This is a genomic window from Vibrio metschnikovii CIP 69.14, from assembly GCF_000176155.1.
GTDB classification, from domain to species: Bacteria; Pseudomonadota; Gammaproteobacteria; order Enterobacterales; family Vibrionaceae; genus Vibrio; species Vibrio metschnikovii.
The window spans coordinates 1,038,090-1,095,760 of the sequence record NZ_ACZO01000006.1; the positions used below are offsets into that span (position 1 = coordinate 1,038,090).

Sequence of the window (57,671 nt, forward strand, 5' to 3'; positions counted from 1 at the left end):
TGACCTGACCTTGGATACAGAGCATCCTTTTGGACCACAATGGGATAAACTCGATTTTCTCTTCACTCTTTCAGCTAATCAACCAGAAAACCTCTTGCTCAGCGCTCAAATGTTCGTGCCAGAATTAGCGCAATTGACGCTTGAAGCCAATGGTGAGCCGATTGATCTCTCGACACTGGTGAGTGCTGAAACGGGTATACAAACACCGTTATTTGCTCGTCTTAATGATAAACACCTTGCTCTTTATTCTGGTGCCCAATCAGCAACCTCCGCAGAAGCTATCTTAAAACAACCATTAACGGCTAAAGGTCTGTTTCAGTTTGATGTTAATATGCCACGTTTTATGGAAGCCATGCGATTAGCCGCAGAATTCAGTGGCGAAGAGTTACCTGAAGAGTTAATGCATGAATCAACGAGTAATGTGATTACTCAGTTTGTCATCGATATTAACGATAGCGGTATCACGGTTGACTATCATCAACATTCAACTACCCCGGTACAATAATCTTATTGTTTAACAAATAAAAATCCCGAGCATTGCTCGGGATTTTTCAATCATTAACCAAAGGTGAAGTGCTACTTTTGTTATTGATAAACCTATTCAATAACAAGAAATGCGCTTAGCCTTGGCGACGTGGGGCTTTAGCTTTACCGCTCGGAGCGCGGGTACCCTGACGGGAGCTCTGCTCTTGTGCACTATTACGAGTACTTGAACCAGGTTTGCGACGAGCACGTGTAGGTGCATTGCCTGTCGAACCACCGGTCGTTGTCCCATTAGTCACTCGGCTTTTCGGCTTAGCGGTTGTGGTCGTGATTCGCTCTTCATGACGCTTCACAGCACGACGGATCTTCTGACTACGTGAACGTTCACGTTTGCGCGATGTATTATCTTTCGATTCATCCAGCATGGTTTCTTTTTCTGGGCGTAGTTCAACGAGATCACGCAAGTAGTTAACTTGTTTAAGATCGAGCTCTACCCATCCACCACGCGGTAATTTCTTATCTAAGAAAATATCGCCATAACGCACGCGCTTCAAACGACTTACTGTGGTGCCTTGTGACTCCCACAAACGGCGAACTTCGCGATTACGCCCTTCGTTAATCACCACATAGAAGGTATGATTCATACCTTCACCACCCGCATACATAACATCTTCAAAACGAGCCATGCCGTCTTCAAGCTGCACACCGCGCACTAAGTTGCGAATTTTTTCTTCGTTAATTTCGCCAAAAACTCGAACTAAATATTCACGTTCTACTTGACGGCTTGGGTGCATCAAACGATTAGCCAGCTCACCATCGGTAGTGAATAATAGTAAACCGGAAGTATTGGCATCAAGACGCCCAACTGAAATCCAACGTGACCCGCGAATTTTCGGCAAACGGTCAAAGACGGTGCGACGACCTTCAGGATCGTGACGAGTACACAGCTCACCTTCCGGCTTATAATAAGCCAGCACACGACAGATCACTTCTTCTGGCGCTTTAGCAGAAACGGCATGCCCATCAATACGTACTACGGCGGTTTCATCTTCTAGACGCTCACCGAGTATAGCTACCTTGCCATTAACACTTACACGTCCAGCTCGGATCAGAGCTTCAAGCTCTCGACGAGAACCATGACCAGCACGTGCTAAAACTTTTTGTAACTTTTCGCTCATTTATCTACCTATGATGTCGTCTTCTCAGACGTCGAATGACAATATGCGATCTTAAAATCGCGGTCGAATATTATTGCAAATAATCCAACAAAAAGCATCCGTTTTGTGACTGATGCGATCATTGAAATGGGGTTGGGTCTCCTGCACCTAAACGTGCAACAACCATTTCATCTTCACTGAAATCAATCACAGTGGTGGGTTGTTCCCCTAAATACCCACCATTGAGAATCACATCAACGAGATGCTCTAAGCGATCGCGAATCTCTTCCGGATCCGATTCCGTAGTTTCTTTGCCAGGAAGAATCAACGAAGTGGACATTAATGGCTCACCTAACGCCTCTAATAAATCGAGAGCAATTTTATTATCTGGTACGCGGATACCGATGGTTTTGCGTTTAACATTCATTAAACGACGGGGGACTTCTTTGGTACCCTTGAAAATAAAGGTATAGGGGCCCGGTGTGTTATTTTTGAGCAACCGAAACGCGGTATTATCGACTCGTGCATACAAAGATAACTCCGATAAATCGCGACATAATAACGTGAAATTATGTTTATCATCCAAACGACGAATTTGACAAATCCGCTCTAAAGCCTGTTTATTTTCTAATTGACAACCCAACGCATAGCCAGAATCCGTTGGGTAGACGACAACACCGCCATTACGAATAATCGCAACCGCTTGGTTAATTAAACGTGCTTGTGGGTTTTCAGGATGAACGTAAAAAAATTGGCTCATGATTATTCCTCTTCATTGAGTCTCACGACTCTCTGGCTTGGCAGGTGTTGCCACTCTTTCCAAACCGCTTCAACGCCTGCTGGCAACCAAAGATTTCGCCCAAGCTCCATCCAAGGAGAGGGATAATGAAAGTCGCTGCCTTGCGAAGCGAGTAAATTAAAATGTATTGCGTAATCACCCAGGGTGCGCTTTTCTTGCGGTGCTTGCTGAGGCTGTGCCACTTCCATAGCATCACCTCCCGCTTCAACAAATGCGCTAATTAAGCGCTTAAGCCATTTCGCCGTCAAGTCATATCGCCCTGGATGGGCTAAAACAGCCTGTCCCCCAGCGGCATGAATCGCACTGATAGCCTCACTCATACTGCACCAGTTGGGCGGCACGTAGCCGGGATTATTACGGGTTAAGTATTTTTTAAACACTTGTTGCATGGATTTGACGTAGCCTTGGTCAACGAGCCATTTGGCAAAATGAGCACGAGTGATAGGCGCATCACCAGCGATCCGCTTAACCTCTTCCAATACCCCTTCTCTCGTCACTTTCGCTAACCGCTCAGCGATCAGCTCAGCACGCCCCACGCGGTGCTGTTTTTGCTCGGTAATTAATTGAGTGAGGGCGATATTATCGGGATCAATATTTAACCCAACAATATGAATATCTTTATTCTGCCATACCGTAGAAAGCTCAATACCGTTGATTAACGTAATCGGATGCTGACCAGCTTCAATATAGGCTCGGGCTGGAGCTAAACCATCAATGGTATCGTGATCGGTAATCGCCAATACATCGACATTAAATTCTAACGCGCGATCGATCAATTGCTCAGGGCTAAATCGACCGTCTGAAGCAGTCGTATGACTGTGGAGATCTATTTTCATATCTATTGCCTGTTATTTAGGCTTGACTTTCTGCTCTCGAACTAGTTAACTAGTACGAAAATACAAAAGCACCGTATTAAGGCTTCCTATGTTACAAGAATTTAACCAAAACCATAATCACAATTTTAGTGCAGCTTCTGCTGAACTAACTTGGTGGCGCACTTGGACAAGTTCTTGGTGGGCAACGGTGTATTTCTAAATCGAATACGCAACTAAAAGCCCGCTGATACTGAGCGGGCTTTTTTATTGACTCAGATCGCTGACTTTTATTATCCCTAAACGACTTGGAGTGACCACTTTCAGTAAAAAGGGATAACACCTTAGAAATACATCACAGGACGATTGGGTCAAACACAGGATTATGCGAGTATGCAAAGTAGGAAGAAAACCATTCATCAAGGAAGCTTTATGAACAAAGCTATTGACATTAAACAACAAGGGCAGCTTGAGGTTCTTCACACAACGCTACCTTATACACCGGATCCGACGCGTGTCTTCCATGCCTTGTGTGCCGATAAAACCGACTGTTTATTACTGGAATCCGCGGATATTGAATCAAAACAAGACGTCAAAAGCTTGTTGCTGATTGATGCCGCGGTGCGCATTACTTGCGTCGGTCATAGCGTCACTTTTCATGCCCTCACCGATAATGGCCAGCAGTTGGTTGAGTTACTTAAACATAATATTGCTACCGATATTAGCCACCAGCTAGATAATGATACGTTAACCCTGAACTTCGCCCCACTCAGTGATCAACTAGATGAAGATTCACGCTTGCAAGAAGCCAGTTCATTTGATGCGCTGCGTTTAGTGCAACACAGCTTTGATCTAAGCAACCAAGATAAGTATGCGATTTTTCTCGGTGGTTTATTTGCTTATGACTTAGTGGCTAATTTTGAACCTTTAGGCGGCGCAGAGGCCATCGACCAGTGTCCAGATTATGTGTTTTATGTCGCTGAAACTTTAATGGTCATTGACCATAAAAACGCACACTGCCGCCTACAAGCAACGCTGTTTAGCGCCAATCAAGAGCAACGCCAAGTGTTAGCCGCTCGCTTACAAACCATTACGACCCTCAGTGCAGAGTCAAAGCCACTGCCTACAGCACAAAAAGTCGCTGATCTCAGCGTGACCACCAATCTTTCTGATGCAGTATTCTGTGAAACGGTCAAGCATTTAAAAACCTTGGTCGTGAAAGGCGATATTTTCCAAGTTGTCCCCTCTCGCCGTTTTATGCTGCCTTGCCCGTCTCCATTGGCCGCGTATAAAAAACTCAAAGACAGCAACCCAAGCCCATACATGTTTTATATGCAGGACACCCGTTTCACTCTGTTTGGGGCTTCGCCAGAAAGTGCCTTGAAATACGCAACAAACAGCAATCAAGTCGAGATTTATCCGATCGCCGGTACCCGCCGCCGCGGTAAACGCGCTGATGGATCCCTTGATCATGATTTAGACAGTCGTATTGAGCTTGAATTGCGCGGTGATAAAAAAGAAAACGCCGAACACATGATGCTGGTTGATCTGGCAAGAAATGATGTGGCACGCATTGCGCAAGCCGGTAGCCGTCACGTAGCTGATTTATTAAAAGTTGACCGTTATAGCCATGTAATGCATTTGGTCTCTCGCGTTGTCGGTCAGTTGCGTGATGATCTCGATGCCCTACACGCTTACCAAGCTTGTATGAACATGGGCACGTTAACGGGGGCACCGAAGATCCGCGCCATGCAAATTATCCGTGAAGTAGAAAAAACACGGCGGGGCAGCTATGGCGGTGCGGTGGGCTATTTAACCGGAGATGGTGATTTAGACACCTGCATCGTCATCCGTTCAGCGTATGTGGAAAATGGCATCGCACAAGTACAAGCGGGCGCTGGCGTTGTTTATGACTCTGATCCGCAATCCGAAGCCGATGAAACACGCGGTAAAGCCCAAGCCGTGATCGCGGCGATTCAATCCGCGCATCAGGAGTAACCTCATGGCGAATATTTTGTTTGTCGATAACTTTGACTCCTTTACCTACAATTTGGTCGATCAATTTCGTACATTAGGTCATCAAGTGACCATTTATCGTAACCACATTACGGCGCAAACCATTGAACACGCCATCACGCAACTAGATAATCCTTTGCTGGTGTTATCACCGGGCCCCGGCGCTCCCTCCGCAGCAGGTTGTATGCCAGAACTATTACAACGCTTAAAAGGTAAAGTGCCGATCATCGGTATATGCCTTGGTCATCAGGCCATCGTTGAAGCCTATGGCGGCACCGTTGCTGGAGCCGGAGACATCGTACATGGCAAAGTGTCAATGATGGAACATCAGCATCACGCGATTTATGCCCAGTTGCCCTCACCGATGGCGATTGCGCGTTATCACTCACTGGTCGCAACTCAAGTTCCTGAGTGTTTAACCATCACAGCACAAGTAGACGGTTTGGTGATGTCTGTTGTCCATGAACAAGACAAGATTTGTGGTTTTCAGTTTCATCCTGAGTCCATCATGACCACCTATGGCGCAACATTGCTTGCCAATGCCATTGATTGGGCACTGAGCGAATAAGCTCAACCACGATGCTCCGCCTAATTTTATACACAGATTGATAGGGATATTTTATGCAACACATCATCGATAAACTGTATGCCCAGCAGTCACTTTCGCAACTGGAAAGTCAGCAGCTATTTGATGTCATCATTCGTGGTGAACTTGATCCCATTTTAATGGCAGCAGTATTAACCGCCTTAAAAATGAAAGGCGAAACACCGGATGAAATCGCTGGCGCGGCGCAAGCTTTGCTTGCTAACGCTGAACCGTTCCCACGTCCAGACTATGACTTTGCGGATATCGTCGGCACCGGTGGCGATGGTGCAAACACCTTTAATATTTCCACCACTGCCGCTTTTGTCGCCGCTGCATGCGGCGTGAAAGTCGCCAAGCACGGTAATCGAGGCGTTTCCAGTAAATCGGGCTCTTCCGATCTGTTGGACTCTTTTGGTATCAACCTTGCGATGAGCGCCGAACAAACTCGTCAAGCCATGGATGAGTTAGGCGTGGCTTTTTTATTTGCACCTCAATATCACAAAGGGGTTCGCCATGCGATGCCCGTTCGTCAAACTCTGAAAACACGCACCATTTTCAATATCTTAGGGCCTTTGATTAATCCGGCTCGGCCATCGATTCAACTGATGGGCGTTTACAGCCCTGAGCTAGTATTGCCAATCGCCCAAACCATGTTACAAATGGGGCTGCAACGTGCTGCCGTAGTACATGGCAGCGGTCTGGATGAGGTTGCCATTCATGGCGAAACTTTAGTTGCAGAAATTCGCCATGGTGAGATTATTCAATATACCTTGACCCCTGAAGATTTTGGCCTCGATTCATACCCTCTTTCAGCTATTCAAGGGGGTGAGCCGGCAGAAAATCGCGCCATTATTACTCATCTTTTAACGGGGAAAGGTAGCGATGCTCAACTGGCTGCGGTTGCGGTGAATGTCGCACTGCTGCTACGCCTGTTTGATCGTGACGATCTCAAAGCGAACGCCCAGTTAGCCATCGACGTGATGAACTCGGGTAAAGCGTTTCAACTGGTTCAACAATTAGCACAAAGAGGTTAAATCGTATGTCTGAGCAACTCTCTGAACATATTTCAATCCAAGATACTCAGATGGCCGAAGTATTAGCTAAAATCGTGCAAGATAAGTACCTCTGGGTTGAACAGCGCAAAATCAAACAACCGCTGGTGAGTTTTCAAGCCTTGCTGACACCAGCCGATCGCTCATTTTATGACGCCCTCAGCCCAGAGAAGACGCGCTTTATTTTAGAATGTAAAAAAGCCTCGCCTTCGAAAGGGTTGATTCGCGAAGATTTTGATTTGGATTATATTGCCTCGGTTTATCATCAATACGCAGATGTGATTTCCGTCTTAACCGATGAAAAATATTTCCAAGGTAATGTCGAGTTTATCCCTCGTATCCGGGGGCAAGTGAGTCAGCCAATCCTGTGTAAAGATTTTATGGTTGACCCTTATCAAGTGTATTTGGCTCGTCATTATGGCGCTGATGCGATTTTATTAATGCTATCGGTACTCGATGATCAGCAGTATCAGCACTTAGCCGCAATTGCTCACCAACTGGGTATGGGCGTATTAACCGAAGTCAGTGATCACGCTGAATTAACGCGCGCCATCAACCTAGAAGCCAAAGTGGTCGGCATTAATAATCGTAACTTGCGCGATCTCTCCACCGATCTCAATCGCACTAAGCAATTAGCGCCCCTATTGCCCAAAGGGACAATCATCATTTCAGAATCGGGGATCTATCACCATCAACAAGTGCGTGATCTCGCCCATTATGCCAGTGGCTTTTTAATCGGCAGCTCACTGATGGCCGAACAAAATCTTGAACTGGCGGCGCGCAAAATCATCCTCGGTGAAAATAAAGTCTGCGGCTTAACCCATGCCGATGATGCCGCCAAAGCTTATCAAGCCGGAGCCGTCTTTGGCGGGTTAATTTTTGTGTCTAAGTCACCACGTTATGTGGATATTGAACAGGCACGGCTCATCATGAGCGGCGCACCTCTGCACTACGTAGGGGTATTTCAAAATCATCCACTGCCAGAGGTGGTCGATATCGCGCAGCAGCTATCGCTCAAAGCGGTTCAGTTGCATGGTAATGAAGACCAAGCTTACGTTGATCAATTAAGAATGCAATTAGCCAATGAGATTGAGATCTGGAAAGCCTATGGCGTCAGTGATAGCAAGCCAAAAACTCTGCAGCGCCATATTGATCGTCATCTGTTTGATAGCCAAGTCGGTGCTCAATCCGGTGGCACAGGACAAGCTTTTAACTGGCAACTGCTCGATGAGGTCAATAACGTGATGCTCGCTGGAGGAATAAGCCCAGACAACGCTCAGCAGGCGGCAAGCCTTGGCTGTTTGGGATTAGATCTTAATTCAGGAGTAGAAAGTCAACCTGGTAAAAAAGATCAACAGAAACTGAATTTAGCATTTCGTGCCATTAGGCATTATTAATCACCGATTTGCGCATACACAATAGTCCAAACCACCAACTAGGGTGGCAAACGACGCCAATAGCAAGAGAATCATGCGCAACCAATGACAAGACAAAGGATACGAATCATGGCAAAGCTTAATGCCTATTTTGGCGAATACGGTGGTCAATATGTACCACAAATTTTAGTCCCTGCGCTGGATCAGTTAGAACAAGCCTTTATTGATGCGCAGGAAGACCCTGACTTTCGCGCTGAATTTATGACCTTGTTGCAAGAGTATGCCGGTCGCCCAACCGCTCTAACCCTAACCCGCAATCTCACTAAGGGCACCAAAACCAAGCTATATCTAAAACGAGAAGATTTATTGCACGGCGGCGCGCACAAAACCAACCAAGTTCTTGGCCAAGCCTTGCTAGCAAAACGGATGGGCAAACATGAAATCATCGCCGAAACCGGCGCCGGGCAACACGGGGTAGCCACCGCGCTCGCTTGCGCGCTACTTGGACTGAAATGTCGCGTTTACATGGGCGCTAAGGACGTTGAGCGCCAAAGCCCGAACGTCTTTCGTATGAAACTGATGGGCGCAGAAGTTATCCCTGTTCATTCTGGTTCGGCAACCTTAAAAGATGCCTGTAATGAGGCGCTGCGTGATTGGTCTGCTACTTATGAAACGACTCACTATTTACTCGGTACGGCGGCAGGCCCACACCCTTTCCCGACCATAGTCCGTGAATTTCAACGCATCATTGGTGAAGAAACTAAGCTGCAAATTTTGGCTCGTGAAGGACGCTTACCTGATGCCGTATTAGCCTGTATCGGCGGCGGCTCTAACGCGATTGGTATGTTCGCCGATTTTATTGATGAACCTAACGTACGTTTGATTGGTATTGAGCCAGCAGGAAAAGGCATTGATACCCATCAACACGGCGCGCCACTCAAACACGGTAAAACGGGGATCTTTTTTGGTATGAAAGCGCCACTGATGCAAGATTCGTATGGCCAAGTCGAAGAGTCCTATTCGGTTTCTGCTGGGTTGGATTTTCCATCCGTTGGCCCGCAGCACGCGCACCTTAATGCCATTGGCCGCGCAGAATATGAAAGCATTACCGATGATGAGGCGCTAGAGGCGTTTCAATCTATCGCGCGTAATGAAGGCATCATCGCGGCTTTGGAATCCTCACACGCTCTCGCTTATGCGGTAAAAATGGCGTATGCCGAGCCCGATAAAGAGCAGTTACTGGTCGTCAATTTATCTGGTCGTGGTGATAAAGATATCTTCACCGTCCATCAATTATTAGAAGAACGAGGCGCACTATAATGGATCGTTATCAACATTTATTCCAACGTTTGGCAGCACAGAACCAAGGCGCTTTTGTTCCGTTTGTCACCATTGGCGACCCTAACCCCCAGCAGTCGCTACGTATTATGCAAACCCTGGTTGAAGCCGGAGCCGATGCACTAGAGCTGGGTATGCCATTTTCAGATCCCTTGGCGGATGGCCCGACTATTCAAGGGGCGAATATTCGCGCGTTAGCATCCGGTACCACACCCGATCAATGCTTTGAGCTGATCAGCACCATTCGAGCACAATATCCTGATTTACCCATTGGTTTATTAATGTATGCCAACTTGGTCTACGCTCGCGGCATCGATAATTTTTATCAACGCTGCCAACAAGCGGGTGTTGATTCAGTGTTAATCGCTGACGTCCCCACCAATGAAAGTGCTGAGTTTGTGACCGCAGCGAAAAAATACGCCATTCATCCAATTTTTATTGCACCACCTACCGCCAGTGATGAGACCTTACAATCGGTTGCAGAGCTAGGTAGCGGCTATACCTACCTTTTATCTCGCTCAGGGGTAACGGGCGCAGAAACCAAAGCCAATATGCCCGTTCACGCCTTACTCGATCGCCTTAACCAATTTTCAGCGCCTCCAGCGTTACTCGGTTTTGGCATTTCAGAGCCAGAACAAGTCAAACAGGCCATTGAGGCTGGCGCTGCTGGGGCGATTTCTGGCTCGGCGGTAGTAAAAATTATCGAGCAACATCTTGCCGAACCCGAAGTGATGCTGGATGAACTGAAAACTTTTATTTCGGCAATGAAAAACGCTACTCAACGCGATAACTAATTATCCGCTAAGTACTTAGCGTTTCACTGAGGCGGCCTTATGGTCGCCTATTTTTTCGCTTCCTTTTATCTACAAACCCAGTCTATTTTTCTCTCACTTCCTCTTCTGGTGACAAATGTGAACTGACTCCAAGTATTCACTTTTCACCCTTCAATTTACGCTCCAATTCGGAAATCCCGATTGTTAAACAAGATTTAATCGATATAAACGAGACGAATATTTTTACAGTCAACTATCATAGGCTCAGATGTTGAGTTTTTACTCTGACAATGCCCAAGACCAATGTTGATAGAAGACTTAACGTTTCATTACACGACTAGATTGAAACTATCGGCTATAGCAATACTAAAAAAATAACAATGGAAGAATGACAATGTATAAAAGGATTAAATATTTTCTCACCAGTGATCCTGCGAGCGGTGTATTACTGCTGCTTGCCGCCATCACCGCACTTGCCATCGCTAACTCACCACTACAACACTCTTATCAACAATTTTTAAACTTTTATGTTTTTGGGATCAGCGTCAGTCATTGGATCAATGATGGCTTAATGGCTTTATTCTTTTTAATGATTGGCTTAGAAGTAAAACGTGAGTTGATTGAGGGATCGTTAAATAGTCGTTCAAAAGCCATGTTACCGGCGATGGCTGCCTTAGGTGGCATGCTATTCCCTATCGCTATCTTCTTGTTTTTTAATTATCAAGATCCGATTGCCATCAATGGCTGGGCAGCTCCAGCGGCGACAGATATTGCTTTTGCTTTAGCGATTTTAAGCTTACTCGGTAAACGAGTGCCCGTTGAATTGAAAGTCTTCTTGTTGGCTTTGGCCATTATTGATGACTTAGGCGTGATTTTTATTATTGCTCTATTCTATAACAGTGAGCCTTCAGGCATGATGCTGCTGTTTGTCTTGACCATCAGTTTGTTTTTATTCTTTTGTGGCAAGAAGCAATTTTCCTCTCTCGCGCTGTATTTTGTATTATTCCTTGTACTTTGGTTTACCGTCTACCACTCAGGAATTCACGCTACGCTCGCAGGCGTTATCGCTGGTTTCTTAATTCCACTGACTTGCCGAGCAGGAAAGAGCCCGGCGAAACGGGTTGAGCATTTATTGAACTCTTATGTCGCGTTTTTAATCTTACCGCTGTTTGCCTTTGCTAACTCTGGCGTCACGTTTTCGTCGATTAATATCGTCAGTAGTAATGCTCACTTACCGCTCGGTATTGCGCTAGGATTATTTGTCGGTAAACCTATCGGTGTCTTCTTATTCAGTTGGTTAGCGATTAAGCTTGGCGTCGCTCAACTGCCCCCTACTGTCAACCTACGCATGATTCTATCGGTAGCGGTACTGTGTGGGATTGGTTTTACTATGTCTATTTTCATTTCCACTCTCGCGTTTACCGCTGAGCAAAGTGTGATGGTCGATTACGCCAAAATCGGGATTTTGATGGGCTCGACCGCTTCAGCCATCTTGGGGTTTTCTATGTTAATCAAGGCGCTTCCAGTATCAACGCCACACATTGTCTCTAGCCAAGCCAGAGTAAGTGAGTTGCAACAAAGCCGAATTAAATAATCATGGTTGCTTCTATACTCAAACAACGTTGAATTATAATTAGGCAGTAACGAAGTGAATCCCCAATCATATAAATAAACGATATGATTGGGGTAAGCCAACACCACGGTGAGCGATTATCTGTTTTGATTTAGTGATTATTTCGCTAGACTGTCACCATCGTCTCCTTTTGGGCCTCATCTGATAATGAAACAACTGCTCGACTTTATTCCGCTGATTATTTTCTTCGTACTATTTAAGCTTTACGATATCTATATTGCGACTGGCGCGCTGATCGCCACAACCGCACTGCAAGTGGTGATCACTTACTTTTTAGTCAAAAAAGTCGAAAAGATTCAGCTGATCACTTTTGCTCTTGTGGCTATTTTTGGCGGCATGACCATCTTCTTACATAATGATAACTTTATAAAATGGAAGGTGACCATTGTCTATCTGGTGTTTGCTATCGGACTTGCTGTCAGTCATAAACTGGGTAAATCGGCGATTAAAGGTATGCTTGGCAAAGAAATTTCACTACCGAATGATATTTGGGCCAAAATCACTTGGGCATGGGTGATGTTTTTTGCTGTCTGTGCGCTTCTCAATACTTACATTGCCTTTCAGCTCTCGTTAGAAGTATGGGTTAATTTCAAGGTATTTGGCTTACTTGCCGCAACGTTTATCTATACTTTACTGACCGGATTTTATATCTATAAACACCTGCCAAAAGAGCAAAAAAACACGGAACAGTAACGGGAGTCAGCCCGATACTCATAACACTTTTGAGCTTAATCCTATTTTAAGGGTATAATCTCAGTTCTTTTTTCAGCGACCCTTGTGGGTCGCTGTTTTGTTTATTGTGGATGTCGAAAATGAATCAGGATGCACACTCTCCTAAAGGCCAACTATTATTGAGAACGTTAGCGATGCCAGCCGATACCAATGCCAATGGTGATATCTTTGGTGGCTGGATTATGTCGCAACTCGATCTCGCTGGTGGTATTCTCGCTAAAGAAATTTCCAGCGGACGTATTGTTACTGTCTCTGTTTCTAGTATTACCTTTAAAAAACCAGTCAAAGTCGGTGATGTGGTGTGCTGTTATGGTGAATGCACCAAAATCGGCCGAACCTCGATGTCGATTAATCTTGAAGTGTGGGTCAAGCCAATCAAGGAAGATGGGGTACTTGATCGCTTTCAAGTGTGTGAAGCTACGTTTAATTATGTCGCGATTGATGCAGATGGGCGGCCTCGAGTGATAAAGCAGAGAGGCGCTTGATCACATAACGAAGGATTAATAATATTAATCGTCAATAGGCATTTTAAAATCGCTTTACTTTCAGTACATTAACATCAACCATACTGACTAAACCGAAAGTTATAGGTAGACAGATAATCTACTTTTAAACACCAATAAGGATATCAATATGTGGTATGTGATCTTTGCTCAGGATGTACCGAATTCTCTAACACAACGCCTTAGTGTTCGTCCTGCTCATTTAGCACGCTTACAAGCATTACGTGATGAAGGTCGCTTGCTTACTGCGGGACCAATGCCTGCTATTGATGCAGAGAATCCAGGTGACGCTGGATTTACTGGCTCAACAGTGATTGCTGAATTTGAATCTCTACAAGCCGCCCAGCAATGGGCTGACAACGACCCTTATGTCACGGCTGGCGTTTATGCCCAGGTGATCGTCAAACCATTCAAAAAAGTGTTTTAATTATGAATAAGTTACTATTGTCCTGCGTAGGACTGACGATGCTATTATTGGCTGGCTGTAGTTCAACCGCCGATCAACAAAAACACCTAGAACTGCTTGCCGCTAATCGCGCCAGCGTATTAAACGCTGAACTCCCGATTGAACAAGGCCCTTTAACTATCATGCGTGCCAGCGCCAAGGGGACAATGATTGAAATGATGATGATTTATAACAACGACCAACAAGGTGCAACCCCAATTAATCAAGTGATGCAATCCAGTTTACAACGTTTTTGCTCGACACCTGATATTCGTGCCAATCTTGATGTCGGCATTAGTTATCGTTTCTTGGTACGCAACCCACGAGGACAAACCATGGTTGACCAATCGATGACGAAAAGCAGCTGCAAATAAGCGCTAAATTCGGCTTTCCTATCGATGAGAATTCAGTCGCGGGCAAACTCAAATGAACAAGGTCTAACCATTCCGGTAGACCTTGTTTCTCTAACAAGTCAGCGCTTCTTGCTGCTCAATCAATAATGGGGATAAATCAATATACTTACCCAAATCTCGGCACTTAATACTTGGCATGTAGGGAATCTCACCTAACTTTGGCGCATCAATCCGATGTTCTAGTAATTGAATAATATCTGCATAGTGCTCGGTTCCAGGATTGACTCGATTCGCCACCCAGCCAACAATCTTTAATCCATCAGCATGAATGCTTTCTGCCGTTAGTAAAGCATGGCTTAAACAACCCAGTTTAATACCAACAACTAAAATCACTGCTAATTGTTCTTGCTGCACCCAGCGAGATAAACCCTCACTATCCGATATTGGTACTCGCCAACCACCTGCGCCTTCAACCAATACAACATCAGCATGAGATTGTAACTTCGCGAGTTTTTCACTCAGCACACTAGTATCTATATTTACCTGCTCATGTTTGGCGGCAATATGAGGCGAAGCCGGCAAGGCTAACGGATACGGATTAATATCTTCATACGGCATTTTGACGGTTGCTACTTGCAACAAATGTAAAGCGTCGCCGTTACGCATTCCTTCTGCCGTTTGCTCACATCCAGCCGCTACTGGTTTATAACCTATAGTAGAAAAGCCACGAGCGGCCAATGCCTGCAAAATCGCTTTTGAAGCCACGGTCTTACCCACATCGGTATCCGTACCGGCAATAAATATTGCGTTAATCATCGATGTAACACCCCTAAACAAACTTGATACGTTGCAGGTAGGAGGCCTTGCTGACCAGCAAACTGCTGATAGGCCTGCTCTACCTGAGCAAGAGTGTGGCGGCCCGTTAGCCCTTGAGATCGGCCATGGATATGGGTGGCCCCAATACCTTTCAGATCACGCATTAATTGATAAGCGCTCTCATACCACACGGTTATTGCGGGTAAGTCTAAGTGATATTGCGCAAAGTCAGATTGCGCTAACGCAAGGTTTATCTTATTCACATCCGCAAAGCGTTTAACGTGTTGATGTACATCAACCTTCTGCCACGCTTGTGCTAACTCGGTTAATGATCCAAACAATAAAGTGGAAAATCTTGCTTGTCCTTGAGGTTTGAGAATGCGATGAATTTCTTGCAGCGGAACGACTAAATCCTCACACCACTGCAAGGCTAAACTCGAAAACACCAGATCAAAGTGCGCAGCTTTGAAAGGGAGAGCTTCAGCGTCAAGTTGGACATAATGCATTCGATAATGACCACAACGCTGTTTAGCCTGATACAACATTGCTGATGAAAGATCCGCACAGACGACGGTCGCACCCCGTGATCGCAGTTGCTGAGCGAAATAACCCGTACCACATCCCAAATCCAGTACCTGCCAATCCACCAGTTGTTTGGGCAAAGTGTCCAATAACCGTTGCCCGACATCACGTTGAAAAGCCGCATGTTGATCGTAACGAGATGCCGCTTTGCTGAAGGCTTGAGCAATGGCTTTTTTCGTTGCCCCTTGCTCAGCGTGCTCTACCCCAACCGCGAGGTTCATAATTGCCCCTCCATCGCCATCATTAAAGCGTCAGCCAGCTTTGTGACTTGTTGATTGGTGTGATTGGCCGTTAACGTAATTCGCAGTCTTGCTTGATTGGTCGGGACCGTGGGGGGGCGAATTGCACCTACCCAAATGCCACCATCACGCAGTCGGTCAGCAATAGTGATGACACGCTGGTTGGTTCCAAGGATAAATGGTTTGATGGGAGTTGAAGTGGAAACAAAGCCAGGCACACCAGTAAGCATTTGGTCATAGACCATAGAAAGTTCTTGCAACTTCTCTCTGCGCCACGATTGTTGTTGCACCATTTGGATAGAATGGCAGAGAGCATAAGCTTGTGCTGGCGGCATCGCCGTTGAATAGACATGATGACGAGCAAATTGAGTTAAATAATCTCCCAAAGCCTCACTACATAAGATTGCTGCTCCCGATAAACCAAGCGCTTTACCAAAGGTGACGACCAAAATATCGGGGTGAATTCCTGCTTGCGCGCAGCTTCCTCGCCCTTGCTCCCCCAAAACACCAATACCATGGGCATCATCAACCATCAGCCATGCTCGTTGATCAACCTGCTGCTGGATTGATGATAAAGGCGCTCTATCACCATCCATACTGAATACCCCCTCAGTGACTACCAACGCGTGCTGGGATGAATGGGCGGTTAACAATTGCTTAAGGTGTTCAAGATTATTGTGCTGAAAGCGCCGTAATTGAGCTGAAGATAATAGACCAGCTTCAATCAACGAGGCATGATTAAGCTTATCTTGTAAGAGCAGGTCCCCCTCCTCTAACAAGGTGAACAACAGGGCTTGATTGGCGCTAAAGCCAGAGCTAAATAAAATAGCTCGAGGATACCCTAACCACTCGCAAAGCAAGGCTTCAAGCCGCTGATGCGCGGGTGAAAAACCACTCACTAATAGTGAAGCGCCGCTGCCAGCACCAAAGTGAGCTAAGCCTTGCTGCCACGCTTCAACTAATGAGCGGTCTCTCGCTAATCCTAAATAATCATTACTCGCAAAATGATCATACTTTCGCCCTGCGTGAACTAATTGCGCTGAATCTGTTGTTTGAACTGCTGACAATTGGCGGGTTAAGCCTCGTTGGTTTCGCTCATTCAGCGCATACTCAATCCGTTGCTCAAAGGCTAGCATCGTAAAACAGATCCGTATTACTTGGTCTTGATGCAACACGTTCAATCACTTGATCGAGCAGATCGTTTTCTGTCACTTGATCTGGTTTTTGAATCGCTTGTTGACGATTAATACCTAACTTATTAAACAGCTGCAGATCACTGTCTTCAGCAGGATTTGGCGTAGTTAATAATTTGCAACCATAGAAGATTGAGTTGGCACCAGCCATAAAACACAGTGCCTGCATCTGTTCGTTCATCTTCTCTCTCCCTGCGGATAAACGCACCGCAGATTTTGGCATCATGATCCGTGCAACCGCAATTAACCTTATAAAATCAAAAGGCTCAACCTCTTCTGCACTCGCGAGTGGTGTTCCTTGAACTTTAACCAGCATATTAATCGGCACACTTTCAGGTTGAGTCGGTAGGTTGGCCAACTCAACGAGCAGGCCAGCACGATCATCAACACTTTCTCCCATGCCGATGATCCCGCCAGAACAAATTTTCATTCCTGAATCACGGACATGAGACAGGGTATCTAAACGGTCTTGATAGGTTCGCGTGGTAATAATATTGCCATAAAATTCAGGAGAGGTATCAAGGTTATGGTTGTAATAATCTAATCCCGCTTGCGCTAGCTCATACGCTTGCTCTGCACTAAGCATGCCTAACGTCATACAGGTTTCTAGCCCTTTTTCTTTGACACCAGCAATCATCGCTTTCAACAACGGCATATCGCGCGCTTTGGGGTTTTTCCATGCTGCTCCCATGCAAAATCGCGTCGATCCCGATTGCTTGGCTTTTTCCGCCGCGTCTAAAACACGCTCTACTTCCATAAGTCGCTCTTTATCAACATCAGTCCGATAATGAGCACTTTGTGGACAATATTTGCAATCTTCCGGACAAGCCCCAGTTTTGATCGATAATAAGGTACTGACTTGAACATGATTGTGGGGGTGAAACTGACGATGAACTTGCTGCGCAGTAAATAACAAATCCATAAATGGTTGATCAAGCAGCGCAGTAACCTCCGCCCTTGTCCAGTTGTGACGTACTTCCACGAGTAATCCTTAGCAATGTGCCTTGCTTGGTGACATTTATGCGCCGTAGTCTACTGAAGCGACACCAGCTGTCAACATAAATAGAATTAAAATGGTTTACACAAGCTCAAATAATAACCATGCAAATAAATGCTGATGTCATGAGTATGAGAACGCTTAATTAAGCAGATAAACTTCAAGTCAAATATAATTTTATGTTTAAATGTAGAAATTTTTATTTATAAATTTATAAGTAAACTATCAATCATCAAAATTTATTCAACTCTTCCATATTGATTAAAAATCATCTAGGGCGAAGTTTCTATTTTTAAAAATAAAATCTAATGAAACCAATTGTTTCTATTTGTTTCTGTGATATATTCACGCGCGTCCAAGTTGGTTGGATATGCAGTATTAAATAAAGTATTAGTAATAAATAATAAGAAAGGAATTATCGTGAATAAATTAGGCTTACCTAAATTAGCTTTGATATTATTACTAGGTTCATCTTGCGCCAATGCAAATATCATCAGTGGCGTTGCAGGTGTCGGTTATGGGTTTGGTGGTGAGAAGATTTTCGAAGGTCTTTACACCAATGGCAAAACTGATGACGTTAAAAGTAATGAAGGGATCTCTATTTTTGGTGGTATTGATATCAATCTCGCCCAAAATATTACCGTTCGCGGCACGGTAGGTTATAAATTCGACTCTATTTCCGCAACCAATGGTGACGTTAGTTTCAGTCGAGTACCACTAGAGTTAATCGTATTCAAAGGCTTTAATAATCATAAAATTGGAGCAGGCATTACTCATCAGAAGAATGTCAAATTTGAATGTAAGGTGAAAGGCATATGCAGTGGGGATGTTGAGTTTGATGATGCTACTGGTTTTGTCGCTCAATATGAATACGCATTTGCTCCAGCCAAAATGTCAAAAAACCATTTTGCCATTGGTGTAAAGTACACCAATATTGAATATTCAACACCGCTCCTCCATAAAGACATTGATGGTAGCGGCTTTGATGTTCACCTTGCTTATTTATTCTAATTTTTATTAAAGTGTAAATAGCATTATATCAATAGACTAGAGGGAGCTGGATTGGCTCACCTCTTATCACTACAGTTCGCTAAGACTGCATATTCCCACTCCCGCCACATCACCTAGTCATTACGCTGATCTATCCTTTTTTGTTTACCCATCTGACAAGCTTGTGCTTGGATTTGTAATTGCCCCAAGCTAGACTGTCAACATTTTAAAACTCATTGAGTTTACAACAGATGACTTTAAGCTCTCACTTAAGTATGGACTTTTCATGGATTTAGCTTTTGATCGCCAACATATCTGGCACCCTTATACGTCAACCATTAACCCGTTAACTTGTTATCCCGTCACTCATGCACAAGGCGTCACTCTCTACTTAGAAGATGGCAAAACATTGGTTGATGGCATGTCGTCTTGGTGGGCGGCAATCCATGGTTATAATCATCCAGCTTTAAATCAAGCGGCGCATCAGCAAGTGGATAAAATGTCCCATATCATGTTTGGGGGCTTAACCCATCAACCCGCGATTGATCTCTGTAAACAGCTATTAGCATTAACACCTGATAATTTGCAGCAAGTGTTTCTCGCCGATTCCGGCTCAGTCGCGGTGGAGGTTAGCCTGAAAATGGCGCTACAGTATTGGCACGCCAAAGGTGAACAACGCGCTAAATTTCTTACCTTACGTCATGGCTATCATGGTGATACTTTCGCTGCAATGTCAGTGACTGATCCGGATAACTCAATGCATAGCCTATATAAAGGCTTTTTACCTGAGCACATTTTCGCTGATTCACCAAAAACTGGTTTTTATGATCGTTGGCAAGAGTCTGATATTGACGATTTTCGCAGCAAGATCGCGCGCCATCATCAACAGATTGCCGCGGTGATCCTTGAGCCGATAGTCCAGGGGGCTGGGGGTATGCGCATCTATCATCCACAATTTCTGCGTGAAGTACGCCGACTTTGTGATCACTATAACGTGCTGTTAATTGTTGATGAAATTGCTACCGGTTTTGGTCGAACGGGGAAATTGTTTGCTTGTCAGCATGCCGATATACAGCCAGATATTCTGTGCCTTGGTAAAGCCTTAACCGGCGGTTATATGACCCTTGCGGCAACATTAACCAGCAAGCTAGTCGCTGATACGGTTTGTAGTGGTGAAGCTGGGTGCTTTATGCACGGACCAACCTTTATGGGTAATCCTTTAGCTTGTGCTGTCGCTTCCGCGAGTCTGGCACTGATTGCCAAAGGAGATTGGCAAACACAAGTGGCTAATATTGAAAGCCAATTTACCAAACGTTTACCCGATTTTACCACCTACCGACACGTAAAAGACGTGCGCTGGCTTGGCGCCATTGGCGTCATAGAAACCCACCATCCAGTCAATATGAGCGTGATTCAAGCACTGTTTGTCGAGCTTGGCGTATGGATCCGGCCTTTTGGCCGCTTGATTTATCTCATGCCACCTTATATCAGTGACAGTAAACATATTGATAGCCTATTAGATGCGGTAGAGACGGCTGTGCAAAATGACGCCTGTTTCCAAATAAGCTAGCAATAAACGAAAACTCGTTTTAAATCGATAGCGCGCAGCTTAGCATCCAACAAAAAACCGACGCACTGAGCGTCGGTTTTGAGTAACAATAAGGCAGAAATTAACCGATGTGGGTTAAACCACCCATGTATTTTTGTAATACCGCTGGGATTTCAATACGGCCATCCGCTTGCTGGTAGTTTTCCAAAATCGCTACCATGGTACGGCCAACCGCTAGACCAGAACCATTCAGCGTGTGTACGAGTTCAGGGCGCTTTTCTGCTTTACGACGGAAGCGAGCTTGCATACGGCGAGCTTGGAAATCCCACATGTTTGAGCATGATGAAATCTCACGATAGGTTTTTTGCGCGGGTACCCACACTTCTAAGTCGTAAGTTTTACAAGCACCGAAGCCCATATCACCGGTACATAGCACCACTTTACGGTAAGGAAGATTTAACAGTTGCAGCACTTTTTCTGCATGAGCGGTCAACTCTTCTAACGCCGCCATCGAATCTTCTGGCTTAGTGATCTGCACCAGCTCAACTTTGTCAAATTGGTGCATGCGGATCAAACCACGCGTATCGCGTCCATAAGATCCGGCTTCAGAGCGGAAACATGGTGTGTGAGCGGTCATTTTCAGTGGCAACTCTGCCTCATCCAAAATCACATCACGTACCAAGTTGGTCACTGGAACTTCGGCCGTTGGGATCAAAGAAAAACGACGTGGATCTTCATCGCTGGCTTTTTCCGTCAATGGCTCGGTGTGGAACAGATCTTTACCGAATTTAGGTAGCTGACCAGTACCAAATAACGTCTCTTGGTTGACTAAGTAAGGAACGTATAGCTCAGTATAACCATGTTGTTCGGTGTGCAAATCAAGCATAAATTGGGCAATGGCACGATGCAAACGAGCAAACTGGCCTTTCATGATCACAAAACGAGCGCCAGTAATTTTGGTTGCACTCGCAAAGTCTAAACCGCCGCTCATTTCACCTAAGTCGACATGATCTTTCACTTCAAAATCATACTCTTTCGGTGTACCCCAGCGTGACACTTCCACGTTGTCGTCTTCATCTTTACCATCGGGCACTGAACTATCAGGAATATTAGGCACGGTTTGCGTGATCGCTTCTAGTTCCGCTTGGATTTTGTCTAACTCAACTTTCTTGCTGTCGAGATCCTCACCGAGAGTACCAATTTGCTGCTTAATCGCTTCCGCGCCCGCTTTATCGCCTTGCGACATCAGTTGGCCAATTTGCTTGGAAATGGAGTTACGCGTGGATTGTAAATTTTCAACTTCGACTTGAATCGACTTACGTTGCTCTTCAAGGGTGCGAATGGTGTCGACGTCGAGCGTAAAGCCACGACGTGCTAATTTTGCAGCTGTTTCATCCAGCTCTGTGCGAAGTAATTTAGAATCCAGCATTGCTAATCCTATGCTTTAATGTTGTGAAGAAACATGGACGTTGTTTTTTTGAACAACATCACACGTATTGAATTTACTCAGCCAAAGATAACCAAAAGCCACTACTTTTCATAGCGCTTTTGTGGGCTTTTTGCGTCTAAATCGGCTAGATACTGGAGTTTTTCCGCAATCTTAGTTTCTAATCCTCGATTGGTTGGAAAGTAGTAGCGTTTTCCAACCATTTCTGGAGGCAAGTAACGCTCACCAGCGGCAAAAGCCCCAGGCTCATCATGGGCATAACGGTATTCCGCACCATACCCGAGATCTTTCATTAAATGAGTCGGTGCATTACGCAAATGTGCTGGCACCTCATACTCTGGCAAGTTACGAGCATCATTCAGGGCCTGTTTCCAAGCGGTATAAACTGCATTACTTTTCGGAGCACAGGCCAAATAAACCACCGCTTGAGCAATCGCGCGCTCACCTTCAGCTGGACCGACACGGGTAAAACAGTCCCAAGCAGAGAGAGCGACTTGCATTGCTCTTGGGTCTGCATTACCCACATCTTCAGAAGCAATCGCGAGTAAACGACGCGCAATATATAATGGGTCGCACCCTGCGCTGATCATTCTCGCCATCCAATACAAAGCGGCATCGGCATTGGAACCACGAATCGACTTGTGTAATGCCGAGATTAAGTCGTACCAAATATCGCCTTTATTATCAAAACGAGCGACTTTTTCTCCCGCCACTTCAGCCAATAAACTGAGCGTGATCTGTTTACGGCCTTGCGCATCTTGACTTGCCATGTCATACAACAGTTCTAAATAATTGAGCGACATTCGTGCATCGCCATTAACCAACTCGGCGAGCCGCTGCAAAACGTTATCATGAAAATCAGCTGGATGTTGGCCAAGCCCTTTTTGCTTGTCATCAATCGCTTGTTGCAGCGTTTGTAAAATCTCATCAACACTCAATGAGGTAAGTTTGTAAACCCGTGCACGAGATAACAAAGCATTATTTAACTCAAATGACGGGTTCTCTGTTGTCGCGCCTATAAAGGTCACCGTTCCATCTTCAATATACGGTAAAAAAGCATCTTGCTGTGATTTATTAAAGCGATGAACCTCGTCGACAAAAAGAATCGTCCTCCGCCCGACGCGCTGATTTTCTCTCGCTCTATCGATAGCCGCACGAATCTCTTTAACGCCGGACGTGACGGCTGAGACACGCTCTACTTCAGCATTCGCGTAATTGGCAGCGACTTCAGCTAGCGTCGTTTTTCCAGTTCCCGGCGGGCCCCAAAGAATCATTGAGTGAAGATGCCCCGCCTGTAACGCACGACGCAGTGGTTTATCTTGGCCAAGAATGTGCTGCTGGCCAATATATTGCTCAATGGTTTGTGGCCTCATACGTGCCGCAAGGGGACGAAAATCTTCATCCCCTGAAAAATCTAAACGGTAATTACTCACGATCGCTCATTGATTCCGTGATTAGCGTTGATCATCAACATCAACCCCATCGGGGATGACAAATTGAAAACGGCTGATAGGCGGCTTTTGCAAAGTGACATCATGGAAGGTAAAACGACTTTGCTGACCATCTTGCTCGATGACGGTAAATCCAGTCACTTTCCCTTGTGCATCAATCACGATCTGAAAACGTCCTTGGTTCGATTCAAAGGTAATCGGTGTTAAGGTAAACACATCGCCTTCAGCTTCGACTTGGTACGCATTCCAATCACTGGCTTGATTACGAGTCAGTAATATAAAAGGTGTCTGCTCAGTGGCTTGTTGCTGATTATAAATTGAGACTTGTTCGATAAATGGGCTGTAATACCACAGTGTTTGTCCATCGGAGACCAAGATATTTTCATCCGGTTCAAAGGTTTCCCAGCGAAACAATCCCGGACGAGCCACTTCAACGGTGCCCTTACCTTCCATGACTGTTTCCCCTTCTGGACTCAGCACTTGCTGATCAAACTGGGCACTAAAACCTTCGGTTAATGCTAAACGCTGACTCAGCGTCTCTTTAGGACTCGCCAATACCGAAAAGCTACAAAACAGCAGCACTATCCATTTTTTCATTTTATTTTTACTCCTGACAACCTGACTTAAGGATAAATCCGTGATGATTAACCGCATCAATATCTTCAATGGTAAGGTATAACGGCTTTCCTTGTTTTATATGTCAACATTCGGTAGAAAAAGTTCGTGGTTAAACCGCGTCATGTCGAAAACAAGGTTGACATGACGCCGTCTAAGTGTGGTTATTGGCCACAGCAATGCTTGAATTTTTTACCACTCGAACATGGACAAGCGTCGTTACGCCCAACTTGTTTATAAGGATTAATGGTTTGGGCTTTAGCACCAAGCATCGCTTCATCGGCGGCCAGCGCCACCTCATGAACCATTAAATCCAGTTGTTCAATCATATGCGCTAACGAGGGCAATGATTGATAACCCGCGGCTTGCATCTGCTGATGAGTCCCCGCTTCATCAATCGCCAACATTAAGGTGGTTAATAACGCTTGTAGCATGCGTAATGAACCATCGGAATGACTGCTCGTCTGCCATTGCGGTTCGATCATCGGCCATAGACTCATAAACCCCTGAGCAAACTCTGTTAACCCCTTTTCACGTGATTCTGCGTGTTGCGATAAAAGACTTAACAACGCAAATTGATTGGCTTTAAGCTGCTGATACTGTGCATTGATCTGGGCGGTAACCAAAGGTTCCAGTTCATCGACATTGTCTGGAAACAACTCACTTAACCACTGCTTAGGATCCAGTGGCTGAGTAGCAAAATTCGCCGCTAATATACTGCCTTCGATAAACAAGGGGGATACAGAGCAGAAGTGCTTAGGGAGCATTATCAATGGGTAGTTCATAAATTATCGGTATCGGTCAATTAAGATTGACACAGTATAAACGTAAACCGTTGTCAGTTGCAGCCATGATCCGAGTATCACTTGCTACAATCGATCCGTAAGACGACAAAAGAGGATGACTCATCGCCCATCTGCCACTACAATCTCGCGTCTTTGCTATTGGCGGTACCACTCTTTATTATGCGCGTTATTTTAGGCCCAATGGAGGGCGTTCTTGACCACTTGATGCGTCAAATGCTCACCGAAATCAATGATTACGATTTTTGCGTCACCGAATTTGTTCGCGTGGTCAATTTGCTCCTACCGGATCATGTTTTCTATCGTCTTTGTCCCGAGCTTAAACACGCTTCACGCACTCAATCCGGCACCCCAATCAAAGTCCAGCTTTTAGGCCAAGAGCCACAATGGATGGCAGAAAACGCCGTGCGCGCCGCAGAATTAGGCGCCTATGGCGTTGATCTCAATTTTGGTTGTCCCGCGAAAATGGTCAATAAAAGCAAAGGCGGCGCGGCACTGCTGCAACACCCTGAATTGATTTATCAGGTGGTTAAAGCCTGCCGTGACGCGGTACCGAAACATATCCCTGTCAGCGCTAAAATTCGCTTAGGCTGGGAAGATCCTAATGACTGTTTTGACATTGTCGATGCGGTGACTCAGGCAGGGGCCGATGAGCTGACCGTACATGCGCGAACCAAAGCGGGTGGCTACAAAGCCAGTGAAATTCAGTGGGACTATATTGATCAGATCCGCCAAAAAAGCACCATCCCTTTGATAGCCAACGGTGAAATTTGGAATTATGCCGATGCTCAAGCTTGTATTAGTACGACTGGTGTTGATTCTTTAATGGTTTGCCGCGGCGCGCTGAATATTCCTAACTTAGGCAATATAGTCAAATACAACCATGCGCCAATGCCTTGGAATCAAGTTGTCGAATTATTACTCGAGTACTCTGCCTATGAAGTGCGCGGAGATAAAGGTCGCTACTATCCTAACCGCGTCAAGCAGTGGTTTTCTTATTTACGTCAAGCGTATCCAGAAGCGGCAGAGCTATTTAGAGAGATACGCACGCTGACTGACGTCAACGCCATCGTGAGCCACTTTCAACGCTATCGCGATCAACTGCGCTAATCGGCTCCCAAAACAAAACACCGCGCGGCTCAATCAGCGGCGCGGTGTTATTCGTTTATATGGTCATATGACCATCGATATCTTATTTAAAACCAGCGCTCTAACGCCCCTTTATCTAACTGACGAAAAGCGCGGTTAAGCACTAAAGCCAGTTCTTTATAACGGGGTTTCGCTTTGAGTGGCTCAAGCGCAAAACCCGTCTCAATGATTTTTTGGTGCAATTCACGATACCAGCCTGCCAATGAAGGAGGCAACTGGGTATTCGCACGGCTGCCTAACCACCAAATGCCTTGTAATGGCAAACTGATCGCAAACAGAGCCACCACAATGGTTTGTGGCATGGCTTGTAAATTATGAAAGCTCATTTGAGTCAGTACGCTAATCGCCGCAATGGCTGGCATGACTTTAATGCCAAAACGGGTCGCTTTTATGATACGTGCTTCCGGAAACAGTAAGTTGAGCTCTTTACGCATTGGCCAGGTATCCATGTACTTTTGGCCATCTCTTAAACTATGGATGATTCCTGCTCTGTTGGCCATACCCTCTCTCCTTCACTGTTGATGAACCTTAAGACTAAAAAATAGTTTAATGATTCAACAAATGGCGTAAAAATTTGACGAAAGCTAATATTGTTTCAAATTTTTTTTGTTATACTGAGCCATTATCGCTATCCTCTGCGGACTCTCAATCTTATTGTTGCTGTTATTTACAATTTAGGCAACCGTAAGACGAAATCAGCATGGAATGCGTCGACGATTATACTGATTCAGTCACGTCCCTATTATACGGATATTCACCGTGTTATTGATCAAGATTAGTTCTCACTTTTTACGGGTTCAGCTATTCTTGTGGTTAAATTTTATCCTAACTGATTATACAGGTAGTTATACATGTCCAAGCTAGTTTTAGTTTTAAACTGCGGTAGTTCTTCGCTCAAGTTTGCGGTTGTTGATGCAGAAAACGGCAATGAGCATCTCTCCGGTCTTGCAGAATGTCTGCACCTTCCTGAAGCGCGTATCAAGTGGAAACTTGATGGTAAACATGAAGCTCAATTAGGTCATGGCGCAGCTCACGAAGAAGCGCTCGCATTTATGGTTGATACCATCCTTGCTTCAAAACCTGAACTAGCTGAAAACCTTGCAGCTATTGGTCACCGAGTGGTACACGGTGGTGAGCAATTCACTCAATCAGCGCTAATCGATGATTCGGTATTAAAAGGGATTGAAGACGCTGCAACTTTCGCACCTCTGCATAACCCTGCGCACATCATTGGTATCAATGCGGCTAAAAAAGCTTTTCCAGCGCTGAAAAATGTTGCTGTATTTGACACCGCATTCCACCAAACCATGCCTGAAGAAGCTTACCTTTACGCACTACCTTACCATCTTTATAAAGAGCACGGTATCCGTCGCTACGGTATGCATGGAACTTCTCACCTATTTATTGCTCGTGAAGCCGCTGAGCGTTTAGGTAAACCAGCCAATGAATTGAACATAATTAACTGCCATTTAGGTAACGGTGCTTCAGTTTGTGCAATTAAAAACGGTCAATCGGTTGATACGTCAATGGGCTTAACACCACTTGAAGGCCTAGTAATGGGTACTCGTTGTGGTGATATCGATCCTGCGATCATTTTCCACCTACATGATGCATTAGGTTACTCGGTTGAGCAAATCAACACGATGCTAACCAAAGAGTCTGGCCTACAAGGCTTAACTCAAGTGACTTCAGACTGCCGTTTCGTTGAAGATAACTACGGTGAAAAAGAAGAAGCCACTCGCGCAATGGACGTATTCTGCCATCGCCTAGCGAAATACGTTGCTGGTTACACTGCAAGCCTGGATGGCCGTTTAGACGCTATCGTCTTTACTGGTGGTATCGGTGAAAACTCGGGTCCAATTCGCGAAATGGTTCTAAATCGTTTAGCAATTTTTGGTATTGAAGTCGATAGCGCCGCTAACCTCAAAGCTCGTTTTGGCGGCGAAGGTGTGATCACCACAGCAAACAGCCGCATCCCTGCAATGGTTATCTCAACCAACGAAGAGCTGGTGATTGCTGAAGATACTGCGCGCTTAGCAGGCATCTAATTGTCCATGTAGGCGACTCTTCCTTCCTTGCCGATAGTGTTACTTATCGGCAAGGTTTATCTAGCGTCTCAAGATGTAGCCTATTTTTTTAGGGGCTCAAGACCTATTCTTACGGAATACGGCGTTGGGCTTTGTTCCTTTCAATCTAACTCGTTTAGATTGTATCGATAGTGTTGAGGTACTTAACGTATGTCCCGTACTATTATGCTTGTCCCAATCAGTGCCGGTGTTGGTTTAACCAGTGTGAGCATGGGTCTTTTGCGCGCCATGGAGCGTAAAGGTGTAAGCGTTTCTTTTTACAAACCAATTTCACAGCCACGTAGCGGTGGCGATCAGCCAGATTTAACATCAACCATTATTCGTCATAGTAGCGATATCAAAATTGCTGAACCAATGGCTATGTCAGCCGCCGAAGCGCTGATTGGCGGCGAAAAAATGGATGTACTACTGGAAACGGTTGTTGAACGCTATAACCAAATTATTGTTGATGCCGAAGTCACGTTAATCGAAGGTTTAGTCCCAACGCGTAAGCATCCTTTTGCGAACCAAGTTAACGCAGAGATTGCTAAAACGTTAGGCGCTGAAATTGTCTTCGTTGCCACGCCTGGTACTGATAATCCAACTCAGCTCAAAGAGCGTATTGAAGTCGCTTGCTCTAACTTTGGCGGCACTAAGAATAAAAACATCTCTGGTGTGGTTATTAACAAACTCAATGCGCCAGTCGATGATGCGGGTCGTACTCGTCCAGATTTGTCAGAGATTTTTGACGATGCCGATGGTGCAAAACAGGCCAACCTTGAAGTAATGCAAATCTTCAACAGTAGCCCAATTCGCGTACTTGGTTGCGTGCCATGGAGCATTGACCTTATCGCGACTCGTGCGATTGATATGGCGAAACATCTCAAAGCCGAAATCGTTAATGAAGGTGATATCAACAGTCGACGCATTAAGAGCATCACTTTCTGTGCACGCTCTATCCCGCATATGATTGAGCACTTTAAACCAGGCTCATTATTAGTGACTTCAGCAGACCGTCCTGACGTTATTGTTGCTGCTGCTTTAGCGGCGATGAATGGCGTAGAAATTGGTGCCGTATTGCTGACCGGTGGTTACGATATTCCTAAAGAGATCGCTAACCTATGTAAGCCTGCTTTTGACACTGGCCTACCGATTTTCAAAGCGCAAGGCAATACTTGGCAAACCTCATTGAACCTACAAAGCTTTAGCCTTGAAGTTCCAGCGGATGATAAAGAACGCGTTGAGTTTGTCAGTGAACATGTTGCTAGCCACATTGATGGCCCATGGATTGATTCGCTGACCGAAGGCACTCAAGCAACACGTCGTTTAAGCCCGCCAGCGTTCCGTTATCAACTGACTGAATTTGCTCGTCGTGCTAACAAACGTATCGTGCTACCAGAGGGTGATGAGCCACGTACCGTTAAAGCCGCGGCGATCTGTGCAGAGCGCGGTATTGCAAAATGCGTACTGCTTGGTAACCCAGAAGAGATCAAGCGCGTTGCTGCATTGCAAGGTGTTGAGCTTGGTGCAGGCGTTGAAATTATTGACGCTGCAGCCGTTCGTGAAAATTACGTTGCTCGTTTGGTTGAGCTGCGTGGCGCGAAAGGCATGACAGAAGTCGTCGCTCGTGAAAAACTGGAAGACTCGGTATTCCTCGGCACTATGATGCTTGAAGCGAATGAAGTCGATGGTCTTGTTTCTGGTGCGGTTCACACCACAGCCAATACCATTGTTCCACCATTCCAGATCATCAAAACTGCACCGAACGCTTCTATCGTCTCTTCGGTGTTTTTCATGCTGCTGCCTGATCAAGTTTTGGTTTACGGTGACTGTGCGATTAACCCAGATCCAACTGCTGAACAATTGGCGGAGATCGCGATTCAATCGGCAGACTCTGCGGCAGCCTTCGGTATTGAGCCTCGCGTCGCGATGATCTCTTACTCAACCGGCACCTCTGGTAAAGGCGCGGATGTGGATAAAGTGCGCGAAGCCACTCGTCTTGCTCAAGAGAAGCGTCCTGATTTAATCATTGACGGACCTCTACAGTACGACGCTGCCATCATGGAAAATGTCGCGGCTTCTAAAGCACCGAATTCTCCAGTTGCGGGTAAAGCAACGGTGTTTATCTTCCCAGATCTGAACACGGGTAACACCACTTATAAAGCAGTACAGCGTTCAGCGGATCTGGTTTCTATCGGTCCAATGCTGCAAGGCATGCGTAAGCCGGTTAACGACTTATCACGTGGTGCTTTAGTGGACGATATCGTCTACACCATCGCCTTAACCGCGATTCAAGCAGACCAAGAGCAAAAATAATTGAGATAATGATTGCTCACAGTTAATGGCATACAAAAAGCCCTCGATATAATTCGAGGGCTTTTTTAATCATGACGACCAAATGTCGATTAACTTAACTGTTCACGACCATGAGCACTATCAAGATCAAGTTCTGGACCTCTTGGCACCACTTGCGTTGGATTAATCATGCTATGGCTAAAATAATAATGCCGCTTGATATGATAAAAATCCGTCGTTTCACGCACTCCCGGATGCTGATACAACTCTTTAAGATAGCCATTAAGATGAGGATAATCAGCAATCTGTCGCTTATTACATTTAAAATGACCCACATACACCACATCAAAACGAATCAAGGTCGTGAACAACCGCCAATCCGCTTCAGTTAACACTTTTCCAGCCAAATAACGATGCGTTACCAAATGTTGCTCTACCTTATCTAGAGCCGCAAAGAGTGCTTCATACGCTTCTTCATATGCTTGCTGGGTAGTAGCAAAACCACAGCGATAAACGCCATTATTAATATTGGGATAAATAAAAGCATTCCAATCATCAATGACTTCACGTAATGCCAATGGGTAATAGTCGATATCATTGCCGGTTAATGAGTTAAACGCCGAGTTAAACATTCGGATAATATCTGCAGATTCATTACTGACGATGGTTTGGGTTTGTTTATCCCATAGTACTGGCACAGTAACGCGTCCGGTATAGTCCGCTTTGGCTTGAGTATAAAGTTGATGCAAAAAACGATGGCCAAATAAAGGCTCGGGGATCCCAAACTGCCAGCCATGGCTTAGCATATCAGGGCAAACCACTGTTACGTCAATATGGTCCGTCAGCTGTTTTAACTCTCGAAAGATCAACGTGCGGTGCGCCCATGGACAGGCTAAAGAAACATACAGATGATAACGACCTGAATCGGGAGTGAATCGAGCATTCGGTGTATTGTCTATCCAATGGCGAAAGCCTGCGTCTTCACGCACAAATTGCCCATCACTCTGTTTCGTATCGTACCAAACGTCCTGCCATTGGCCTGCCACTAGTCTACCCATGCTTGACCTCTCTCTTTACGTATTTCGCTACTCAGTATTGATACGCTAGTATAAAATGAAGCCGTAAGAAGAGAACCGTAGGGAATTGGCCTAGATGTTCAAAATTTTTGATGGGGAAGCAAATAAAACCATTTGAATATCACCCCGAAAGACGATCTATCTTTCGGGGCGATGTGGTAGAGATGGACCTTGAGGCTATATTTCGACGTGTAGACACGACACAGCGTGAGTATCATTACCTTTGATTTGCGGTTTGGTTTGCGCACACTCTGCCGTGGCTTGTGGGCAACGAGTGCGGAACACACAACCAGATGGAGGATTGATCGGCGAAGGCAGGTCCCCTTCTAACATCTGAATGGTTTTGCTGCGCTCTTTTTTAGGATCAGGGATCGGCACTGCCGACATCAAGGCTTTGGTATAAGGATGCAGCGGATTGGAGAATAGAGCTTCGGACGTGCCCAGCTCAACCGCATTACCTAAATACATCACCAATACCCGATCGGAAATATGCTTTACTACCGATAAATCATGAGCAATGAATACCAGAGACAAGCCCAATTCTTTTTGCAACTGCTGCAATAAGTTAACCACCTGAGCCTGAATCGAGACATCCAGCGCTGAGACGGGTTCATCACAGATGATCATTTTCGGATTTAAGATCAACGCACGAGCAATACCAATACGCTGACATTGACCACCGGAAAACTCATGAGGATAACGGTTAATCACGTTCGGCAGCAAACCGACTTTAGCCATCATCTCTTTAACGCGATCTTTCACTTCTTGTTTAGATAGCTCAGGGTAAAAGGTTTGTAGTGGCTCAGCGATAATATCGCCCACCGTCATCCGCGGGTTGAGTGATGCCAATGGGTCTTGGAAAATCATTTGAATATCTTTGCGGGTATTGCGTCGCTTAACGGCATTCAGACGGGTTAAGTCTTGCCCTAACCAGACCACTTGCCCTTCGGTTGCCTCTACGAGACCTATAATTGCTCGCGCAAAGGTCGATTTACCGCATCCGGATTCACCCACCACACCTAAGGTTTCCCCTTCGTACAAGCGCACATTCACGCCATCGACCGCTTTAAGTGTCGAGGGTTTAGCCCATGGCCATGGTGATTTGGCTGGAATGCTAAAATGTACTTTGAGATCTTGCACATCCAACAACAGGTTGTTTGCTACTTTCATTTATTCCATCCCTCCCAATCCGAAAAACAAGCACGCTGACGATTATCGGCAAAAGTCAGTAGCGATGGTGCCTCACGTTTACAGCGATCGGTCACCCGATGACACCGCTCTTGGTAAGGACAACCGGGTGGTAGACGTAATAAATTCGGTGGATTACCCGGAATGGTCGGTAAAATTTCCCCTTCCGTATCCAAACGAGGAATGGCTTTTAATAACCCTTCTGAATACGGATGACTTGGATTATAGAAAATATCATCCACGTCAGCGTATTCCATGGTCCGTCCGGCGTACATGACCAACACTTTGTCACATGAGCCAGCGACAACACCCAAGTCATGGGTGATCATAATGATCGCGGTATTAAACTCTTTTTTCAGCTCATTGAGCAAATCCATAATTTGCGCTTGTACCGTCACATCCAGTGCGGTCGTTGGCTCATCGGCAATTAACAATTTTGGACGACACAACAGTGCCATCGCAATCATCACCCGCTGACGCATACCACCAGAAAACTCGTGAGGATACATGGTGATCCGATTACGTGCCTCGGGGATTTTCACCGCATCGAGCATACGCACTGACTCTTCGAAAGCTTGCGCCTTACTCATGCCTTTATGAAGCATTAACACTTCCATCAACTGATCGCTGACTTTCATGTATGGATTGAGCGACGTCATTGGATCTTGGAAAATCATTGCAATTTGTTCTGCGCGAACTTTGTTCAATTCGCGTTCAGGCAAGTTTAAAATTTCTCGCCCTTCAAATTTAGCACTGCCACTGATCTTTCCGTTTTTGGCCAGCAAGCCCATTAAAGCAAACACGGTTTGTGACTTGCCCGAACCAGACTCACCAACAATGCCCAAGGTCTCACCTTGTTGCAAAGAGAAGGTTAAATCATTGACCGCAGTGACCATGCCATCCCGAGTCGAGAACTCAACTCGCAGGTCTTGAACATCTAATAAGTTCATTATCTATTCCTTAGCTAAGTTGGGTTATCGGTCTTTAGGATCGAGCGCGTCACGCAGCCCATCACCGACGTAGTTAAAACAAAATAGAGTGACGATCATAAAAGTAGCCGGGAAGATAAGTTGCCAGATCGCGACTTCCATTGTGTTAGCGCCTTCTTGTAATAACGCCCCCCAACTGGTCATCGGCTCTTGAACCCCTAAACCAAGGAAAGAAAGAAATGACTCGGTTAAAATCATACTCGGGATCAGTAGCGTAGAGTAAACCGCAACAATGCCCAGTACGTTCGGCACAATATGACGAGTAATGATTCGCCATTGACTGACACCACAGACATGCGCAGCTTCAATAAACTCTTTGCTGCGTAGGCTTAAGGTTTGCCCACGTACAATTCGCGCCATATCCAGCCAAGCTATCGCTCCGATAGCAACAAAAATCAGCACAATATTACGACCGAAAAACGTCACCAATACGATAACCAGAAACATAAAAGGAATCGCGTATAAAATTTCCAAAACACGCATCATCACACGGTCGGTACGACCACCAATAAAACCAGAAGCCGCGCCGTATAAAGTCCCAATTAGTACAGCAACAAACGCACCCATGATCCCGACCATCAAAGAGATTCGACCGCCAATTAAGGTCCGGACAAATAAATCTCGCCCTAAGGCATCAGTACCAAACCAATGGGTTGCCGAAGGGGCCGCGTGCATCGCATACCAATCGGTTTCATCGTAACTAAAATTAGCCAACATCGGCCCAAACACCACCAGTAAAGTGATGAAGCATAAAATACATAAGCTCGCCATTGCCGCTTTGTTGCGCATAAAACGTACACGAGCGTCTTGCCATAAACTACGACCTTCAATCTCAAGGTTTTCGGTAAATTTCTCTATGGCTTGTAAGTGTTCTTGTTTCTTTAACATGCTTTCGCCCTCAAACTAGTAGCGAATTTTCGGGTCGATATAAGCCAGAAGAATATCGACAATCGCGTTAAATAAGATAAATAAGAAACCAATCAAAATGGTGATTCCCATCACTAAGGAGTAATCTCGGTTAAATGCCGCGTTAACAAACAAACGACCAATTCCGGGTAAACCAAAAATAGTTTCAATGACCACCGAACCGGTGATGATGCCAACGAAAGCAGGCCCCATATAAGAGACAACCGGCAGTAAAGCGGGTTTTAACGCATGTTTAAACACGATATAGTGATAACTTAATCCTTTGGCTCGAGCGGTACGAATAAAATTACTGTTTAAGGTCTCAATCATCGAACCACGGGTGATACGGGCAAAAGTTGCAACATACAGCAACGACATACCAATCACTGGCAACGCCATATATTTAAAGGATCCATCGAGCCAGCCACCGGCCGGAAACCAACCTAATTTGATGGAAAAGACATAAATTAATACCGGCGCTAATACAAAGGAAGGCATGACGACCCCGAGCATCGCGGTCGACATAATCGTATAGTCTATCCAAGTATTGTGCTTTAACGCCGCAATCGTACCAATCGAGACACCGATAATAATCGTAAAGATAAACGCCGCAGCACCAATTTTTGCCGACACGGGTAGTGAACTCGCAACCAACTCATTCACGGTATAATCTTTATATTTAAACGAGGGACCTAAATCACCACGCAAAATATTACCGAGATAAGTGATGTACTGCACCGAAACGGGCTTATCAAGGCCATATTTAGCATTGATATTGGCCATGACTTCCGGTGGTAATGGACGCTCACTAGAAAACGGATTTCCCGGTGCAAAGCGCATGAGAAAGAAAGACAGGGTGATCAATACCAACATGGTTGGTATTGCCTCAAATATCCTTTTTACGATGAATTTAAACATAAACTCACTCTTTCCAATCTGTGATAATAAAAAATACAAACGACACTGCATGCACCGTTACGTACATGCAGAGTCGAACAACAGGTGGTTTAACCACTCAATTATTATTTTGCTATGAGATAAAGATCTTTAGTGTAGATTTTTTCTTCAGCGTTATTGCTCGGGAAACCACCAACCTGTGGTGATAACAAACGAGATTTAACATATTGATAGATAGGGGCAATCGGCATGTCACGTGCAAGCAGTTTTTCTGCCTGAGCGTAAATCGCCTGACGCTCTTTTTCTGAGGTAGTTGCCATGGCTTTGGCCATCAGCGCATCATACTCTTCGTTATGATATCTTGGATCATTCGAGCTGTTGCTTGACTTCATCAAGGTAAGGAATGATGAAGCTTCGTTGTAGTCACCACACCAGCCAGCACGGGTCACGTCAAAGTTACCTTCACGGCGTGAATCAAGATAGGTTTTCCACTCTTGGTTCTCTAACGTAACATTAACGCCAAGACCTGAACGCCACATCGATTGAATTGCAGTAGCAACTTTACGGTGGTTTTCTGAAGTGTTGTACAGCAAATTAAAGCGCAGTGGATTACTACGATTATAACCCGCTTCTTCTAGTAACTTTTTCGCTTCGGCCAAACGTTGCTGTTGAGTCATTTTGCCGTACGCTGGCATCTCTGGTTGGAATCCAGCGGTAATTTCTGGCGTTAAGAAATAAGCTGGCTTTTGACCTTGACCCATAATCGCATTGGCGATGACATCACGATCAATAGCAAAAGAGAGTGCTTTACGAACTCGCACATCATCCAAAGGCGGTTTTTGGTTATTGAAACCATAGTAGTAAGTGCATAAGCTTCCCACGACTGAAACCGAGTCAGCGTGATCACGTTGTAGGCGGCGGAAATGTTCAATCGGCACTTCGTTGGTAATGTGAATCTCGCCAGATAAGAAGCGATTCATCTCTGCGACTTGGTTTTCAATCGGTAAAAACGTGACTTTGTTAATCACTGTTTTTGAATCATCCCAGTAATTGGGATTGCGTTTTAGCTCTAAACGCTCATTGACCACCCAGCGGTCCAACATATAAGCGCCATTGCTGACATAATTACCCGCGCGAGTCCACTCATCACCATGTTTCTCTATCGTCCCTTTATGGACAGGCTTCATTGTGGTATGACCAGTCATCATCACGAAATACGGCAGTGGCGTATCCAATTCAACCACCAAAGTATGATCGTCTAATGCTTTAACACCTAATGTCGTGCTGGCTTTTTCTCCAGCAATGATCTCTTTCGCGTTTTTCATCTTGGTGTATTCCATATACCAAGAATAAGGTGACGCAGTAGCAGGGTCGACCGCACGCTGCCAGCTGTAAACGAAATCTTGCGCAGTCACTGGATCGCCATTAGACCATTTTGCGTCTTTACGTAAATAGAAGGTATAAGTTTGGTTATCTGAGGTTTCCCAACGCTCGGCAACACCAGGAATAGTATTACCATCAGCATCTTGGTTAACTAAACCTTCGAGCAAGTCACGAATCACGTGCGATTCTGGTACACCTTCGGTTTTATGCGGATCGAGAGAAGCAACTTCAGTACCATTACCACGGATAAGCTCTTGAACAGGAGCAAGTTTAGTCCCTGCTGGAACATCAGCAGCGAGCGCAGAGAAAGAGGCCGTAGCGACAGTTAAACCTGCGCCAAGTAACAAGGCTTGTGTGATTTTATTTTTGTACATGCATAAACTCCAAGTTTTTATTTTGCATCCATGACTCTTTATTAAGCCTTCAGAACGGCCTGAATCAGGTGGCTTAGCGCAAAAACCAAGCAATATAACCTAGACCTAATAAAGAATTTCGCACATTAGCAATCATCGAAGTAATTTGCAAATAAAATGTAAAGCTAACCAATGATATCCTTAACCCACATCAATTATTAGGCAATTACTCCACTATAACGCTGCACCGCTGCGCGTTTGCGGTTACGCCCTAGTGACTAAAACCACCACTTACTTAGCCAGTAGCCTTTTTAATCGACAAGGGAAACAATCTTTAGACAAGTCGGGCATAAGCACTGCTTGAAACCCGATTAGCAGTATCTTCCGCCGTCAATTTAGCAAAAAATTAACATTTAAACAGTAGAACGTCTAACTTATTGTAATAATCCCCTGTTAAAGCCCTACGTTCTGTGAAGAGGGTCACTACCTTGCACTAAGCTGACCATATTGCCCCAGCATGTTGCATTCACAGTAAGAATTATTACCACGGAATCCATTGATTTAAACCACTGTGGCGATATTCAGCTCACAAGCAGTTAACCCATCGTACGGGTTAGTATTTCAAGTATTTGGGGACGAAAAATAAAAAATACCGCGCCAAGTAAACACAATCCAGCCCAGACAAAATCCAAGCGGAAAGGTTCTTTCATATAAATCAGCGCAAAAGGCACAAACACGGTTAACGTAATAACTTCTTGCAATATTTTCAGTTGGCCTAAGTTCATCACCGTATAACCAATCCGGTTTGCTGGCACTTGAAACATATATTCAAACAGAGCGATGCCCCAACTGATCAATGCGGCAATGATCCAAGGTTTATGAGCTAGATCTTTTAGGTGGGCATACCAAGCGAAGGTCATAAAAACATTACTGATCAATAACAGACCAATAGTGACCAACATCGGTGGCAGGGCAAACATGATGAACGCTCCGGATCAAGTAGGAAAACCAGCGCAGTTTGCGCTGAGTTTTTGCTCTCGTCAATCCACTCAATAGTAATTTCAATCAAACTGGGAACGATACCGAAAAATGAGCTAAAAATCCTACATTAACCACATTTATCATTAACTGATCACATTTTTAGAAGTGAAATCTTCTAGCTTTTATTTGATGCTTTTTCCACCCTGGCCCATCGGCTACACTAAGCAAAACCATGATCGGAGAAATAATAATGAACAAAATTTGGGTAACGGGCGATGCCGTCGTCGATTTAATTCCTGAAGGCGACAAGCATTACTTAAAATGCCCCGGAGGAGCTCCTGCTAATGTTGCCGTTGCCATTGCAAGATTAGGTGGACAAAGCGCTTTTTTTGGTCGAGTCGGGAACGATCCCTTTGGTCGATTTATCCAACAAACCTTAATAACAGAACAAGTCGATTGCCAACATCTTATTCTCGATGATCAGCAACGCACCTCAACCGTGGTGGTTGATCTCGATAGCTCAGGTGAGCGTAGCTTCACTTTTATGGTCAAACCCAGTGCTGATCAGTTCCTACAGCCAACCGATATTCCAGCCTTTAAACAAGGGGAGTGGCTACATGTTTGCTCTATCGCTCTTGCCAACCAGCCAAGTCGCAGCAGCACATTTGCAGCCATAGAACAAATCAAACGAGCCGGTGGTTATGTTAGTTTTGATCCTAATTTACGAGAAGAAGTCTGGCAGAATCCGGAGCAGATTATCGAGGTCGTCATGCAGGCAGTCAGTAAAGCTGACGTAGTCAAGTTCTCTGAAGAAGAGCTGACTTTTTTAACTCAAACACAAACTATTGAGCAAGGGTTAACCGCATTAGCTCCCCTCGCCTTACCCTTAGTGGTGGTCACTCAAGGGTCAAAAGGTGCTTTAGTAGTAACAGGCAAACAACAACAGTTAGTGACAGGTAAAGTGGTCAAACCTATTGATACCACTGGCGCAGGCGATGCATTTGTCGGTGGTTTGTTATACCAATTAGCGACAAGTTCCAACTGGCAAGAAAATACGACCCAAGCCATCCAATGGGCACATGGCTGCGGTGCATTAGCTACTACTCAAAAAGGGGCGATGACGGCTTTGCCTGACCAACAAGCGTTACTCGAATTTATCGAATCTTAATTGAATGGCTGTTGGTCTTGTTGAACCAACAGCCGCTATACCCAAACGATTTGGAGTCACAGATAAGCGGCAAATGAATTCATCCCAATGAGCATAGACAAACTATTTGATTGGGATGAACGAACGTAGCTAACATCGCTGCAGTTGCAAATAGGAACAGAATAACCTTAAGCAGCAAACGGCTTTAATGTTGCCTGAAGGGGGAAGTAATCCGCTTCTACCTCAGCGCCGAACAAAGCGATTTGCGTAGCATCCGGCGCGGTAAACACACGGCTACTCATCACTTGATCTCCTTGGTTGATAAAGATTTCAATCGACGAATGATCAACCAGAATTTGTAGCTCAACCTGCTGCGTAGTCAGACTGATTTCTCGTATCGTATCCCCTTGACGAATCTCAGTTTGACTACGATCTAAACGTAAAGTTTGGCTCTGCTCATCAAGCGTCAAAACGACTTGCTGCTGACTATTTTTCATCAAATGCAGCTCACTCCCCCAAGGTAAAGTGACCAGTAACTCATAACTTTTACCGCCAATGTCGATGCCCTGCTCGGTCAAATGTAGTGAGCGTTTTTCGCCGCGCAACTGAGTGAGTTCACGAATCGGGCTCTGTATCACGCGACCATTTATCCACCGTAACTCACGTAACGCGGTTAATTGATGGATCCAACCATCAGCACAACTAGGATGATCGACCTCGTCCGGTAGCCCCATCCAACCACAGAGTACACGGCGTCCATCTGGCGTCAGTGCCGTTTGCGGCGCATAAAAATCAAAACCACAATCAAGCTCCCAACCTTGTAAGAATTGTAGCTGTCCTTGCTGGTTGTCGGCAACGGTGAAAATTCGATTGTGATGTTCAATGGTGTGATGAGGATTAGGCGAGCGGATACCTTGTGGACCAAAAACAACCAAACTTTGGCCATCAAGTTCAAACATATCTGGGCATTCCCACATATAACCATAAGGCGCTAATTCTTGACCATACAATCCATCAAAGTGCCAATCTTGTAAGTTATCCGAATGATAAACGGCCAAACAGCCCGCTAATTGCTGAGTTTGCGCGCCGAGCAGCATCCGCCAGCGGCCCTGTTTATACACCACTTTGGGGTCACGAATATGCTCAGTGACACCATCTGGTAGCGTGCGTATCACAGGGCCCAGCTTTGTAAAACCACCTTCAGAGTTAGCTTTCGCAACGCACTGCATGGTTTGCCGCTGACGACCATGCCCTAAGCGGGTATTTCCGGTATAAAATAGCCACAGATCGTCGCTATCACTCACCGCATGACCTGAAAATACACCGTGACTGTCAAACCAATCTGAAGGCGTTAAAGCAATCGAATGCCAACGCCAGTTGATAAGATCTTGGCTTTTGAGTAGCACCCAGTACTTGTCTTTATGTTGGCAAGCAAACGGGTGCCACTGATAAAATAAATAATATTCACCTTGATGATAAACAAAACCATTAGGATCATTGAGCAAACCTTGTGGCGGCGAAATATGCCATTGCGGACGATATACACTTTCGGTCGGCGGTAAATAAGCTTTGGCTTGTTGACGTTGCTGTTTTGCAATGTGAATGCCAACCTCTGCCAAATCGTGTTCAGAAATTTCATCACTGATCGGCATAGAAAGCTGCCACTCCCCTAATACCGACTCTGAGACTATCGACGTTGGCAGCGGTTTAACCTGCTGTAAATCACGTACCGCAACGGTTACCCGCCCTTCTGGTGCTAAAATACGCAGAATATTGGTTATCCCACCAGCGAGTTCAATCAACAAATTAAGAGACATAGAATTACCATCAAGTCGGGAACGTTCTCAAAAAGTATAAGACATTACGCCGATAGGCAAGTATTTCTGATTTTCATGAGTAACTCGACGAGAGCAATGTGAGAAAGAACACAAAATTGTCGACGAGTCTCTACGAGACCAATGGTGAGCAAGTCTCACGATCAATATTTTGAAAGGTCAGCACGACTTTACTCATTTCTAAACCTTGTCCAGCAATACGATCAAGCAACATTTTTGCGGCATTTTCTCCTGCTTTATCAAAAGCATAATTGAACGTTGATAAGCTTGGAGTACTGACATAAGCCAACTCGTCATTACCGACCCCAAGTATTTTCACCTGCTGACCCGCAATTCGACCGCTCTCATGCAGGGCTTTAATTGCCCCGACCGCTAATCGATCAGTCGCACAAAATAGTCCATCGAGTTGAGGGAAAACTTGTAGTTGCTGCTTAGCTAACCGATAACCTGATTCAATCGAAAAATCACCACGTGCATGAAACAATAACTCTCGCTGATGAAGCGCTAGTGACTGAGCTAGCCCTTGCGAACGAAGGGCATCTACCGCCAAATCATCACTTTGCACACCGATAAAACCGATCTGCTCGCATCCAGCCGCGACTAAGCGATTACCTGCTTCAAACCCGACTCGTAAATCATCATGCACCACGCTAGGGATATTGTATAACGAGCCATCCTGACCAATTAATACAACGGGAACATGAGATTGTTGAATCGCTTTAATCAAAGGCTCATCAAGGTGAGTCGCATAGAAGATGATTCCCTCAACCCGCTTTTGATTAAAGATTTGAATGTATTCTAATTCCTTAGCATGAATTTGATGAGTATTGGCGAGTAATACATGCTTTCCTGCTTGTTCAAAAATAGCCGTTAAACCATCAACCCCTTGCGCGGTGGCATGGGAAGAGACCCGAGGCACAATCACTCCAATCAAATTGGTCTTTTGTGATTTGAGATCTTTTGCAACCTGATTGACCATATAACCACAATCAGCAACCGCTTTTAACACCTTGATTTTGGTAGATTCTTTAACACCATACTCGTCATTCATCACTCGTGATACGGTCGATTTTGATACACCAGCTAAACGCGCTACATCATGCAAACTTGCCATTATTTTCTCATTCCATCATCACATTGGGATTGATTGCAAAATCACTACCATCTTATCGTTCTTAATGCGTGATTCTACCCTTGTTTTGTTAATTATCACTGCGGGTTTTGGCGATCCTATTCACATATTTACTGATTTCCTTTTGACCTGTCGCGATTTGTTGATGATTATTAAAACTGCAAACGTTCCCAAAAAAAACAACTGTAATCATTAAAACTATCCTATAAATCATTCACAACAACCGGGGTGAGTTATGAACTATCCAGTCATAGCAAAACAACTTATTGAGCTGTTGGGTGGCAAAGCCAACATTCAAGCACTCGCACACTGTGCCACTCGACTACGTTTGGCGATCAGTGATGAATCGCTGATTGATGAAAAAGCCATTGAAGATCTCGATGGTGTAAAAGGTCAATTTAAAGTCGCAGGTCAGTACCAAATTATTTTCGGTTCAGGCATTGTTAACCAAGTTTATGCTGAAATGGCCAAGTTGACGGGCCTTGCTGAGATGTCCACCAATGATGTGGCTTCAGCTGGTGCACAAAAGCAGAATATTGTCCAACGTGCAGTGAAAGGCTTATCGGATATTTTCGTACCCATCATCCCAGCGATTGTCGCGGGGGGCTTATTAATGGGTCTTTATAACCTATTAACGGCACAGGGTTTATTTATCGAAGGGCAATCACTGATTGACGCCAATCCAGGTCTGGCCGATTTAGCGAGTATGATCAATACCTTCGCCAACGCCCCTTTTGTTTATTTACCGGTTTTACTGGCTTTTTCCGCGTCACGTAAATTTGGCGGTAATCCTTTCCTTGGCGCAGCTTTGGGTATGCTCATGGTTCACCCTGATCTTCTCAATGGCTGGGGATTTGGTAGCGCTTCATTAACTGGTGATATTCCTACTTGGAATATTTTAGGCTTAGAAATCCAGAAAGTTGGCTATCAGGGCTCAGTATTACCGGTACTCGTCGCGACTTTTATTCTAGCTAAAGTAGAAAACGGGTTAAGAAAAATCATCCCCTCGGTGCTTGATAACCTATTAACGCCCATGCTGGCCATTTTTATCACTGGTTTCCTGACCTTTACTGTCGTCGGTCCTTTAACTCGTGATGTCGGATTCCTATTAGGCGATGGCTTAAACTGGTTGTATGAATCAGCGGGCTTTATCGGCGGCGCACTATTTGGCTTCGTTTATGCTCCATTTGTAATCACAGGTATGCACCATAGCTTTATTGCGATTGAAACTCAGCTTTTGGTAGATATCGCTATCACTGGTGGTACGTTTATTTTCCCTATCGCTGCCATGTCCAATGTGGCGCAAGGTGCTGCTGCCTTAGCCGTAGGATTGACCACCAAAGAGACTAAAATGAAAGGGATAGCGGTCCCCTCTGGCGTCACCGCGTTATTAGGTATTACAGAACCAGCGATGTTCGGGGTTAACTTAAAGCTACGTTATCCGTTTATCGCAGCGATTTGCGGTGCAGCCATCGCCAGTGCATTTATTACTTTATTTACCGTAAAAGCACACGCTTTAGGTGCGGCAGGTTTACCGGGTATTATCTCCATCAGTCCTGATAAAATTGGCTACTACGTGGTCGGCATGGTCATCGCCTTTGTTGCGTCATTTGCCCTCACCTTGTTGCTCGGTATGCGTGAAAAAGCAAAACTAGGTGCTCGTGCTAACGCGTAAGGTATCCCCCTTAACGGCAAAAATTATTAAGTCGCTTTGAACATCGATTACGCGACAAACCATCAACCGTTAATCTTACGCTTTGCCCACTCCTTGAGTGGGCATTTTTATTTATCCCACAGGGACTGATTGGATTGATTGTTATCTTAATGCTTGTTATAAAATCAATCAGTCTATCCAAGTGGCTTAAAATTGTCGCTAAAAGGGGACCTATCCAATAACCCTGTCGCGTTAAGTCGGCAGGATATGCACCACTATAGTCGGGGAGCCTTAAGGCTGAGATCGCATTGCGAGACCCGTTGAACCTGATTCAGTTAGCACTGACGTAGGGAACTATGGCAACCAATGACACAGCCTTCGCATACCACTAGCATCAATGTGTATACGATGATTTAGCTTCGACCATATTGGTCGTCATTGGTCAGTTCCTATACGTCATGTATAGGAGCCTGTCATGACCAACAGCTTGTCTGCTATTTCACCCATCCCAATCGTATTAACCATTGCTGGCTCAGATAGCGGCGGGGGCGCCGGGATCCAAGCCGATATCAAGGCCATTTCCGCCACTGGTAGCTATGCTTGTAGCGCCATTACCGCCATCACCTCACAAAATACCCTTGGAGTAACGGCAATTTTGCCGATTGCCATTGAACACATTGCCAGTCAACTGGATGCGATTTTTAGTGACTTTACCGTGGCCGCGGTAAAAATTGGTATGCTGGCTGATAGCCAGATTATCCATATCGTGGCTGAAAAACTCCGTCACTATCAACCAAAGATTATCGTGTTAGATCCGGTAATGGTCGCCACCAGCGGTGATGCGTTACTTGCCGAACAAGCCGTCAATAACTTAAAACAGCAGTTATTACCATTAGCCACGGTTATTACCCCCAACTTACCCGAAGCCGTGGTATTAACTGGCTGTCCGATGCCAAAACACGACCAGCAACTTGATGAGATCATCACCGCATTACAAGCTTTGCCAAGCCAAGCGGTGCTGCTTAAAGGTGGCCATTTTACTGCATCAGTAAATAGTCACGATTGGCTGATCTGCGGCTCGCAGGTAAGGTGTTTTTCAGGGCGAAGAATCCACACCAGCAATACTCATGGTACAGGTTGTACCCTTTCTGCAGCGCTCGCTTCTTACCTCGCGCAAGGCTTAAGCCTTGAGCAAGCCGTAACGCGAGCAAAGCATTATATCTCGCAAGCCATCTTACATGCTGACCAGTTACAGGTAGGTAAAGGCCATGGGCCTGTGCATCATTTCTATGCGCTTCACGGCAAAGTTCACACCGAACAGAAAAAATTGGAACCGGTTACAGAAACCGGTTCCAATTGAGTAAAAAACGATCTAGACTAGCCACAGGTTAAGCATGTTTCTAATAAGATGATTAAGGGGTAACCTATGACACAGTACAGTTTTCCGAAAGATTTTCTCTGGGGCGGCGCAGTGGCGGCTCACCAAGTAGAAGGTGGCTGGAACAAAGACGGTAAAGGCGTGAGTGTGGTTGATGTGCTGACTAAAGGGGCGCATGAAGTACCGCGAGTAATCACCGATAGCGTAGAATCCGATCAGTTTTATCCTAACCATGAAGCGATTGATTTTTATGGACGTTATAAAGAGGATATCGCGTTATTTGCTGAGATGGGCTTTAAATGCTTTCGCACATCGATTGCTTGGACGCGGATTTTTCCGAACGGCGATGAAGCCACACCTAACGAAGCTGGGCTGCAATTTTATGATGATCTGTTTGATGAGCTATTGAAATACGGCATTGAACCGGTCATCACCCTTTCGCATTTCGAAATGCCGAATCACTTAGTGAAACACTATGGCAGTTGGGCGAATCGCCAAGTGATCGACTTTTTTGTGAAATTTAGCCAGACCGTGATGGAGCGCTATCAGCACAAAGTCAAATACTGGATCACTTTTAATGAAATTAACAATCAGCGTAACTGGAAACTGCCGATTTGGGGATATTGTAACTCAGGGATGATCTACACCGATTACCCAAATCCTGAACAGATGATGTACCAAGTGCTGCACCATCAATTTGTTGCCAGTGCGCAAGTGGTCAAATTAGGCCATCAGATAAACCCTGATTTTAAAATCGGTAGCATGATCCACATCATGCCGCTCTACCCAGCTACTTGTCGTCCAGAAGACGTGTTGCTCGCACAAGAGCTGATGCGCGAAAAGTATCTATTTAGTGACGTTCAAGTACGTGGCTACTACCCAAGTTATTTGATTAAAGAATGGCAACGTAAAAATATCCAAATCGAAATGGCCGCTGGGGATGAGCAAATTTTACGTGAAGGCTGCGCTGATTACCTCGCGATCAGCTACTACATGACCAATATTGTCTCAACCCAGAAAGAGGAAGGACAAACCACCTCCTTGTTTGAAAATAGCCGTCTCAATCCATATCTACCCGCGTCAGATTGGGGCTGGCAAATCGATCCCGACGGTTTACGTGTTGCCTTATCTGAACTGTATGAGCGTTACCAAAAGCCAATTTTTATTGTCGAAAATGGCCTTGGCGCGATTGATGAAGTGCAAGCGGATGGTTCAATTAATGATGATTATCGAATTAACTATCTCAGCGAGCACATCAAAGCGGTGGCGACCGCCATTAACTACGATGGTGTTGAGGTGATGGGTTACACCCCTTGGGGCTGTATTGATTGCGTGTCTTTTACCACCGGTGAATACAAAAAACGTTATGGCTTCATCTATGTCGATAAGCACGATGATGGCACTGGGACCATGGCGCGCTCGAAGAAAAAAAGCTTTTACTGGTACCAGCAAGTGATTGCCAGTAACGGACAAATTATTTAATTGCATCGATACCCAAACCACTTGAAGTTGCCGCTAGGCGGCAAGTAGGAAGGGTATAGAGCTGAGATGAATAACACGCTACACTCACCTGCCCTTTGCACACTCAAGTAACAAAGGGCAGGATCAGTTAGGAGTAATTGTCGTCATGGCCACCATTAATGATGTATGTAAAGCCGCCGGAGTGTCTAAAGCGACGGTGTCACGAGTGCTGAACGGCAATGGCCAAGTTAAAGAGTCTACCCGCCAAGCGGTTCTTGCTACCATGCAACAACTCGGTTATCAACCCAATACCTTAGCGCAAGCGCTGGCCACCAATACCTCGCATGCGATTGGTTTAAGTTTGCCGCATTTTCAAAGCAGCTATTTTGGTAGCATTCTGCATCATGCCGAACAAGGGGCTCAGCAAGCAGGCAAAAAATTGCTGGTAGTCAATGGTAAAAATAGCGCCCAAGGTGAGCGAGAAGCGCTGCAAACATTGGCGAATCAACGCTGCGACACAATTATGATCTATAGCCGTCATTTAAGCGAAACCGAGCTGAGCCAGTGGCAACACGAACACGCCATTCCATTGGTCGTGTTGAATCGACGCTTTTCCACTTCAACATTAGCAAGCTTTGGCTTAGATCAAACTCAATTAGCTACCCTTGCTATGCAGCACTTATTAACCCTTGGCCATCGAGCGATTGCTTGTCTTACTTCACCGCTCAACAGTGAAACTGGGCAACTCCGCTTAGCCGCTTATCAGCAGCAACTCGCGCAATCTGATATTGAACCTAACCCTGATTTATCGTCGCTGGCGATAATAGTCTTAGCTCGGGCTACCATGCTACCCAGCAGCTACTCACTCGTGGCGTAAACTTTAGTGCGATTTTTGCCTGTAATGATGATATGGCGATTGGCGCCATTCGCGCTTTACATGAGCACGGCCAGCGCGTACCACAAGATATTGCCGTGATTGGTATTGATAACGAACCCGCTGCCGCGTATGCCATTCCAAGTTTATCAACCGTGGCGCTGCCGATCGTCGAGTTAACTCAGGCGGCGACACAATGCGCGGTGATGCTTGCTAATAAGCAGCCAGTGACGTCGTTGCATCATACCTATCTTGGCCAGTTGATCGTGCGTGAGTCGTCACTGTCCGCTTAATTTTCAACGTGAAACGATCACATTGCGCCGATTAAATGATATAACCAAGGCTGCCTTTTGCACTATTGTTGATAAAACGCAAAGCAACACCTTGCAGGTCAGTCAATGATGGTCTTTTCACACTTAACTACCCTCCTAATAGTTAAGTTTTCTCTAAAGTAAGGAATATGTATGTCTGATATCGCAACCAGTATTGATGCCATTCAACCTATGGTTGAATCTTCTTCTGGCTCTATCTGGGGTTATGTGGTCGGTGGGCTAGTTCTTGTCGTGGCCGCTGGTTATTTTGGTTTTAAAAAGATTAACCAACCTGCCTTTGTGATCAAACAAATTCGCAAGCGCAACCGCAAAGAAATGCAAAAACAAGGGATAGAAAGCACCGAAGCGTTAGCCGATTTGGATCATTTGTTGGATGCCGTTCAGCAACACGCTATCGATAATGGCATGAGTGGTACGGCGATGGTTCAGCTGCTGGCACCCCTCAATGATAAAGCCAAAATCAACTCTGCTGCCGGTTTTTATCAGGCCATGGCTTATATTGCCAAAAGCATTAATCAGCCGCAGCTAGTGAAAAGCCTACAAAATAAATCTAAACAAGTGAAATCCAGCTCGCCACTGATGGCCGGACTACTGAAACGCGCTGGGGTTTAATTCTCGATTTCTGTGGCTTGCTATAATCACCAGCAGGCCATAGCAACAACCATTCAGTTCATTCGTATAGCTTAACTTCGTTCACACTTTTTCACTCTCCCTTCGATCTACGCCCTAAATTGCTGAGTAAGGGATGAGTTGCATTATCAAACCATTGTCTACCCTTAAGCGATTTCTTATTGATATCAGTTAGGTTTTAGACGATGCATCCAGAATATTCCTCTTCAAAAATTAGCGTTTATCAAGTATTTACTCGTCTATTTGGTAATACGCAAACCGCCAATATCCCTTGGGGCACAAAAGCGCAAAACGGAGTGGGTAAATTTAATGATTTTACGATGAAAGCCTTGCAAGAAATTGCTCAATTGGGGGCAACGCATATTTGGTATACCGGTGTTCATCATCATGCTCTAGTGGCCGACTATCGCCGGTTTGGCATCAGTGATGATCACCCAAGCGTAGTCAAAGGACGCGCAGGTTCGCCTTACGCGGTGAAAGATTATTACTCAGTCAATCCCGATTTGGCCGATAACCCCGCGCAACGTAACCAAGAGTTTTTGGCCTTAATTCAACGCTCACATCAGGCTGGCTTAAAAGTTATTATTGATATTGTCCCGAACCATGTGGCGCGACACTATCAAGGATTAAACAATCCCCCCGGCGTCGAAGACTTCGGACAAAGTGATAATACTCAACTTGAGTATGCAAGAGACAATAATTTTTATTACCTACCCAATCAGGCGTTTCAAATGCCCGATCTGCCCGACCACTTAGTGCCATTAGGGGGTGAAAATCATCCACTCCTAGCAGAGCCTTATCAAGAATTTCCAGCCAAATGGACCGGCAATGGCTCGCGGCAGGCCAAACCGAATGTAGACGATTGGTATGAAACGGTAAAGATTAATTACGGCGTTACCCCTAGTGGAGAGAAAGACTTCGCCGAACTCCCCGAATCCTATCGCTGGCTTTCTCATCAAGCGCATTTTACTTTTTGGCAGCAGCAGTCGGTGCCAAACTCGTGGCTTAAGTTTCGTGATATTGCCCTCTACTGGCTAGAGCAAGGCGTGGATGGGTTTCGTTATGACATGGCGGAGATGGTACCGATTGAGTTTTGGAGTTTTATGAACTCAGCGATCAAGCACGTTAACCCTAATGCATTTTTAATGGCCGAAGTCTATCAACCTGAGCTTTACCGTGATTATATTCAGTTAGGCAAAATGGATTATTTGTACGATAAAGTCGATTTATACGATGGGTTAAAAGCCATCATGCAGGGCAAAGCATCAACCGCGATCATTGGCAGCATTGAGCATCAAATGCGTGATATTGAACATCATATGTTGCATTTTTTAGAAAATCACGATGAACAACGCATTGCCTCGGCTGAGTTTGCCGGTGATGCTCAACAAGGGCGACCAGCGATGCTGATCTCTACCTGTTTATCCAGTGCGCCGACCCTAATTTATTTTGGTCAAGAGGTGGGAGAGCCAGGAGCGGAACAGGCTGGATTTGGTCAGCCGTCACGCACCTCTATTTTTGACTATATTGGCGTACCTGAGCATCAAAAATGGCTTAATCATGGTCGATTTGATGGTGGGCAGTTAAGTGATAAGCAGCGTCAGATACGTCAATTTTACTGCCAGCTACTCAACTTAGCTAAAAACAGTCCAGCGCTGATGGGCGATTATCACGATTTATACGCCGAGAATTGGCCACATTTTGCAGAGCAACAAGATACGCTGTTTGCCTTTGCTCGCTCTTGTCCTGAGCAAAAATTAATTATAGCGGCTAACTTTAGCGCCACGGAAAGTAAAACCGTACCACTGCATTTACCCCAAGAGCTGATTAAACATTGGCAATTGAGCGAGGGAGAATATGCCTTAATCGATCATCTCAACCAACAACCGCTCACACTGGTGGTAACGGAGCAGCGTAGTTATGTCGAGATAAATTTCAAGCCGCTTTCCACGCATTTTATTGAATTGAAAAGTATGAGTTTGCAAACTCAATAATCAACAATACTATACCCAAACCACTTTGAGTTGCAGATAGGCGGCAAGTGAGTTCATCCCCATGAGCATAGACAGGTTCTATGATTGGGGTGAACGAACATAGCCCCCTTGCAGCTTCAAGTAGGAAGGGTATATTAGCAATCAAGTAGAAACGATACCAGCCAGTATAACTCCTACTCTGGCTGGTATTCTTACGGCGATTACTCCGCTTTACTAAGCACAATCTGGCGCTCGGTTACCGTTTCTGCTTCACTGTGGCTGGGTAAAATGCCTAACGTATGTAAAAAGCCTTTTAACATAATGGCATAGATAAACATCATCGGCAGACCGGCAACCACACACAGTGATTTAATGGTCTCTATGCCGCCGCCCGCTAAAAATACACTGAGACTGATCAAACCAATAGCCGCCGCCCAGAGTAGCTTGACTCGATTGTCAGGATCGCCATTCAGTTCAAGTTGATTGGTGGTTAACATCGCCGTAGCGACACTGGCGCTCGACATGGTGGTCAACATTAAGAAAAACTGGATGATTAAAAACAAACCGAGAATCCAACCACCGCCGGGTAAGGTTTTGATCAGAGAAACTACGGCGTAGGTTAATCCTCCTTCCGCCATCCACGCTTGAACGGGTAAGCCGCCTAGCATTTGCGCCCATACGGCATAACCACCGAAGATAGAGATGAAAAATGCGCAGCCTAAAGCGCCCATAGAAAGGGTATAAAGGATCACCTCTTGAATAGTACGGCCACGTGAAATGCGGGTGATAAAAAGCCCCATCATGATCAAATACGCGTAATACCAAAACCAGTAGTATTGCGTCCAACCTTCAGCAAAGCCACTTTGCTGAACCGGATCGGTCCACAAAGACATTCTAAAAAAGCTATCCAGCATCACGCCTAATGAATCGGTAAAATTATTGACGATAAAAGCAGGTTGAGTGACCAGCAGAACAAACAGCGCAAACACAATCGCCAAGGTCACCGTCCAGTTTGAAATTTGATTAATGCCTTGATTAAAGCCTACTAACATCACTGCGACTAATGAGCTAACAAACAACGCAATAATGATCCCTTGAAGACCAAGGCTGTTATTGATCGCCAATAAATCGGCAACCCCAGTACTCACCAGCGTCACGGTTAACGCTAATGAGCTAGCAAAAGCGGCCAGCGTGCCAAAAATCGACAACAGATCGATACTTTTACTGACCAGCGGATGATTGCCGACCACGGATGAACATAGACTCGACACTTTTAAGGTGCGCCTTTTCTGCACATAAAAAGCATAGGCAAAAGGAATCGCGGGGAAACAGTAAATGGCCCAGCCAGTGATCCCCCAATGGAAAATCGAATAGGTCACAGCCCAAGCCGCGGCCGGGTAACTATTCGCTTCAGCAAATAGAGGCGGCGATTGCAGGTAATACATCGGCTCACCAATCGCCCAGTAAATTAAGGATGCGCCAACACCAGCGGTGAAAATCATCCCACCATAAGAAAAATTGCTGTATTCGTTTTTTTCATCACCGAGGCGGATTTGGCCATGTTTTGAAAAGGCGAGCCAAAGTAAAAAACCGACTAACGCCAAACTGGCTAGTTGCACCAACCAACCGAACCAGTGACTCACCCACGCCATCGCTTGTCCAGCCATCGCTTGTGAGCTGGCAGGATAAAGCGCTGAAACGGTCAGTAACACCAGTACCAAAATAATCGCCGGGAAAGCCAAGCCATAGTTAAGATTTTTCAAGCGCCTGCCTCCAATCCTGTAAAGCACGAATATGGGTTGGGGTAATACCGCAGCAGCCACCAATTACGGTTGCGCCTAATCCATACCACTGCTGGGCAAACTCAACATAATCTTGCGCGCTGAACTCACGCATCGCCTGAACGGTTTGATTAGCGGCATGTTGCGCTTTAATTGGCGCAAAGCTATTGGCATACACCCCAATCTCGATCTCTTTTTCACGCCCATTCAAAGCACTTTTCGCTTGCGAAATAGCATCCGCCATCACTTCAGGTACTGAACAGTTGAATAAAATCCCAGCCCCTCCTGTTGCGGCAACTTGCTGAGCCGCATCCCCTACCGACTCTCCAGAACGCAGCAGCGCCACATCGCTATCATCTTGTAAAGTAAACGCGTAATAACAAGGCTTACTTGATTGCTCTAAGACCTGTTGAATCATGCTCAACTCTTCTAGGCTGGCAATGGTCTCGGCAATCCAAATATCAACATAAGGATCTTGAGCCGCATACAGGGTTTGAGTGATCGCTTGTGCTGGTTGCGCTTGAAACAGATCCGGGCGATAGCTACCCATTGCCGGCGGAATTGAGCCTGCCACTTGCACGGTATGTGGCGCTTGCTGTGCAACCTCAGCGGCAATTTGCGCCGCTAAACGGGCTAATCTTGCACCATCGCTGCGATACAGTGCTTCGCCTAAATGAAAGGGCACGCAAGCATAACTATTGACGGTAATAATATCGGCACCGGCATCAATAAAACTCTGATGAGCTAAACGGACATGCTCTGGCGATTCAATCAGCGCTTGGGCGCTCCATAGCGGCTGGGAAAACGGCGCGCCAATGCGTTTTAATTCGCGGCCCATGCCGCCATCAAGAAGGGTAAATGTGCTCATGATCTTGTATCCATACTGCTTTATTGGTTAAAGCATTGAAGCATACTGTGAGCAAGATCATAGTGAATAAGCTTCAAATACAACATGAAAAATTTTCAGGTTAGAGATTTGATTTAAATGGACATTTTAGAGCTAAAAGTCTAATGCTTGATCTTCGTTCAATATTTGCCTGACCAATATGATTGACGGAGTCAATCATTATGTTAAATTCACCGCGAAACCCCCGTTTTATTTGCTGCCATAAAGAGCTTCTTATGATAAAAAAAATAATCCTAATTGCCGGACTGGCCCTTGCCCTACTGGGTTGTAAATCCGAAGATGATAGTGCTTTACGCGCTCAACAGCGCGCTGATGCTATCAGTAATGAAAAACGCGATATCGCCTACTATTTAAGTCAACATTATAATTTATATTCAAACTCACTACAGAGCACACTGAATAATGACAATTTAAGTGTTTCAATTGCTGATTTAGTGAGTGACGGTCAAAGTCCAACACTAAGAGCTCGTGTTAAACAAGCGGATGAAACGATTCGTACGTTACAAGGTATAGAGGCATTCACCGATGAGTTATTAGAGCTTCGTTTAGCTGACGGTACTATGCTCAAAGATCTACAACAAGGGCAACTGCCATTATTCGCCTTTGAACCAAAAGGTAATGAGCAAACATGGCAGTTTATTGAAGCATTTGATATCTATGGTAATACCCACCAACTGGATGTCTATCAGTTACCAAGTTTTCCTGTATTTGTTGTAGACAATAACAGCGCAAAATCGCTACAGGCAGGCTTACAAGCTATGCGTCAGGAATTGCAAAAATTGGGGCAACAGCCTATCAATCAATCTGACGATCTCCTGTCTACATCTCAAGCACGTAACCTCAATGTGTCGAATAAATCCGAAAGCCAACCACTTTCAACCACGGTATTGAAGAAAATTCGTCTTGAAGATGACAAAGAGCCTTGGATTTTAGGTAAAGCTGAGATTTATGCTCTCGTTACAGGCGTTGATCCTAGTCGTGATAAACCGACGATTGATGTGGTTGATATGCCTTATTTAGATTATGACAAGATCGATTACTATCCTAACCAAGTGATGATCCATTGGTCGCGCTATCGTTGGGGAGCGGTTGATATTGTATTAATGGAGCAAGACAGTGGTACCGACTACAAAGAGCTAGCCAAACTGTTAGTTGAAGCGGCAGAAAAAGTCCTACAGTCAATTCCTGATCTTGAAGCTCAAGGATATTCAGTGATTGCCAATATCACTGGTAAAATTATCGATGCTATCCCGAGCGGCCTGCTGACTAACGATGATGACTTTGTTGATGTTTTCTATACCATTCAACAAGACAAGCCTTACATCGACCATCCAGGAACAACCAATAACGCACTGGTCACGTTAGAACCTTTAACCATTTACCCCACTCGTTAATCTCAGTATTTCATTTCCCTAAAACCGAAAGCTTTGCTTTCGGTTTTTTGCTGCCATTTCATAGATATTTATACGATTTATAATGGATAAATAATCATTACAAATCGCCATGCCGTAAATCAAGAAGACCAAAAAACGTACAGTTTTATTTACTTAATAATCTATCAACATCATAAAATTAACCAACCATTAACAATATGGTAAATAAAAACGAACACATTCACCTGCCTAATAATAGCTTTATTAATAAACTGTAAAACTGGCGAATGGCTGCCATTGTTATGATCCTTGATGGGTGGTATTCGCCACTAACATTTTACAAGGATAAAAAAATGTTTAAGAAAAATTTCAAACGTACAGTACTGGCTGGATTATTATTGCCAACATCAATCTCACTGGCAGTTGCATCTCAGCTCAAGGATCAAGAAGTACCGAGTTTTACCCCCTCTGTTGCTGTTGAAAATCATCAAACAGAACAACGCTATTTTGTTACCTACGTGCCTGGGGCAACCAGCGGGCCTATGCGGATGAGTCAAAACGGCTTAACGGAAACTGACTTCTCACTGCAAAAAGCCGCTGATATATTAAGCACAGAGCAAGTAACCGTAATCAATCACCTCGAGTCATTACATACTTCTGTGGTTGAAATGACGCCAAGTCAAGCCAAGCAATTGCTCGATAATCCTGATGTGGCGATGATCGAAGTTGATCCAATACGTTACTTATTCGATGCAGAGATTGAACCTTACGCACAGCAAACGCCATACGGAATCCGTATGGTACAAGCGGATCAACTCTCTGACGTCTATGCAGCTAATCGTAAAGTTTGTGTAATCGATTCAGGCTATTTACGCAACCACGTAGATTTACCCAGCGCTGGTGTCACAGGCAGCACTTTCTCTGGCCATGGCTCATGGTTCACTGATGGCAATGGCCATGGAACTCACGTTGCAGGAACGATTGTCGCCCTAGATAATAATGTGGGAGTTGTCGGAGTCCTACCATCTGGCTTAGTCGGCCTACACAACGTAAAAATCTTTAACGATTCCGGTGTCTGGACTCGCGCTTCGGATTTGATTCAAGCTATCCAATCTTGTCAAAGTGCAGGCAGTCATGTAGTCAATATGAGTTTAGGGGGTAGCCAAGGCAGCGTAACCGAACAAAATGCAATGCGTAACTTTTACCAACAAGGGATGCTCTTAGTTGCTGCAGCAGGTAACTTAGGGAACAGCAGCTTCTCATACCCGGCGTCTTATGATGCAGTGGTCTCAGTTGCGGCGGTTAACTCAAGTGGTAATGTGGCTAACTTCTCACAGTTCAATTCACAAGTTGAGCTTTCAGCGCCCGGGGTGAATGTTTTATCCACGGGAAATAATGGCGGTTACTTAAGCTATAGCGGAACCTCAATGGCTTCTCCTCACGTTGCAGGTGTCGCAGCGCTGGTTTGGAGCCACTTTCCACAATGTCGACCAGAGCGAATCCGTCAATCCTTGAATCAGACTGCTTTAGATCGAGGTGCTGCGGGTAGAGATAATCTCTACGGTTGGGGGATAGTTCAAGCAAGAGCAGCCTATAACTGGCTATCTCGTAATGGCTGTTAATCTCTAATATTAATACAACAAACAGGGTACTGAGTATCCTGTTTGTTATTTTCCAGAGACAAATCTAACCGTCTAAATTAATTTGTTTGATCAATTCTTCTTGTACACGGTCTGCTTCAGATAAGGGAATTTGACACGTTCCAGCAGCATGATGACCGCCGCCACCGTATTTGAGCATTAACGCACCAACATTGGTTTTGGAACTACGATCAAAAATCGATTTACCAGTAGCAAAAACAATATTCTGCTGTTGAAAACCCCACATTTTGTGAATCGAAATATTACAGTGAGGAAAGAGCGCATAAATAATGAACCGATTACCAGCGTAAATCACCTCTTCATTGGTTAAATCCAATAAAACAAGATTGCGATAGACTTTTCCACAACGTTGAATCTGTTCTTTAAATTTGACTTCATGCTCGCGATACAGCTCTACCCGCTCCTGAACATCAGGCAGAGCCAAAATTTGCTCAATACTTTGGGTACGACAATTCTCAATCAAATTCATCATTAAGTTATAGTTGGATACTCGAAACTCTTTGAATCGGCCGAGCCCAGTGCGAGCATCCATCAAGAAATTTAATAAGTTCCAACTTTGAGAATCGAGCACTTCATCGCGAGTAAATTGAGCTGAATCGCCTTTATCAACAGCCGCCATCATCTCTATCCATCGTTCTGGAAATACGGACTTCCCCCCATAATGATCCCATACCACACGCGCGGCAGAAGGTGCATTCGGGTCAATAACATGATTAGGCCGAGCCCCTTGATTACGAATGGTTTCTGATAAATGATGGTCAAACACCATATGCGCTTCTTTAACATAAGGTAAATTGGTAACAATATCGTGTTCGGTAATCTCTATCAGTCCATCTTGCATATCTTTCGGGTGTACAAACTTAATCTCATCAATCAACTCAAGCTGTTTGAGCAATACAGCGCACACCAAACCATCAAAGTCACTTCTCGTGACTAAACGAAATTTTTGTTGTTGTGACATGGCCAATTCCTTTATCTATTTTTTGTTATTCAACGGTGAAGAAACCGGAAAAATAAATACAGCACTCTTTAATATCATCGAGCTTAATAAAGCTCACCAATGATTGAAAATCAAATAAAACACTCTCTATCTGTTTATAAATCGACCCTCTTATGAGGGTCTATATGATTAATAGGCTTATGCATCAACTTATTAAGTTCGAATATGTTTAATCGCAGCATTTAAATCATCAACATTGTGCTGCAAATCCCTAACCACTGGACCAAGTTGATTGATGGCAATATTCATATCAGAAGATAGTGATTTAATATTACTGAGATTACTCGATATCTCATCACTCACTGTTAACTGCTCTTCCGTTGCTGAGGCAATAGAGGTATTAAGCTTATGGATTTCAATGGCCGAGTTTTGTATGGTGCCCAATGCTTCATTAGCGGTAGACATATTCGTGCGTGTCGATTGCATTTTATCGGCACTGGAACGAATGGTTTTGGTAGACTGCTCCGCTTTTTCTTGCAGCGCAGAAATCATGGTTTCAATTTCACCCGT

The 57,671-nt window shown here is 45.0% G+C and carries 51 protein-coding genes, 1 pseudogene, 1 riboswitch and 1 other annotated feature (2 of these 54 cut by a window edge); of the genes and pseudogenes, 27 read left to right on the plus strand and 25 right to left on the minus strand.

Features of this window, described 5'->3' with window-relative positions:
• Positions 1-505, plus strand: the 3' portion of a protein-coding gene (locus VIB_RS08095; RefSeq protein ID WP_004395459.1) for a hypothetical protein. The gene continues 1,214 nt to the left of window position 1, outside the view; 505 of the gene's 1,719 nt are visible here — the last part of the coding sequence; its start codon lies beyond the left edge, outside the window; its stop codon occupies positions 503-505.
• 115 nt (positions 506-620) lie between these two features.
• Here VIB_RS08095 and rluB read toward each other — a convergent pair whose 3' ends face one another.
• The 3 genes from rluB to rnm all read right to left on the minus strand — a co-directional run bounded on the left by rluB (position 621) and on the right by rnm (position 3,275).
• Positions 621-1,661 (minus strand): 23S rRNA pseudouridine(2605) synthase RluB, encoded by a 1,041-nt coding sequence (gene rluB / locus VIB_RS08100; protein WP_004395460.1) that lies wholly within the window; start codon positions 1,659-1,661, stop codon positions 621-623.
• A gap of 118 nt (positions 1,662-1,779) precedes the next feature.
• Positions 1,780-2,400: an L-threonylcarbamoyladenylate synthase gene (locus VIB_RS08105; protein WP_004395461.1), complete on the minus strand. Its 621-nt coding sequence runs from the start codon at positions 2,398-2,400 to the stop codon at positions 1,780-1,782.
• A gap of 2 nt (positions 2,401-2,402) precedes the next feature.
• The gene (rnm, locus tag VIB_RS08110) at positions 2,403-3,275 is read right to left on the minus strand and encodes an RNase RNM (protein ID WP_004395462.1); all 873 of its coding nucleotides are present in this window, start codon (positions 3,273-3,275) and stop codon (positions 2,403-2,405) included.
• Between the two features lie 88 nt (positions 3,276-3,363).
• Here rnm and trpL2 point away from each other — a divergent pair, with 88 nt between their 5' ends.
• The 12 genes from trpL2 to VIB_RS08165 all read left to right on the plus strand — a co-directional run bounded on the left by trpL2 (position 3,364) and on the right by VIB_RS08165 (position 14,079).
• Entirely contained in the window at positions 3,364-3,474 is a 111-nt protein-coding gene (trpL2, locus tag VIB_RS17280) for a tryptophan operon leader peptide (RefSeq protein WP_083797757.1), read from the plus strand.
• Positions 3,421-3,522 (plus strand) — a sequence feature (Trp leader region). It overlaps the preceding gene by 54 nt.
• 161 nt (positions 3,523-3,683) lie before the next feature.
• Positions 3,684-5,249 (plus strand): anthranilate synthase component 1, encoded by a 1,566-nt coding sequence (locus tag VIB_RS08115; protein WP_004395463.1) that lies wholly within the window; start codon positions 3,684-3,686, stop codon positions 5,247-5,249.
• A 4-nt stretch (positions 5,250-5,253) separates the two neighbouring features.
• Complete coding sequence (locus VIB_RS08120; RefSeq protein WP_004395464.1) at positions 5,254-5,835, plus strand: aminodeoxychorismate/anthranilate synthase component II; 582 nt, start codon at positions 5,254-5,256, stop codon at positions 5,833-5,835.
• Between the two features lie 53 nt (positions 5,836-5,888).
• Complete coding sequence (gene trpD / locus VIB_RS08125; protein ID WP_004395465.1) at positions 5,889-6,887, plus strand: anthranilate phosphoribosyltransferase; 999 nt, start codon at positions 5,889-5,891, stop codon at positions 6,885-6,887.
• 5 nt (positions 6,888-6,892) lie between these two features.
• Positions 6,893-8,302 (plus strand): bifunctional indole-3-glycerol-phosphate synthase TrpC/phosphoribosylanthranilate isomerase TrpF, encoded by a 1,410-nt coding sequence (gene trpCF / locus VIB_RS08130; protein ID WP_004395466.1) that lies wholly within the window; start codon positions 6,893-6,895, stop codon positions 8,300-8,302.
• 108 nt (positions 8,303-8,410) lie between these two features.
• Complete coding sequence (gene trpB / locus VIB_RS08135; protein ID WP_004395467.1) at positions 8,411-9,601, plus strand: tryptophan synthase subunit beta; 1,191 nt, start codon at positions 8,411-8,413, stop codon at positions 9,599-9,601.
• The gene (gene trpA / locus VIB_RS08140) at positions 9,601-10,413 is read left to right on the plus strand and encodes a tryptophan synthase subunit alpha (protein ID WP_004395468.1); all 813 of its coding nucleotides are present in this window, start codon (positions 9,601-9,603) and stop codon (positions 10,411-10,413) included. Before trpB ends, trpA begins: the two co-directional genes overlap by 1 nt.
• Positions 10,414-10,786: 373 nt before the next feature.
• Positions 10,787-11,986 (plus strand): Na+/H+ antiporter NhaA, encoded by a 1,200-nt coding sequence (gene nhaA / locus VIB_RS08145; RefSeq protein WP_004395469.1) that lies wholly within the window; start codon positions 10,787-10,789, stop codon positions 11,984-11,986.
• 186 nt (positions 11,987-12,172) lie between these two features.
• The gene (locus VIB_RS08150) at positions 12,173-12,718 is read left to right on the plus strand and encodes a septation protein A (RefSeq protein ID WP_004395470.1); all 546 of its coding nucleotides are present in this window, start codon (positions 12,173-12,175) and stop codon (positions 12,716-12,718) included.
• A 119-nt stretch (positions 12,719-12,837) separates the two neighbouring features.
• Positions 12,838-13,242, plus strand: coding sequence for an acyl-CoA thioester hydrolase YciA (gene yciA, locus VIB_RS08155; protein WP_040904380.1), 405 nt, complete (start codon positions 12,838-12,840; stop codon positions 13,240-13,242).
• Between the two features lie 148 nt (positions 13,243-13,390).
• Positions 13,391-13,687, plus strand: a complete 297-nt coding sequence (locus VIB_RS08160) for a YciI family protein (protein WP_004395473.1) — start codon at positions 13,391-13,393, stop codon at positions 13,685-13,687.
• A gap of 2 nt (positions 13,688-13,689) precedes the next feature.
• Positions 13,690-14,079 carry a GspS/AspS pilotin family protein gene (locus VIB_RS08165; protein WP_040904382.1) on the plus strand — a complete coding sequence of 130 codons (390 nt, stop codon included), beginning with the start codon at positions 13,690-13,692 and terminating at the stop codon, positions 14,077-14,079.
• Between the two features lie 90 nt (positions 14,080-14,169).
• Here VIB_RS08165 and bioD read toward each other — a convergent pair whose 3' ends face one another.
• The 4 genes from bioD to bioB are packed head-to-tail and all read right to left on the minus strand — an operon-like array spanning position 14,170 to position 17,870.
• The gene (gene bioD, locus VIB_RS08170; RefSeq protein ID WP_004395476.1) at positions 14,170-14,874 is read right to left on the minus strand and encodes a dethiobiotin synthase; all 705 of its coding nucleotides are present in this window, start codon (positions 14,872-14,874) and stop codon (positions 14,170-14,172) included.
• Positions 14,871-15,677, minus strand: a complete 807-nt coding sequence (bioC, locus tag VIB_RS08175; protein ID WP_004395477.1) for a malonyl-ACP O-methyltransferase BioC — start codon at positions 15,675-15,677, stop codon at positions 14,871-14,873. Before bioC ends, bioD begins: the two co-directional genes overlap by 4 nt.
• A complete protein-coding gene (gene bioF, locus VIB_RS08180) occupies positions 15,674-16,831 on the minus strand; it encodes an 8-amino-7-oxononanoate synthase (RefSeq protein ID WP_004395478.1) in 1,158 nt (385 codons plus the stop codon). The genes bioC and bioF overlap by 4 nt, the downstream gene beginning before the upstream one ends.
• On the minus strand, positions 16,818-17,870 hold the full coding sequence (gene bioB, locus VIB_RS08185) for a biotin synthase BioB (RefSeq protein ID WP_004395479.1): 1,053 nt from the start codon (positions 17,868-17,870) through the stop codon (positions 16,818-16,820). Before bioB ends, bioF begins: the two co-directional genes overlap by 14 nt.
• A 435-nt stretch (positions 17,871-18,305) precedes the next feature.
• Here bioB and VIB_RS08190 point away from each other — a divergent pair, with 435 nt between their 5' ends.
• Together VIB_RS08190 and bioA are read left to right on the plus strand one after the other, a co-directional pair.
• Complete coding sequence (locus VIB_RS08190; protein ID WP_244262427.1) at positions 18,306-18,896, plus strand: outer membrane beta-barrel protein; 591 nt, start codon at positions 18,306-18,308, stop codon at positions 18,894-18,896.
• 265 nt (positions 18,897-19,161) lie between these two features.
• Positions 19,162-20,445: an adenosylmethionine--8-amino-7-oxononanoate transaminase gene (bioA, locus tag VIB_RS08195; RefSeq protein ID WP_004395481.1), complete on the plus strand. Its 1,284-nt coding sequence runs from the start codon at positions 19,162-19,164 to the stop codon at positions 20,443-20,445.
• Positions 20,446-20,545: 100 nt separating this feature from the next.
• Here bioA and serS read toward each other — a convergent pair whose 3' ends face one another.
• From serS to VIB_RS08215, 4 genes are all read right to left on the minus strand, one after another.
• Positions 20,546-21,853: a serine--tRNA ligase gene (gene serS, locus VIB_RS08200; RefSeq protein WP_004395482.1), complete on the minus strand. Its 1,308-nt coding sequence runs from the start codon at positions 21,851-21,853 to the stop codon at positions 20,546-20,548.
• A 101-nt stretch (positions 21,854-21,954) separates the two neighbouring features.
• Positions 21,955-23,304, minus strand: coding sequence for a replication-associated recombination protein A (locus VIB_RS08205; protein ID WP_004395483.1), 1,350 nt, complete (start codon positions 23,302-23,304; stop codon positions 21,955-21,957).
• A gap of 21 nt (positions 23,305-23,325) precedes the next feature.
• Positions 23,326-23,919, minus strand: coding sequence for an outer membrane lipoprotein periplasmic chaperone LolA (gene lolA / locus VIB_RS08210; protein WP_004395484.1), 594 nt, complete (start codon positions 23,917-23,919; stop codon positions 23,326-23,328).
• Positions 23,920-24,101: 182 nt separating this feature from the next.
• Positions 24,102-24,722: an SEC-C metal-binding domain-containing protein gene (locus VIB_RS08215; protein ID WP_004395485.1), complete on the minus strand. Its 621-nt coding sequence runs from the start codon at positions 24,720-24,722 to the stop codon at positions 24,102-24,104.
• Between the two features lie 180 nt (positions 24,723-24,902).
• Here VIB_RS08215 and dusC point away from each other — a divergent pair, with 180 nt between their 5' ends.
• Positions 24,903-25,850, plus strand: a complete 948-nt coding sequence (dusC, locus tag VIB_RS08220; RefSeq protein WP_040904385.1) for a tRNA dihydrouridine(16) synthase DusC — start codon at positions 24,903-24,905, stop codon at positions 25,848-25,850.
• Between the two features lie 86 nt (positions 25,851-25,936).
• Here the strand turns inward: dusC and yfbV are convergent, their stop codons facing one another.
• On the minus strand, positions 25,937-26,389 hold the full coding sequence (gene yfbV, locus VIB_RS08225; protein ID WP_040904387.1) for a terminus macrodomain insulation protein YfbV: 453 nt from the start codon (positions 26,387-26,389) through the stop codon (positions 25,937-25,939).
• 351 nt (positions 26,390-26,740) lie between these two features.
• Between yfbV and VIB_RS08230 the strand changes: the two genes are divergently transcribed.
• Both VIB_RS08230 and pta read left to right on the plus strand, forming a co-directional pair.
• Positions 26,741-27,937 carry an acetate kinase gene (locus VIB_RS08230; protein WP_004395488.1) on the plus strand — a complete coding sequence of 399 codons (1,197 nt, stop codon included), beginning with the start codon at positions 26,741-26,743 and terminating at the stop codon, positions 27,935-27,937.
• A 189-nt stretch (positions 27,938-28,126) separates the two neighbouring features.
• Positions 28,127-30,271 (plus strand): phosphate acetyltransferase, encoded by a 2,145-nt coding sequence (gene pta / locus VIB_RS08235; protein WP_004395489.1) that lies wholly within the window; start codon positions 28,127-28,129, stop codon positions 30,269-30,271.
• An 89-nt stretch (positions 30,272-30,360) separates the two neighbouring features.
• Here pta and VIB_RS08240 read toward each other — a convergent pair whose 3' ends face one another.
• From VIB_RS08240 to VIB_RS08270, 7 genes are all read right to left on the minus strand, one after another.
• Positions 30,361-31,308 carry a glutathione S-transferase family protein gene (locus tag VIB_RS08240; RefSeq protein WP_004395490.1) on the minus strand — a complete coding sequence of 316 codons (948 nt, stop codon included), beginning with the start codon at positions 31,306-31,308 and terminating at the stop codon, positions 30,361-30,363.
• A 195-nt stretch (positions 31,309-31,503) separates the two neighbouring features.
• Positions 31,504-32,496, minus strand: coding sequence for a murein tripeptide/oligopeptide ABC transporter ATP binding protein OppF (gene oppF, locus VIB_RS08245; RefSeq protein ID WP_004395491.1), 993 nt, complete (start codon positions 32,494-32,496; stop codon positions 31,504-31,506).
• Positions 32,493-33,464 carry an ABC transporter ATP-binding protein gene (gene oppD, locus VIB_RS08250; RefSeq protein ID WP_004395492.1) on the minus strand — a complete coding sequence of 324 codons (972 nt, stop codon included), beginning with the start codon at positions 33,462-33,464 and terminating at the stop codon, positions 32,493-32,495. Before oppD ends, oppF begins: the two co-directional genes overlap by 4 nt.
• A gap of 24 nt (positions 33,465-33,488) precedes the next feature.
• Positions 33,489-34,391 carry an oligopeptide ABC transporter permease OppC gene (gene oppC / locus VIB_RS08255; RefSeq protein ID WP_004395493.1) on the minus strand — a complete coding sequence of 301 codons (903 nt, stop codon included), beginning with the start codon at positions 34,389-34,391 and terminating at the stop codon, positions 33,489-33,491.
• Between the two features lie 15 nt (positions 34,392-34,406).
• Complete coding sequence (gene oppB / locus VIB_RS08260) at positions 34,407-35,327, minus strand: oligopeptide ABC transporter permease OppB (RefSeq protein WP_004395494.1); 921 nt, start codon at positions 35,325-35,327, stop codon at positions 34,407-34,409.
• A gap of 104 nt (positions 35,328-35,431) precedes the next feature.
• Complete coding sequence (locus tag VIB_RS08265; RefSeq protein WP_004395495.1) at positions 35,432-37,063, minus strand: ABC transporter substrate-binding protein; 1,632 nt, start codon at positions 37,061-37,063, stop codon at positions 35,432-35,434.
• Between the two features lie 575 nt (positions 37,064-37,638).
• Positions 37,639-38,022, minus strand: coding sequence for a DMT family protein (locus tag VIB_RS08270; protein ID WP_004395496.1), 384 nt, complete (start codon positions 38,020-38,022; stop codon positions 37,639-37,641).
• Between the two features lie 251 nt (positions 38,023-38,273).
• On the opposite strand from VIB_RS08270, the gene VIB_RS08275 reads away from it, so the two are divergent.
• Positions 38,274-39,191, plus strand: coding sequence for an aminoimidazole riboside kinase (locus VIB_RS08275; RefSeq protein WP_004395497.1), 918 nt, complete (start codon positions 38,274-38,276; stop codon positions 39,189-39,191).
• Between the two features lie 167 nt (positions 39,192-39,358).
• Here VIB_RS08275 and VIB_RS08280 read toward each other — a convergent pair whose 3' ends face one another.
• Both VIB_RS08280 and VIB_RS08285 read right to left on the minus strand, forming a co-directional pair.
• Positions 39,359-40,987 carry a glycoside hydrolase family 32 protein gene (locus VIB_RS08280; RefSeq protein WP_004395498.1) on the minus strand — a complete coding sequence of 543 codons (1,629 nt, stop codon included), beginning with the start codon at positions 40,985-40,987 and terminating at the stop codon, positions 39,359-39,361.
• 130 nt (positions 40,988-41,117) lie between these two features.
• The gene (locus VIB_RS08285; RefSeq protein WP_004395499.1) at positions 41,118-42,119 is read right to left on the minus strand and encodes a LacI family DNA-binding transcriptional regulator; all 1,002 of its coding nucleotides are present in this window, start codon (positions 42,117-42,119) and stop codon (positions 41,118-41,120) included.
• Positions 42,120-42,372: 253 nt separating this feature from the next.
• Between VIB_RS08285 and VIB_RS08290 the strand changes: the two genes are divergently transcribed.
• From VIB_RS08290 to VIB_RS08315, 6 genes and pseudogenes are all read left to right on the plus strand, one after another.
• Positions 42,373-43,812 (plus strand): sucrose-specific PTS transporter subunit IIBC, encoded by a 1,440-nt coding sequence (locus VIB_RS08290; protein ID WP_004395500.1) that lies wholly within the window; start codon positions 42,373-42,375, stop codon positions 43,810-43,812.
• Positions 43,813-44,063: 251 nt separating this feature from the next.
• Positions 44,064-44,161, plus strand: a riboswitch (TPP riboswitch).
• Positions 44,162-44,266: 105 nt separating this feature from the next.
• Entirely contained in the window at positions 44,267-45,151 is an 885-nt protein-coding gene (gene thiD, locus VIB_RS08295; protein ID WP_004395501.1) for a bifunctional hydroxymethylpyrimidine kinase/phosphomethylpyrimidine kinase, read from the plus strand.
• 66 nt (positions 45,152-45,217) lie between these two features.
• Positions 45,218-46,651: a 6-phospho-beta-glucosidase gene (locus VIB_RS08300; RefSeq protein ID WP_040904390.1), complete on the plus strand. Its 1,434-nt coding sequence runs from the start codon at positions 45,218-45,220 to the stop codon at positions 46,649-46,651.
• Between the two features lie 145 nt (positions 46,652-46,796).
• Positions 46,797-47,797 (plus strand): annotated as a pseudogene (locus VIB_RS08305) (LacI family DNA-binding transcriptional regulator).
• 171 nt (positions 47,798-47,968) lie between these two features.
• On the plus strand, positions 47,969-48,448 hold the full coding sequence (locus tag VIB_RS08310; protein WP_004395503.1) for a hypothetical protein: 480 nt from the start codon (positions 47,969-47,971) through the stop codon (positions 48,446-48,448).
• 203 nt (positions 48,449-48,651) lie between these two features.
• Positions 48,652-50,460 (plus strand): alpha-amylase family protein, encoded by a 1,809-nt coding sequence (locus VIB_RS08315; protein ID WP_004395504.1) that lies wholly within the window; start codon positions 48,652-48,654, stop codon positions 50,458-50,460.
• A gap of 200 nt (positions 50,461-50,660) precedes the next feature.
• Here VIB_RS08315 and VIB_RS08320 read toward each other — a convergent pair whose 3' ends face one another.
• Positions 50,661-52,202, minus strand: a complete 1,542-nt coding sequence (locus VIB_RS08320) for a BCCT family transporter (protein WP_040904391.1) — start codon at positions 52,200-52,202, stop codon at positions 50,661-50,663.
• Positions 52,189-53,088, minus strand: coding sequence for a homocysteine S-methyltransferase family protein (locus VIB_RS08325; protein ID WP_004395506.1), 900 nt, complete (start codon positions 53,086-53,088; stop codon positions 52,189-52,191). The genes VIB_RS08320 and VIB_RS08325 overlap by 14 nt, the downstream gene beginning before the upstream one ends.
• A 254-nt stretch (positions 53,089-53,342) precedes the next feature.
• Here VIB_RS08325 and VIB_RS08330 point away from each other — a divergent pair, with 254 nt between their 5' ends.
• Entirely contained in the window at positions 53,343-54,521 is a 1,179-nt protein-coding gene (locus VIB_RS08330; RefSeq protein WP_040904392.1) for a DUF3103 domain-containing protein, read from the plus strand.
• A gap of 332 nt (positions 54,522-54,853) precedes the next feature.
• On the plus strand, positions 54,854-56,122 hold the full coding sequence (locus VIB_RS08335; RefSeq protein WP_004395508.1) for a S8 family peptidase: 1,269 nt from the start codon (positions 54,854-54,856) through the stop codon (positions 56,120-56,122).
• 64 nt (positions 56,123-56,186) lie between these two features.
• On the opposite strand, the gene VIB_RS08340 is transcribed toward VIB_RS08335, so the two are convergent.
• Together VIB_RS08340 and VIB_RS08345 are read right to left on the minus strand one after the other, a co-directional pair.
• Positions 56,187-57,122, minus strand: a complete 936-nt coding sequence (locus VIB_RS08340) for a hypothetical protein (RefSeq protein ID WP_004395509.1) — start codon at positions 57,120-57,122, stop codon at positions 56,187-56,189.
• Between the two features lie 192 nt (positions 57,123-57,314).
• Positions 57,315-57,671 carry the 3' end of a methyl-accepting chemotaxis protein gene (locus tag VIB_RS08345; protein ID WP_004395510.1) on the minus strand. The gene runs 1,380 nt beyond the window's last position, so only the last 357 of its 1,737 coding nucleotides appear in the window; the start codon falls outside the window, past its right edge; it ends in the stop codon at positions 57,315-57,317.

What these genes read in the sequence shown, in the direction of transcription:
- rluB (WP_004395460.1), bottom strand. Translation starts at nt 1,661, where the DNA reads ATGAGCGAAAAGTTACAAAAAGTTTTAGCACGTGCTGGTCATGGTTCT.
- VIB_RS08105 (WP_004395461.1), bottom strand. Translation starts at nt 2,400, where the DNA reads ATGAGCCAATTTTTTTACGTTCATCCTGAAAACCCACAAGCACGTTTA.
- rnm (WP_004395462.1), bottom strand. Translation starts at nt 3,275, where the DNA reads ATGAAAATAGATCTCCACAGTCATACGACTGCTTCAGACGGTCGATTT.
- trpL2 (WP_083797757.1), top strand. Translation starts at nt 3,364, where the DNA reads ATGTTACAAGAATTTAACCAAAACCATAATCACAATTTTAGTGCAGCT.
- VIB_RS08115 (WP_004395463.1), top strand. Translation starts at nt 3,684, where the DNA reads ATGAACAAAGCTATTGACATTAAACAACAAGGGCAGCTTGAGGTTCTT.
- VIB_RS08120 (WP_004395464.1), top strand. Translation starts at nt 5,254, where the DNA reads ATGGCGAATATTTTGTTTGTCGATAACTTTGACTCCTTTACCTACAAT.
- trpD (WP_004395465.1), top strand. Translation starts at nt 5,889, where the DNA reads ATGCAACACATCATCGATAAACTGTATGCCCAGCAGTCACTTTCGCAA.
- trpCF (WP_004395466.1), top strand. Translation starts at nt 6,893, where the DNA reads ATGTCTGAGCAACTCTCTGAACATATTTCAATCCAAGATACTCAGATG.
- trpB (WP_004395467.1), top strand. Translation starts at nt 8,411, where the DNA reads ATGGCAAAGCTTAATGCCTATTTTGGCGAATACGGTGGTCAATATGTA.
- trpA (WP_004395468.1), top strand. Translation starts at nt 9,601, where the DNA reads ATGGATCGTTATCAACATTTATTCCAACGTTTGGCAGCACAGAACCAA.
- nhaA (WP_004395469.1), top strand. Translation starts at nt 10,787, where the DNA reads ATGTATAAAAGGATTAAATATTTTCTCACCAGTGATCCTGCGAGCGGT.
- VIB_RS08150 (WP_004395470.1), top strand. Translation starts at nt 12,173, where the DNA reads ATGAAACAACTGCTCGACTTTATTCCGCTGATTATTTTCTTCGTACTA.
- yciA (WP_040904380.1), top strand. Translation starts at nt 12,838, where the DNA reads ATGAATCAGGATGCACACTCTCCTAAAGGCCAACTATTATTGAGAACG.
- VIB_RS08160 (WP_004395473.1), top strand. Translation starts at nt 13,391, where the DNA reads ATGTGGTATGTGATCTTTGCTCAGGATGTACCGAATTCTCTAACACAA.
- VIB_RS08165 (WP_040904382.1), top strand. Translation starts at nt 13,690, where the DNA reads ATGAATAAGTTACTATTGTCCTGCGTAGGACTGACGATGCTATTATTG.
- bioD (WP_004395476.1), bottom strand. Translation starts at nt 14,874, where the DNA reads ATGATTAACGCAATATTTATTGCCGGTACGGATACCGATGTGGGTAAG.
- bioC (WP_004395477.1), bottom strand. Translation starts at nt 15,677, where the DNA reads ATGAACCTCGCGGTTGGGGTAGAGCACGCTGAGCAAGGGGCAACGAAA.
- bioF (WP_004395478.1), bottom strand. Translation starts at nt 16,831, where the DNA reads ATGCTAGCCTTTGAGCAACGGATTGAGTATGCGCTGAATGAGCGAAAC.
- bioA (WP_004395481.1), top strand. Translation starts at nt 19,162, where the DNA reads ATGGATTTAGCTTTTGATCGCCAACATATCTGGCACCCTTATACGTCA.
- serS (WP_004395482.1), bottom strand. Translation starts at nt 21,853, where the DNA reads ATGCTGGATTCTAAATTACTTCGCACAGAGCTGGATGAAACAGCTGCA.
- lolA (WP_004395484.1), bottom strand. Translation starts at nt 23,919, where the DNA reads ATGAAAAAATGGATAGTGCTGCTGTTTTGTAGCTTTTCGGTATTGGCG.
- VIB_RS08215 (WP_004395485.1), bottom strand. Translation starts at nt 24,722, where the DNA reads ATGAACTACCCATTGATAATGCTCCCTAAGCACTTCTGCTCTGTATCC.
- dusC (WP_040904385.1), top strand. Translation starts at nt 24,903, where the DNA reads ATGCGCGTTATTTTAGGCCCAATGGAGGGCGTTCTTGACCACTTGATG.
- yfbV (WP_040904387.1), bottom strand. Translation starts at nt 26,389, where the DNA reads ATGGCCAACAGAGCAGGAATCATCCATAGTTTAAGAGATGGCCAAAAG.
- VIB_RS08230 (WP_004395488.1), top strand. Translation starts at nt 26,741, where the DNA reads ATGTCCAAGCTAGTTTTAGTTTTAAACTGCGGTAGTTCTTCGCTCAAG.
- pta (WP_004395489.1), top strand. Translation starts at nt 28,127, where the DNA reads ATGTCCCGTACTATTATGCTTGTCCCAATCAGTGCCGGTGTTGGTTTA.
- VIB_RS08240 (WP_004395490.1), bottom strand. Translation starts at nt 31,308, where the DNA reads ATGGGTAGACTAGTGGCAGGCCAATGGCAGGACGTTTGGTACGATACG.
- oppF (WP_004395491.1), bottom strand. Translation starts at nt 32,496, where the DNA reads ATGAAAGTAGCAAACAACCTGTTGTTGGATGTGCAAGATCTCAAAGTA.
- oppD (WP_004395492.1), bottom strand. Translation starts at nt 33,464, where the DNA reads ATGAACTTATTAGATGTTCAAGACCTGCGAGTTGAGTTCTCGACTCGG.
- oppC (WP_004395493.1), bottom strand. Translation starts at nt 34,391, where the DNA reads ATGTTAAAGAAACAAGAACACTTACAAGCCATAGAGAAATTTACCGAA.
- oppB (WP_004395494.1), bottom strand. Translation starts at nt 35,327, where the DNA reads ATGTTTAAATTCATCGTAAAAAGGATATTTGAGGCAATACCAACCATG.
- VIB_RS08265 (WP_004395495.1), bottom strand. Translation starts at nt 37,063, where the DNA reads ATGTACAAAAATAAAATCACACAAGCCTTGTTACTTGGCGCAGGTTTA.
- VIB_RS08270 (WP_004395496.1), bottom strand. Translation starts at nt 38,022, where the DNA reads ATGTTTGCCCTGCCACCGATGTTGGTCACTATTGGTCTGTTATTGATC.
- VIB_RS08275 (WP_004395497.1), top strand. Translation starts at nt 38,274, where the DNA reads ATGAACAAAATTTGGGTAACGGGCGATGCCGTCGTCGATTTAATTCCT.
- VIB_RS08280 (WP_004395498.1), bottom strand. Translation starts at nt 40,987, where the DNA reads ATGTCTCTTAATTTGTTGATTGAACTCGCTGGTGGGATAACCAATATT.
- VIB_RS08285 (WP_004395499.1), bottom strand. Translation starts at nt 42,119, where the DNA reads ATGGCAAGTTTGCATGATGTAGCGCGTTTAGCTGGTGTATCAAAATCG.
- VIB_RS08290 (WP_004395500.1), top strand. Translation starts at nt 42,373, where the DNA reads ATGAACTATCCAGTCATAGCAAAACAACTTATTGAGCTGTTGGGTGGC.
- thiD (WP_004395501.1), top strand. Translation starts at nt 44,267, where the DNA reads ATGACCAACAGCTTGTCTGCTATTTCACCCATCCCAATCGTATTAACC.
- VIB_RS08300 (WP_040904390.1), top strand. Translation starts at nt 45,218, where the DNA reads ATGACACAGTACAGTTTTCCGAAAGATTTTCTCTGGGGCGGCGCAGTG.
- VIB_RS08310 (WP_004395503.1), top strand. Translation starts at nt 47,969, where the DNA reads ATGTCTGATATCGCAACCAGTATTGATGCCATTCAACCTATGGTTGAA.
- VIB_RS08315 (WP_004395504.1), top strand. Translation starts at nt 48,652, where the DNA reads ATGCATCCAGAATATTCCTCTTCAAAAATTAGCGTTTATCAAGTATTT.
- VIB_RS08325 (WP_004395506.1), bottom strand. Translation starts at nt 53,088, where the DNA reads ATGAGCACATTTACCCTTCTTGATGGCGGCATGGGCCGCGAATTAAAA.
- VIB_RS08330 (WP_040904392.1), top strand. Translation starts at nt 53,343, where the DNA reads ATGATAAAAAAAATAATCCTAATTGCCGGACTGGCCCTTGCCCTACTG.
- VIB_RS08335 (WP_004395508.1), top strand. Translation starts at nt 54,854, where the DNA reads ATGTTTAAGAAAAATTTCAAACGTACAGTACTGGCTGGATTATTATTG.
- VIB_RS08340 (WP_004395509.1), bottom strand. Translation starts at nt 57,122, where the DNA reads ATGTCACAACAACAAAAATTTCGTTTAGTCACGAGAAGTGACTTTGAT.